Here is a 57,671-nt window from a genome sequence, read left to right on the forward strand (position 1 = left end):
GCCTGCACATTGGTTCGTCTTGTTCAGTTTTCAAAGGTCTTTGTCGCCCCTCAAGCGACAACTATCTTAGTATATCATCTCCTTCTCTTCTTGTCAATACCTTTTTTCATCTTTTTTTACTTTTCTTAAACTTTTTCTTTCAATTTTTCCTTCCTCCTCTTTCTTATCTCCTGTAAACTGCTAAATACTTGTACTGGTCATACGAAAGAGAAAATATGTATAAAATAAAAATTCTATGACCTATTATCATAGAACTTTTATATTATTTTTCTATATATTTATTGTTTATCTCTAACAATCATCTCAGCTATCCTATTTATGGCTTAATTTTCTAGTCAAAAAATCACCAGCAAACTGAATGGCAAAGATAAGTACAATGATAATAACTGTTGCTAAAATCGTTACATCGTTATTATAGCGATTGAAGCCATAAGCAATCGCAACATTCCCGATTCCTCCAGCACCGACTGCACCAGCCATTGCAGTCTCACCAACAAGAGAAATAAGAGTGACTGTTGTCACACGAATCAAATCTGGCAAACCTTCTCGCAGATAAACACCGACAAGATCACCAAAAGTTGCTCCACTAGCTTGGGCGGCCTCGATAACACCGCCGTCTAACTCAGCGAGTACAACTTGAACTTGGCGAGCAAAGAAAGCAAATACTGCAAAAGAAAGAGGTACGATAGCTGCATTTGGTCCAATGCTAGTTCCTACAATTAAGTGTGAAAAAGGTGAAAGAACAGCTAACAAAATAATAAATGGGATAGCACGGAAGATAGATGTGATTTTGTCTAAAATCCAAAAAGCTATTTTATTTTCCAAGACACCTCCTGGAGCAGTCAAAACAAGAAAAAGCCCTGCAATTAAGCCTAACAATCCGCCGATAATAAAAGAAATGACTGTCATATACAATGTCAAGTGAATAGCTGTTCCCCAGCCAGCTTGACCGCTCCAACCCATTCGATAAACATTCGGCAAGTATGTTTGAATAAAATTTTCCATCTATGCTTCTCCCTTCAATACTGTCAATTGAACACCAGCTTCACGAATGGCTGTTTTAGCAGCTGCTAGATTTTCCTTTTCACCAGATAAAACAACGACCAGTTCTCCAACAGGCGTTCCACCTAAAATTTCAATGTTCCCATAAAGTATATTGGCAGTAACTTGATGATGTTTGTAAATTTCATTCAGCAAAGGTTCATCTGTAGAGGTTCCTGCGTACTTCATTTGCGCCAAGAGACTATTTTTCGCCAAATGTTTGACAATTTCTTGTTGCTCAATCTTGCCCATAGCTTCATCAATTCCTGTTGCAGTCGAGATGAAGTCTTTGGTTAAGTCTTGCTGAGGATTAGAGAAAATATCCAAGACAGAACCTTCTTCAATCAATTGACCGTCCTGCATAACTGCGACACGGTTGGCAATGTCTTTAACAATTTGCATTTCATGGGTGATTAAAACAATTGTTAATCCTAGCTTTTGATTTAAATCTTGTAAAAGAGCTAAAATTTGTTTAGTTGTTTTTGGATCTAAGGCAGAGGTTGATTCATCAGAAATCAAGATTTTGGGGTCATTTGCCAAGGCACGCGCGATTGCAACCCGCTGTTTTTGCCCTCCAGAAAGCTGAGAAGGATAATTTTCAGCACGATCGGCTAAGCCTACCAACTCCAACAGAGTACGTACTTTTTCTCTCTTTTCTTCTTTTGACAAACCAGAATGTTTCAGCGCAAAAGCGACATTTTCTTCTGCCGTCAGTTGACTCATCAGATTAAAATGTTGAAAAATCATGCCGATGTCTTGACGTTTGCGACGCAACTGTTCTGCTGTCAAAGTTACTTTATTGTCAAAAAGAACATCATCATCTACAATAATTTTCCCACTCGTTGGAACTTGCAGTAGGTTAATGACACGCACCAAGGTTGATTTCCCAGCTCCAGAATAGCCAACAATTCCATAAATATCTCCTTCTTGAATATGAAGTGTCACATCTTTAACTGCTTGAATCTGACGTTTCTTTTGTTGAAAAGTTACGTCAATATGCTCTAATTGAATCATTTCTTTACTCATAACTTACAATCAGCTCCTCTACTAATTCAATATGGGTGTAATAATCTGAAATGCGTACATTCTCATCACCACCATGGTCACGACTATTTGCATTACCAAGTCCAAAAGCAACCATCGGCACTTCAAGAGCTTCAAATACTGTATGCATCGGTCCTGTACCTGCTGTAGTTGGTAAGACAGAAACTCCTTTTTGATAGAATTTCTTAGCCAGTTTAATGACATTTAAAATCGGCGACGCACTCATATCACTACGATAGCTCATTTCTCCCAAAGTATAAACTAATTCTACCTTATCGAAACCATTTTTGTCGAGTTGTTTGCGAATCAGTTCTAATACTCCATGTGGTTCCAGTCCTGGCACTAAGCGAACTTCTGCTTTTGCTGAAGCCTCTGACGGAAGAATCGTCTTCACTCCTTGACCTTGGTAACCAGAAGTAATTCCTTCAATATTCAAAGATGGTTCAAAGAAAATTCGATTTAAAAAAGCTTTTTTCTCCTCTTGTAATAAAGGTAATTCCAAACCATAAATAGCTTGTACTTCTTCTGGACTGCGTTGAGCGTATTTTTCTACTAAAGCTAACTCTCGTTGATTAGGTGCGATTACTTGATCATAAAGTTCTTCTACCTGAATACGTCCATCCTTACCTCTCAAGCTAGCAAGGGCGTTCAACAAGTACCAAGAAGCTGAATCAATCACACCACCAAAGCTAGAATGAATATCCACTTCCGCACTTTGGACCTTCATATCAAAGGTCACAATTCCTTTGTTTCCGCCAGAAATTTCAAGTTGACCTAAAGAATTTTTAATTCCTTGCTCCCAAACCAACAGGTCTGCTCCATGTAGAAGAGATTTGTGTTTCTCTAGATATTTCTCTAAATCAACCGAAGCAGACTCTTCTGCTCCTTCCATCATAAAAATGACATTGACAGGCAAACTCTTATGCTTTTGTAAATACTTTTGAACAGCCGTCAAACGTGCGATAATATGCCCTTTATCATCATCGACTCCACGACCATACATACTACCATCCCGAATAGATAGAGTGAACGGATCATCTGTCCAAATTTGATCACTATCTGCCGGAACTGTATCATAATGGTTGTAAAAAATAATTGTCTTAGCTGTTGGATTCTGACTTTTAAATGTTGCTATCACAAATGGCGCTGTATAGCTTTCATCTAATTCCACCTCTGCACCAGCTTTTGTAAAAATTTCTTTCAGATAAGCAGCAACTTCTTGTAAACCGACTTGTTGAGCGAAGATTGATTTTTTAGCAATCAACGCCCGTAAAACGGCAATATAGTCTTGTGCCACCATATCCTCTTCAAATCTTTTAATTTGTTCTTCTTCACTTGAAAATGTCATCTTTTCTCCTCATAGAAATGGCGACAAAACTCAGTTGGAATTACCAACTGAGTTTTTAGACTGAACTACAGCTAATAGAATCAAGATTACCAAACTGGTTGGTCTAAGCCATCTGATGTTTCTTCAACCACTTTTTTCACTTCATCTGTATGGTAAGCTTTGATGATTTTTTTAATGGCATCGGCTTTTGAAGATTTTTCCCAATCTTTTTTGGCTGCAATGATATTAAACCATTGTTTTGAATTTTTATCTTTTGGTTCAATGAACAAAGCGTTTTTATAGTCCAATTTTGCTTCTGTTACAAATGTATTGTTTACAACGGCTGCATCTACTGAAGTCAATGAGCGAGCTGTTTGACTAGCATCCAATTCTGTAATTTTCAATTTTTTCGGATTTTCTTTGATATTTGCCACAGTTGCCAATTCATTTCCAGACTTGTCTAATTTAATCAATCCTGCAGATTGTAATAAATTAAGCGCCCGACTTTCATTTGTCGCATCATTTGGAACTGCAATTTCTGCACCATTTGGAATTTGGTCTACTTTTGTATATTTATTTTTTCCATTTTTGGTACCAGAGTAGAGACGAATGGGTGAGATATAAGTTTCAGCAGCTGCGACTAAGTCTTGCTTGTTTTCCTTGTTCCAATTGTTCAAGAAATAGTAATGTTGGAAAGCATTGATATCCACTGCACCATCAGCAACTGCTTTATTTGGTTGCGAGTAGTCCGTAAATTCTGTAAATTCCAATTTAATATTGTCTTTTTTCAACAATTCTTGGATCTTGTCCCAGCGTTTTTCTTCTGAGTCGCTCTTTGTCATCACACCAATCTTAACCGTTTTGGCGTTATCACTTTTATTTCCTGAACCACAAGCTGCTAAGCCAATCACTGCTGCAGCTGCTAGAACCGTTATTCCAAACCATTTTTTCAATTTCATTTTCTGTCTCCTTTAAAAATCTTATGAAAATAGTATCGCACATATTTAGCTGATTGACAAATTGTTATTTCATAACAAAAGGTATAGCTATAAACTATAACTGTTTTGTGTAAGAAAACCAGCTGAAACTTTGAAACTAGCTGGCTTTACATTCTCTTATTTCACATCTGCTTCCGCTGGCAAGTAACTACCGCCAAAGAATTTTTGGGATAATTTTTCCAGAGTTCCGTCTTTATACAACTCTTGAATGCGCTTATTAACAAATGTTTTCAACTCATCTTGTCCTTTTGCTAAAAGCGGATAAACATAAGGTTGTTGATTGCTTGGTAAATCAATCACTTTTAGGTGGTCCAGTTTTTGATTTTTAATAACTGTTTCAACACCGATTTTATCAAAAATCTTATAATCAAACTTTCCATCGTTTAAATGGTTCATAATTTGTTGAAAATCCGCTTTTGTATAGCTAATTTTCGTTGGATTGTTAGCATGTGCTTGATTGTATTTTTCTAATTGTGCGGCAGTCGTTGTCCCTTGCACTACTTCTGTTGTCTTACCACCAATATCATCCAATGATTGAATAGTTTTATCAGATTTTTTCACTACTAAGACATTTGGATTTTTAGCAGTCGGAGCTGCATACAAATACTTACCTGCACGTTCTTTTGTATAGCTGATATTGTTCACTGCCATTTGGTAGCGATCACTATCCAGACCTGCGAAAATACCTGACCACTCTGTTGTTTCAAATTTTACCTTGTATTTGTCAGAATCTTTGAAGATCGCACGAACTACTTCGATTTCATAACCTGTTAGTTTACCATTTTCTTCATAGTTAAATGGTTTTGGTGAAGCATTCGTTGCGACTTTAATTTCTGTTTTTCCAGATGAAGTCGTTGATTTTGAATTGGAGCACGCTGCTAAAGCTCCTATTGTCAAAAAACCAAGGGCTGCTAAAGAAGAATATTTCAACACTTTTTTCATATTCCTATAATAACCTCTTTCATTAAGATAAGTCTTATCATATCAAATATTTTCCTTCTTGACTATTATTTGATTTTTATCAAAGTGATAGATTTTCTTTATCAAGTAGAGCTAAACGAAATCCGATTTTTACCAAACATTGATACATTTGACGAATAGTGGAAAACTCAATTACTTTTCTAAACTAGCTGCGCGCGTTAAAGCGACATCAATATTAGCACAAAAGTTGTCTGCACCAACTCTATCAATAAAGCTTGCTTTTTCCATGATATGGTAAGGTTGTTCGTTGACATTTGCCAAGGATCTCTTCAAGAGCATCCAACCCCGAAATATCCATTGCAGACACACTGCGCATACGAAGAATTAAGACATTTTTACCTTGTTCAGACAAAATAAGTCCTTGATTTGTCCAACGATGATTCCAACGGCAATTCCAAGGGTAAATCCAACAGTGATGGTCTTTGAAATAAATTTAATCAGATCATCAAAATGCAACAAACCTATGCCAATGAGCATAAGGCCAGCTAAGAAAGTAGCCACTGTCAGACCAGCCAGACCGTATTGCGCAATAATTCCATAAATGATAACAACCAAAGCGACTGTTGGCTCACCAATCTGAACACGACTCCCACCTAAAAAAGGAAATGAAAAAACCAACTACAACAGCTGTATAAAGATCTTGCTCTGGATTGACCCTCGAAGCAATCGCTAAAGCAATTGACAATGGTAAGGCAATAATTGCCACGATAATCTAGCTACAAGGTCTTTGACAAATTGTGCACCCGAATAATTCTTTACCATACTAAAAACTTAGGATTGATATGCTTAAAAGCGTCCATTTCCCCTTCCTCTTTTTCCCTGTTCCCAGACGCTTGCGAGAATCTTATTACCATTATAATATAACCCCATGTAAAATCTCTAGATGACCTGAATATGAAAACTTACCAGAAAAGGCGATAGTTATTTCACCAACGCCTTTAACAATTATTCTCATTCGTTTCTATCCTTTAGTGAAGAGATAGAAAGGCTGGCTAAACCAAGTCCAAGCATTGTCAGTGCAGCCTTAGTGTCCACTTTTCCTAAAGCAGATAAAACCACTACAACAATCCCCATGGCTACTCCAAGTCCTCTCAACACGGTGTCAACAATATCAGATTTTCTATTTTTCTTGTTTTCTTTCATCACTGTCTGTCCTTGCATCAGCTCATCTACCGATGTATCAAACAGGTCTGCTAATTTAGGAATGGTATTAATATCTGGATAGGATAAATCTCTTTCCCATTTTGAAACAGCCTTATCAGTGACCCTTATCTTTTCAGCCAGTTCTAATTGTGTCATCCCTTTTGCTTTCCTTAATGATGAAATCATCATACCTAGTGTTTGTTTTTTCATCAGATTTTTCCTCCCTCCATTTGCTAATTATATTGTAGCGCCTTTTCTTACAAACTCAATCGACCAATAGTTTACTTCTCTCAACTTATAGTTTATCACTGGTTTGTCTGCTTTTTACGCTCCTTATTTGAATTTTTAGAATAAACTAAGCTACAACAAGCAGTCTTGGAAACCAACCTCACTCTTCAACTACATATTATTAGCTAGCCACCTTTTCTACCAAACTCCATGTCTACTCTATCAAAGTAAAGAAGATACTAGCTCAACATACATACGGTCTTATAACTAAATTTCTTAAAAAACACTGAGAGATTAGTAAGTAACAAAAAAAGAGACTGGGACAAAATTATCTCAGTCTCAATCTGTATTAGTAAAAAACTCTTGACGCAGTAGCTGTCGGACTCTTCATTTGCTTTTTAAGCTCAGAAGAGTATCTAAGCAACCCTGCAGTGGTAGGACAGAAGTAAAAATTAAAAATATTTACTTCTGTCCCACCACCTCTTTCTTCACTATTAAAATCCTTCTACATTTGTATAAATCTTTTGTACGTCTTCATCGTCTTCTAAAACAGCATACAATTTTTCAAATGTTTCTAAATCTTCGCCTGATAACACCACATCAGATTGTGGAATCATTTCCAATTCGGTAACTTGGAATTCTTCTACACCAGATTCACGGAGAGCCGTCAAAGCCTTGTGCAGGTCTGTTGGTGCTGTATAAACTGTAATGCTTCCATCTTCTGCTTCTACATCATCTACGTCTACATCTGCTTCTAACAGTTGTTCAAAGACACTGTCTGCATCGTCTCCTGCAAACACAATCACACCTTTATTATCAAACATATAAGAAACTGAGCCACTTGCTCCCATATTTCCACCGTTTTTACCAAAGGCAGAGCGAACATTTGCTGCAGTACGGTTGACATTTGAAGTAAGTGTATCAACGATGAGCATAGAACCATTTGGCCCAAACCCTTCATAACGCCCCTCTGTAAAGGTTTCGTCTGTGTTTCCTTTTGCCTTATCCAGTGCTTTGTCAATGACATGCTTTGGCACTTGCGCTTGTTTCGCACGTTCAATAACAAATTTCAAAGCTGAGTTCGATTCTGGATCTGGCTCTCCTTTTTTAGCTGCTACATAGATTTCAACACCAAATTTAGCATAAACCTTTGAGTTTGCACCATCTTTGGCAGTCTTTTTTGCCACAATATTGGCCCATTTACGTCCCATTGGATATTCTCCTTTAGATTTTCACTTTTTCAATCTTTCTTATTATATCACAAGTCAGGTTGAATTTCACTAGCAAATTATTGACAATGTCTAGCTCTATAAAATAATTTTTGCATCAACCTACTATTATCGGAATTCTTCCAAAATTCTGCTCTTCTAGCTGGGCATTCCCTAGTCTATAAATACAATCAGCTCGCTGGGTTAAGGAATCCCATGGTTCTTGACCGATGCGACTAATGAATTCTGTTTTTCCTTTCATCTTTTTAAGATGTTCTTGTCCTGCTTTTGTAAAGCCCAAGATATGAATCCCGCTAGGTAGTTGCTCATCTCTTACACTGACCAAAATATAAGTCAGAATACGTCTGATGCGTGCTTTCGTATATCGCTTAGTTGCGACTTGTTCAACCAACTCCTCTACGCTATAACTGGTTTTCACTGCTTCCTGCAAGCGCACCGCAAGTTCTTGATTAACCTGATAAAAACTCGTCAAATCGGGATGACTGATGATCTGGTAACGCAGCAAAGGATAGAGTGCTGACCAGGTCACTTTGGGAGACTGAATCAGCAGTTCATGAGTCGGGGTAAATTTCTCCAAAAAATCTGGACAATTAAGACGCTCTCTAAGAGCCGTAGCAGAGGCGTATTTTAAATTTTCTTCTTGCGAATGATAGCCAGCTCCTTGACGCTTGATTGGAAGAATCTCAATAGCCTTTCCAGCACAAGCTTTGGCATAAGAAAGTCCTAAAATGTGATTGGGTGTATTGCCTGTGAATTTTACACCAGCAAACTTTTCCCACATTCTCTGCGTTTTCTGTGGATAAGACAAATCATCTGGCAAACTTTGTACGTAGTTCACCATTTTCTGTTGATTGTCTCCATAAATCTGTGAAAAGTGTTGATAATCTAAGACCTCTTCCGTGCCAAAGGCTAACTTATCCACACCAAGGCGCTCTAAAATATCTACTGCACCCTGTGCGAAGTAGTCAGCTGACTGAACAGCCACCAAAAATGGCAATTCAACCACCAAATCCGCACCATTTCTCAGAGCCATTCGGGTCCGAGTCCACTTATCCATAATCGCAGGCTCACCACGTTGGACAAAATTTCCCGACATAGCAACAATCTTGACCCCCTCAGCCTGCGACAGCAAATACTTATGCCCATTATGAAAAGGATTAAATTCAGCAATAATACCAGTAACAGTCATGGAGTGCTCCTAAATTTATACTAATAATCTATTCTTCTATATTCACTTAACATTTTTTGAAGTATACATATGTCCTCACATTCCTGCTTAAATGCACCATCAGTATAGCCATTTCCTAATTTTGGAACTGTAGGAACAATACTTTGAATTTCACTAGAGTAATGTTTTCTGCATTCTTTCCAATTTCTTTTAACAAATCGCTTAAAATTTAATCTTTCTTCTTTTGAGTTAAATACCAAAATGCTTTCAAAAAAATTATTTCTAGAGATTCTTGCATCATCAGTATATTCTTTACAATACAAGAATTCATTAAGCTTAAAAATTAATGAATCTTTTTCCATATATTTAAACATAACATCCCATCCCCTAATGGCATTGAAAGCTATACCATCGGTTTCTGGACATGGAGTATCATATCTTCCACCATCTAAAGATAAACCTACAAAATCTGCTAGTAAAGTTTGATGATAATATAATTGTATTTTTAAATAACTAGGAGTAGAATCTGATTGAAAAAAGTGATAATATTCATAACCATGTCGACTTTCATCAAAATCATAAATTAGTCTATATTCTGGGAAAATTTTATAATACACTTCCATAGTATTATCTGAAATATTCATCCAATTTTTTGAATCTTTTAAATAAATTTCAAATTTTTCATTTGGCGTTTGAACAAGACCAAATCTTTTTTTCCATAAATATTCAACCTTATCTATATCTGCAGACTTATCTTTTGGAGTATTACTGTCTTGGATTCTTGTATAAATGTGATTAGCTTTTAAACTTTGGAATTTTTCTTTCAGATAGAATGGTGTTTGTCTACTATTATGAATTATTATCACATCTAAAATAAACGATTTTATTAAAACTTGTTTTACAGTTACAATTGGTCGAATATCTCCTGCAAATTTTTTATCCTTCAAAAAATCAACAATTTTTTGAGTATTCCTCCGGTTTCGATCTGCAGCTACATCATATAAAGAAAAATTTTCATCATCTACACCAATAATAATATAAGCGTCATGATTAGCTAAATTATTTGCCATACATATAATATCATGTAAAAGATCAACAACTTTACTAGAATCATACCATTGACGCTTAAAATCCCAATATTCTCCCTCTTGATGAAGTTCAATCAGATTAATAATTTCAGATTCCAAATCACTATTTATATTACCTTTTTGAAAACAGCTCATTTTTGCACCACTTCCCATTAAAAATCAAACACACTTAAGTTCCCCTACTTCTCACACACAAAAAACCAACGTTTGCTTTCCTTTTTCGGTGCTTGGTCTTCAAAATCTGCATAGACCTTAACAGTTTTAAATCCAGCTTGTTCTAGTAAAATATCATAGGTTAGAATTTCATAAGTGCGTTCTTCGTGGACTTCGTCGTAACGTGTGAAGCGCCCGTCTTCGTCTTGCAAGAAGAAGGTCAATTCATGCACGACTGAATGGGGTGCTTCATCGGCGTATGTATCCCAGACCATGGCAAATTCATCAGCGTTTTCATGGTAAGAATAACCAGGAAAGACGGTATCTGTCTGGTAAGTTGAGTGCACATCAAAAATGAAAACGCCGCCTTCGTTCAAACAGTTGTAAACTTGCTGAAAGACATCACCGACTTCAACTTCATCGGCCATGTAGCAAATTGAATCAGAGTAACAAGTCACCAAGTCGTATTTCCCAGCTTGCGATAAATCAAGCATGTTGCCCTGTTTGAATTCAATGGCTTCACCTGCTTCTTTGGCACGTTTACGAGCGATTTCAAGCATCTCGTCACTCAAATCAAGTCCTGCCACATCAAAGCCAGCTTTGGCAAAACGTACGGATTGAATTCCTGTTCCACAAGCTAATTCTAAGAGCTTTTTCTTATTTTTTGGAAAATGGCGGAGCGAAAAATCGGTCCATTTATCATAAAGACTATCATCCATAATAGCATCATAGACTGATGCGAAGGTTTCATAAGTTGTCATCTTATCTAGAAGTACCAAAAAGGTACTCTTCCTTTCTTCTCATTGAAAGAGGTTGGGACAATGTCCTCAACCCTCATCGTTTTTTATCTACAAGGCTTGTTTCTCAAGCAATGGTGTCACATCCACACCAACGGCTTCATGCCAGAGTTTTTCAAGGTTGTAGTGATTCCGCATTTCCTCAGAAAAGATATGCACGACCACCTCGCCTAGATCCAAAAGCACCCAGCCTCCAGCAGAGTCTCCTTCTACATGGCTAGCTGATTGCCCTGCTTCTGTGACTTTCTCACGAATATTATCAGCAATAGCCTCTAGTTGACGGCTGTTCATAGAGCTGGCAATGACAAAATAGTCTGTCATCGTCGTCAATTCTTGCAAATCTAGCACAGTAATGTCTTCTGCTCGTTTTTCATCAGCTGCCTTGACAACCAATTCTAGTAATTCTTTTTTATCCATTTAATCCTCTTTTAAAATTTCTTCTAAGTCCGCCACTTGGGCAAAACGTCCATCCCAAGTGTTTTCATAGTGCTGCATTAATTGTTCTGCTGTAATTTCTCTTTCAGCAAAGGTGGTCGTGCCATTTTTAACAACTGCCAAATTATAGCCAAATTCAAACGCCACCTTAACAGTCGTATCAATGCAATAATTCGTTGCCATGCCAATGATAATCAGCCGCTCAATAGCTTGGCTATCCAGATAAGTCTGTAAATGAGTTTCTTTAAAAGCACTATTATAATGCTTATCAAAGATTTTCTCGTCAGCTTCTGGAGCAATAGCTCCGTAAATTTCCCAGCCATGGCTTCCTGTCAGTAATTCGTCGTCATTGTGGCGGACGTAAATCACCTCAATGTTTTTCTCACGACAAGTGGCGATTGCTTTTTGCCAGACAGACAAGCAGTTATCAACAGCATACGGTTTAGCCTCTATCAAGGCTGTTTGAATATCAATCACTAACAGAGCTGTTTTCATTTATCATCTTTCATAAAGCCAACATACGCATTATAAGTCTCAATAGTTTGTGGGAAGATAGGCAAGCCCTTGTGTGCCAAGTGTTCCACTGTATGTGCCGTTTCATAAGCCACAGCTTGATTGAGCGAAACGTGAGCAATTTCACGCGCCCGCTCCACTCCTGGAAAGTTCCGATTAGGCTCAATATAGTCTGCTACGTAGACCACCTTATCTAAATCGGACATTTGGGCAGAACCTACGGTATGAATCTCAATAGCTCGTAAAATTTCTGGATCTGTCAACCCTAAATCTTCCTGAATTTTATAAATGCCGACCATGCCATGCCAGACATTATTTCCCCAATCTTTCAACGCTGGATTCAGAGCATACTTATCAATCAGCGCCAGAAATTCTTCGTCAGAGAGCTTTTTCGCATAATCATGGAGCAGACCTGCCAAACCAGCTTTTTCTACATCTACTCCGAAGCGCTCTGCCAAGTTAATCGCTGCTTGTTCCACTCCCAGACAATGTTTAAAACGTTTCTCTGGTAAAAGCTGCTGCATTTTGACTAAAAGTTGCTCACGAGAAATTCCCACGTAACTTTCATATCCCATTATTGTAAAGACCTTCTTTCTCGATATAGTTTAAAACTAGCTTAGGTAAGAGAAAATTTGGTGTTCGTCCTTGAGCCAGAAAGTCCCGAACCATGCTAGAAGAAATATCCATCAACGGCACATCTACCCAAATAACAGGATAGGACGTTCCTGCTTTATACCTAGGGCGTTGAACACCAACAAATTGAACCAAATCAACCAATTCGTCAATCCGATGCCATTTGGGAAGGTAGTCGACCATGTCCGCTCCGATAATGAAATAATAATCTGTATCTGGATGCTTTTCTGTCAAGAGCTTCATCGTATCATAGGTGTAACTAATGCCTTTTCTCTCAAGTTCAATGGTTTCAATTCCCAGACCTTCAATGCCTTCAATTGCCAACTCCAGCATTTTCAGTCGGTGCTTCTCATCAATCGTTGATTTTTTATCAACATGTGGTGGCTCATACTCAGGCATCAGCAAGACCTGATCTAAACATAATTGCTGACGAACTTGATCAGCTACGACCAAATGAGCATTGTGAACTGGATTGAAATTTCCACCTAAAATCCCAACTTGCTTTCTTTTTTTTGCTTTTACTTCTGGTTCCAACTTCACCTTGGTGAAAGGAGTCAGTAATTCAATTGCCATAGGCTGCTTCCTCTAAATTTCTTTTACCTTTACTGAAATTTTGCGGTTTTCTTTTTTGCTAGACTGCTTGTACAGAATTAAAGTGCGACCAATTTTTTGAACAGTATTCACACCGATTTCCTCTTCGAGAATTTCTGCTACTTCATGGATGTTCTCATCTGTATTTTGCAGAAGAGTTACTTTAATCAATTCTCTAGCATCTAAAGCTTGACGGACACTCGTTTTAATCTGGTCGTTGAGACCGTTTTTGCCAATCTGAATGATTGGTTTGAGACTGTGAGCTTGGCTATTTAAAAAAGCCCGTTGTTTTGATGTTAATGACATGATAAGATACAAAGAGCGTCAAAACCTACAGAAAACTAGGAAATTCAGCGAAGAATCAATGATTCTAAGAGAATTTAGCTATTTTCCGAGTTTTTAGCTCGTGTTCAATTCCTTTCTAAAAATTGGTTTAACTGTGACGGTTTTCTACTAGAATTCCTTAGATAATGGCTTTGCGGATCACTACTGCTACTCCATCTGGTGCCCAGGCTGCAATCTTTGCTGGTCCTGTCACACGAATCCAGCCCAAGCCTGAAAAAACTACATCTGTTTTGGCTTCAATTTTCAACTCATGTTTGACTAACTGAGGAAAATCTGATACTTCTTTTTTAGAGGGCGGTGTTAGCAAAGAGCCAACATGCTTTTCATAAAATTCGCCCGCTCCCGCAAGCTTGGTGCGGTGCAATTTGAGTTCATTGTCAAAATAAGCCGTAAAGCCCTGCTTATCACCCGACACAAAATCAAAGCGTCCCAAGCCCCCTAAAAAGAGGGTTTGTTCAGGATTGAGTTGATATGTTTTGGGCTTGATTTCCTTTTTCGGACTGATATATTTGAGATTTTTAGCAGACAGATAATGAGCCATTTGGTGGCGGTGGATAATCCCTGGTGTGTCGTAGATATGACTGCCGTCAGCCAGCGGAATTTCAATCTTATCTAGTGTCGTCCCTGGAAATCGTGAAGTCGTAATAACTTCCTTATCCCCGGTAATTTCCTGAATAATGGCATTGATAAGTGTGGACTTACCAACATTGGTCACGCCGACCACATAAACGTCTCGACCTTTTCGATATTGCTCAATCTTTTCAATCAATTCTTTAATCGCTTGCTTGTTTTGAGCTGAAGTCAAAACTACATCAACAGGGCGCAGTCCTTCCTCGTGAGCCCGCTCCATCAGCCACTGTGTAACCTTGCTCGTCTTGACCGACTTGGGAAGAATATCTTTTTTGTTTCCGACCAACAGCACATCATTACCAGCCACAAAACGTGGCAAACCCGGAATCACTGAACCATTAAAATCAAAAATATCTACTACATTGACTACGAGAGCATTGCTGTCGCCGACTTCGTGGAGAAGTCTGAGAAAATCATCGTCTGTCAGTTGCACATCAGTAATTTCGTTGTAGTGGCGCAGACGAAAACAGCGCTGGCAATACAATTCGCCCGTTTCCAGTCCCTTTTCCAAAGCTGACTGAGGAGTATAGCCAAGCCTATCCTTATATTTTGTCTGAATCGGCGCTCCGCACCCAATACAAAGAATGTCTTCCATGTTTAAATTCCTTTTTTATACTCAATCGGTTCGTATTTTTCAGTGATTTTTTTCAACACACGACGCTCACGAGCTCGGTTAATCTGGGTCTTTAACGAATCATGCTCGACCAGTGGCTTGACCAAAATCGAACGAATTCCTGCTCTATGAGCAGCTCGAATATCAGTCATGAGCTGATCTCCCACCATGACCACTTCATTTTTCTCAAAATGAAATTCTTTCAGTGCCCGATCAATCCCCCAAGTGAATGGTTTCATAGACCAACAGACATAGTCAATTTCAAACTTTTCAACTGCTCGTTTTACTCGTTTTTTAGTGTTATTGGACACCACAATAATCCGAATCCCTGCATCGCGCACATCATGGAGCCACTGCTTCATTTCTGGTGTTCCATCGGGATTGTTCCATGCGATAAGAGTATTATCTAAATCCACCAAAACAGCCTTGATACCGTGTTTTTTTAAACTTTCAACTGTCAAATCGTAAACTGCCTCAATCGCAAAATCAGGCATGTAATTTTCAATCGCCACATTTCTCTCCAAACATTATACTTCTACCTATTTTAACATAAAAAAAGAGTTTTCGCACCCTAGATTTTTTCATCGATTTTATGTACAATTTGCCAAAAAATGTTTAAAAATGTTATAGTAAGAATAGAGAATTTAACACGGAGGAACTTATGGCAAATACGAGTAAGAAAATGACTGCCGTTTCCCCTTTTTTACAAAAATTTATCAACTGGTCTTCTATTATCGGAGCAGTTGGAACGGTGATTTTCTGTATCTGGGCCTATTATGCTGGCATTTTACAATCCAAAGAAACCCTGTCCGCCTTTATTAAACAGGCTGGATTTTGGGGACCGCCACTCTTTATTTTCCTGCAAATCCTACAAACAGTTGTTCCTATTATTCCTGGAGCTTTGACTTCGGTTGCTGGTGTCTTCATTTATGGTCATATCATTGGTACCATTTATAATTATGTCGGTATCGTCATCGGCTGTGCTATTATTTTTTATCTGGCGCGTACCTACGGTCCGGCTTTTGTCCAATCTGTCGTCAGCAAACGCACCTATGACAAATACATTGGCTGGCTGGATGAGGGCAATCGTTTTGAGCGTTTTTTCATCTTTATGATGATTTGGCCTATCAGCCCAGCAGACTTCCTCTGCATGCTAGCAGCCCTGACGAAGATGTCTTTTAAAAAATACATGATAATTATTGTATTATGCAAACCAATCACACTGGTCATTTATACTTACGGTTTGACGTATATTATTGATTTCTTTTGGCAATTATTTTCAAAATAAAAGGCAGAGTGAAATAAACAGCTCTGTCTTTTTATAAGATCCCTTTTCTTTTTTCCAATATCAAATCTTTTATAGAAATCAAGGCGACCGCTGATAAAATCATAAACATACCAGCAAAATCTACGAGATAAAATTGCTCGTGCATAGTGAGAAAGGCGAAAAATACAGCCGATATAGGCTCAACAGCCGCTAGAAGGCTAGATTTCACAGGCCCGACTAAACTGGTTCCTTTGAGAAACAGTGTATAGGCGAGGATTGTCCCCACTAAAATAATCCCCGCTAAAGCCAGATATACTTTCATTGACAACTGCCAATGAAAACGCAAAATACCGCTAAATGGCGTTAAGACAATGCCTGCTAGCATCATGCCCACTCCAATCACCGGAATACTACCCCATGTCTTTATCAGCTGAATCGGAATAAGAATATACAAAGCGTAAGTGAATGCGGCAAACAGCCCCCAGAACAGTCCTGCAGGTGTGACAGATAACTGATTGAGTTATCCATGGGTGGCAATCAAAAAGGTTCCACCAACCGCTAATATCATAGACAATACTTCTGTCACAGTAGGTGCAACACGGTCTTTGAGACAAGTGTAAGCAAGGATTCCCACCGGACAGACATATTGTAAAACGGTTGCCGTTCCTGCATTGCTTTCATAAATAGACTTTAAATAAGCAAATTGATTGAGCAACAATCCTAACAAAGCAAACAGTGCCAAAGACATTATTGCTTTTCGGTCTTTTATCATTTCAATCAATTTTCTACGATTAGCTAGCACCATATACAATACCAACAAAGCCCCTGCGATTATAAGTCGGACATTTGTTAAAACTAAAACCGGAAATCCATGCGCCATCAAGTATTGTCCGCTCGTCCCAGACAAGCCCCATGCAATTCCTGCGACTAAGGTTAAAATGGTGCCCTTTGCTATTTTTGACATATCTTACCCCTAAACTTTTCCATTTTATGATTATAGCACAAAAAATCAGCCAAAACGACTGATTTTTTAGATTTTACAACTTCGCTAATTCCTCATTAAGTAGCTTTTGAGCTACTTGTGGATTGGCTTGACCTTTGGTAGCTTTCATGAGCTGACCAATCAGGGACTTGGCTGCATTTTTGTTGCCACTCTTGTAATCGTTAAGAGCTTTTTCATTGTTAGCAAAAACCTCTTGAATGATTGGCAGAAGTTGTGCTGGATCAGAAATTTGCACCAAGCCAGCTTTTTCAACGTATTCCTTGGCTGACCCACCATTTTTCGCCAAATGAACAAAGACTTTTTTGGCAATTTTAGAGGAAATCGTACCGTCTGCCACCAAACTCAACATTTCAGTCAAATTGACTGGTGTCAAACCGATTTCTTCAATGGTCTCACCTTCCGCATTGAGGTACTGAGCGACCTCACCTTGGAGCCAGTTTGACACAGATTTTGCGTCTCCGCCCGCTGTCACCGCAGCTTCAAAGAAATCTGAGATGTTCTTCGTTGCTGTTAATTGCTTAGCATCATAGTCTGACAATCCAAAGTCTGCCTTGTACTTAGCCCGACGTTCTTTTGGAAAGGCTGGTAAATCTGAGCGCACTGCCTCAATCCAACTGTCATCAATCTCAAAAATTGGTAAGTCAGGCTCTGGGAAATAACGATAATCTGCCGAACCTTCTTTGACCCGCATCAAAAGAGTTTCACCTGTTGCTTCATCGTAACGACGCGTTTCCTGACGAATCTGACCACCGCTACGCAAAATCTCAGCCTGACGTTTTTCCTCAAAAGCCAAGCCCTTGCGAACAAAATTGAAGGAATTAAGATTTTTCAATTCTGTCTTGGTTCCAAACTTTTCTTGACCATAAGGACGGATAGAAATATTGGCATCCACGCGCATGGAGCCTTCTTCCATTTTGACGTCAGAAATACCCGTATACTGGATAATTTCTTTGAGCGCCGTTAAGTAAGCATAAGCCTCTTCTGGACTGCGCATATCAGCTTCTGAGACAATCTCAATCAAAGGCACTCCTTGACGATTGAGGTCAACATAAGAATAACCGTCGCTGCCATGGGTATTCTTGCCAGCATCCTCTTCCAAATGAGCCCGCTCAATGCGAATTTTCTTAGTCGTCCCGTCTTCTAGCTCGATTTCAATCCAGCCATTATAGCCAATGGGCTCATCAAATTGAGAAATTTGATAGGCTTTAGGATTATCTGGATAAAAATAATTCTTGCGGTCAAAGTGCATTTTTTGATGAATATCCATATTGAGCGCCAGAGCAGCTTTGATACCGTAATCAATAACTCCCTTGTTCATCACTGGCAGGACACCTGGGAAAGACCAGTCAATGATATTGGTGTTGGTATTTGGATCTTCTCCGAAATGAGCTGGTGCTGGTGAGAAAATTTTTGAATTTGTTTTTAATTCAACGTGGACTTCTAGTCCAATAATCGTTTCAAAGTTCATTATTTTTCACCTCCAAAAATGACTGGTTTTTGCTTGTGGTAGTCTGTCGTTGCTTCAAAAGCAGCTGCTACTTGGTAAATCGTCTCTTCATCAAAATGATTTCCAATCAATTGCAGCCCAACCGGCAGACCATCCGCAAAGCCTGCTGGAATGGAAATACCAGGAAGCCCTGCTAAATTGACCGGAATCGTCAAAAGGTCAGCCAAATACATAGCCACTGGATCGTGACTTTGAGTTCCTAAGTCGTAAGCAACCGTCGGTGCAGTTGGTCCCAAAATCAAGTCATACTTTTCAAATACTTTGGCAAAATCTTGCATAATGAGCGTCCGAACTTGACCCGCCTTTTTGAAATAAGCATCATAATAACCAGACGATAGACTAAACGTTCCGAGCATAATCCGACGCTTCACTTCCTCACCAAAACCTTGACTGCGAGATTTGACATAGACGTCCTCTAAGTTTTCAATCTCTTCTGCCCGATAGCCATAACGAATCCCGTCAAAACGTTGCAAGTTGGAACTGGCTTCAGAAGAAGCGATGATATAGTAAACCGCTACCCCATATTTGCTGTGGGGCAGGCTAACTTCTTCAACAATCGCCCCCAGACTTTCCAAATGCTTGGCAGCCGCTAAAATGCGTTCCTTGACCTTTTCATCAATCCCGCCACCCATATATTCTTTCGGAAGCGCAATTTTCAATCCTTTAATATCTTGACCAATCTTGCTAGTGAAATCAGGAACAGCTCGTTGAGAAGAAGTTGAGTCTTTTTTGTCATTGCCTGCAATTATGCCCAAAAGCTGAGCATTTTCTTTAACCGTCCGAGAAAAAGGTCCAATTTGATCCAACGAGCTCCCAAAAGCAATGAGTCCAAAACGAGAAACACGACCATAAGTTGGCTTCAGTCCGACCACTCCGTTAAAGGAAGCTGGCTGACGGATAGAGCCACCGGTATCAGAACCTAAAGACAAGCGAACCTGACCAGAAGCAACTGCTGTTGCTGAACCACCAGATGAACCACCGGGAACTTTTGTAGCGTCCCAAGCATTTTTCGTAGTCTTAAAATAAGAATTTTCACTGGAGCCACCCATGGCAAATTCGTCCATATTGGTCTTACCAATGACAATCATGTCTTTTTCATGAAGTTTTTCTACACTAGTTGCATCAAAAATTGGTTTATAATTGTAAAGAATTTTTGACGCAGCTGTCGTCAGAATCCCCTTAGTAGAAATATTGTCCTTAACAGCTAGTGGAATCCCGCTCATAAAATTATCCGCATCAATTCCCTTCGCGTCTACTGCCGCTGCTTGCGCCAAGGCTTCTTCTTCACTAATCGTAATAAAGCTATCAACTGCACTTTCTCGACTCTTAATACCTTCCAGAGTAGCTTTCGTCAGCTCAACTGCGGAAAGTTCCTTTTTGACAAGGAGATTATGCAATTCTTCAATTGTTTTTTGATTCAAAGTCATTAGGCGTCTCCTCCGTCATCTAGAATAGCAGGCACTTTGATATAGCCTCGCTCTTTTTCAGGTACATTTTGGAAAAGTTCTTCTCGATTCCAACCTGCAACTGCTACATCTTCACGCATATAGTTGACATTTTCTGCAACATTTGATGTAAAAGGCACACCAGTCGTATCAACCTCATTTAGTAGCTCCACCATGTCCACAATTTTTGACAAAGTTGTCGCAAATTCTGCTGTTTCTTCAGGTGAAAAAGCTAGTTTTGACAGGTTGGCAACATGCGTTACTTCCTCTTGAGTAATTTTCATCTCTGTTTCCTTTCTCTTCTTTTATTTTTCAGCATAACCGAAAAACAACCATCTTCTTATTTTATCACAAATAGGCTTAGTTCTTCAATTCCAAATGAAGTTCTTTCACTTGACTCGCATCTACTTGGCTGGGACTTTCTAGCATAGGATCAAAACCAGTTCCATTTTTAGGAAAGGCAATGACCTGACGGATATTTTCTTCACCAGCTAAAATCATAACCAATCGATCCAAGCCCAGTGCTAGACCACCATGCGGCGGAAAACCATAATCAAGCGCTTCTAAGAAAAAGCCAAAGTCACGCTCGTAATCTTCTTTTTCCATGCCCAAGAGTTCAAACATGGCTTCTTGACTCTTTCGATCATGAATCCGTAAACTACCGCCTCCAATTTCATAGCCATTAAGGACAATATCGTAGGCACGGCTTTTGATTGAAGCTAAATCTTCTTGCTCATTTTCAAAAATTCCTTGGGTGAACGGGTGGTGCATAGCTTGATAGCGCCCCTGCTCCTCATTCCACTCTAGCAAAGGCCAATCTAATACCCAAAGGAAATCCAGTCGACTCTGATTGATTAAATCTAATTGTTTGGCAATCTCCAATCGCAAGTGCCCTAGAGCTTCTTGGGCTTGTCTTTTCTTGGCGATGACCAGTAAAAGCAAATCACCGTCTTGCGCTTTAAATTGGTCTATGAAGGCAACTGCTTCTGCTTCAAAAATCGAAGCCAAATTCCCTTGAAGTTCACCTGCTTCCACCTTAAGACTAGCAAACCTACTAGCTCCAAATTCTTTCATTTCCTGATAGAAATGACTGAGCTGCTTCTTCGTGAAAGAATCCGTAGCATTTGGAACACAAATGCCCCATAATTCTTCGTGATGAGCAAAAGCCTGCTTCAGCAAAAGAGAGGGATTATCCTGACAGAGATTGGTCAGATTTTTTAATTCCAAACCAAATCGCGTATCCGGCTTATCTGTACCAAAGCGGTTCATGGCTTCTTCATAACTGATAGTCGGAAAAGCTTCTGTCAGCTCCAAACCATGAGTTTTCTTAACAACCGCTTTGAGCATCTCTTCTACAAGCATGCGAATGTCTTTTTCACTAGCAAAGCTCATTTCCATATCGACCTGAGTAAATTCAGGCTGACGGTCTCCTCGTAGATCCTCGTCTCGAAAACAACGAACAATTTGATAATAACGCTCCAAGCCAGCTCCCATTAAAAGTTGCTTCAACATTTGCGGACTTTGTGGCAAGGCATAAAATTGATTTTTAAAAACTCGACTAGGAACCAAAAAATCTCTGGCTCCTTCTGGTGTAGATTTCGTCAAATAAGGTGTCTCCACTTCCAGAAAATCCTTACCGTTTAAGTAGTCACGAATTGTGCTGGTTACTTGGTGACGAAGTTTGAGGTTCTCTGTCATCTTACTCCGACGCAAATCCAGATAGCGATATTTCTGTCTCAACTCTTCTCCTGTATGGGCGTGCTGATCGAGTTCAAAAGGAAGAGGCTTACTACTTGCAAGGATTTGAATTGCCTCTGCTCGCAGCTCCACCTGTCCAGACTTGATAGCTTTGTTGACAAAGCGGGCTTCTCGCTCGACAACTTCTCCTGTAACAGCAATCACATCTTCTTTATGTAGATGTTCAATTTCAGTAAAAGCCGGGCTATCACCTGCGACAAAAATTTGAAGCAGTCCTTCTCGGTCTCGTAGCTCTATAAAAGCCAATTTCCCATGATTTCGGATATTTGCAACCCACCCAGTCGCTATCATTTTCTGACCAACTTGTTCCAAACCGTAGTTTCCAATAAAAACTTCTTTCATATTCTCTACCTCTTTCTAAATTCATTTCAGTTAAATCGTCAACTTGCCGCAAATTACTTATAGAAATCTACGCCCGTAGCTCTAGATACTAAAAATAGGAAGCATTTTTTGTTTACAGCTTTTGTCCAACTAACAAAATTGCAACCGCTCCTCTAAGTACTAAGAATTATAAGGAACATTGACTTTACTACGTAAATCTATAATCATAGCTCTAAACGCTAAAACATTAAGAGCTATAGAAAAACGGCTTCCGCCTGTAAAACAGACGAAAGCCGTGGTACCACTGTTATTCGTTGCATTGCAACCTCTAGCTCGTAACGTGAGCAGACGTTTGCGCTTTGATTCACACAAATTTCTTGCAATGATATAATAGTTTTAGACAATATCATCCTTTACCATAAATAGCATAGAAAAAACCATTATATCATTGACAGTATGTTCTTCGGATTTTGCTTCCTTGGTGCTGCTCTCAGCTTTCAGCACTCTCTGTTCAAGTCAACAAGCCTACTCTACTGCTTTTTTACTTTTAAATTGTTATCTATTATAGTCGAACCTAAAACATTTTGCAAGTGGTTTAGTGCAAATTTATGATTTTCCTCCGAAAGAGAAGCTACAGCAGACTCTACCACCTCAATTTGATACCCTAAATTATAGGCATCAATAGCTGTGTGGAGAACGCAAATATCCGTCAGAACACCAGTCAAAATCACCGTGTCAACTTTTCTTTCTCGCAGACGAATATCCAAATCTGTTCCCGAAAAAGCTGAATAATGCCGTTTATCCATCCAAAAGACGCGAGAATCTGCTTTATGCTCCTGATAAAAATCCGCCAACGGTCCATAAAGGTTACGTCCACTAGTGCCTTTGATGTTATGTGGTGGAAAGAGTTTACTCTCTGGGTGAAAAATATCCCCTTCATCATGGGCATCAATGGCAAAAAAGATATAATCGCCTCGATCAAAAGCAACCTTTGTTACCTGTGCGATAGTTTTAGAAATCGCCTGAGCTGGTGCACCTGCCGTCAATTTCCCATTATCTGCTACAAAGTCCACCGTATAATCAATCGAAATCAATGCTTTTGTCATCAGTAATCTCTCTTTTTAATCTCTTCAAAGACATCGGGAATAAGGACTTTAAGATAGGTCCCTTTCATTCCTAGAGAGCGACTTTCAATAATGCCTGCACTCTCTAGTTTACGCAGAGCATTGACAATCACCGAGCGAGTAATGCCAATACGATCCGCAATGACCGATGCTGTCAATTGACCTTCATTACCGTTTAATTCACCTAAAATAGCTGAAACAGCTCGTAATTCTGAATAAGACAAAGTATTTACAGCCATGGTTACAGCTGTTCTGCGACGAATATTTTTTTCATCTTCTTCTCGTTGGAAGTTGAGCAACTGAATACCAACCACTGTACTTGCAATTTCAACCAAAATCAAATCATCATCATCAAATTCTTTATCATTGCGCCAAACAATCAAAGTTCCTAAGCGAATCCCTGAAACATGGATAGGTGAAATTGTCGTCAAGCCATCTGGAAATTCATCTTTGGTTTCGACTGGAAAAATTGACAAATCATGATTGATAGGAAGATTGGCTTCTGTGTCATACATTAAATTCGCTGTGCGAACATATTCTTCTGGGAAGATTTTCGTTTGATAAAATGCTTCCACACGGTCATTGTTCGTCTTGTAGCGCATGAAATACCCCAAAAGACGCCCTTTACTGTTTACAATGCAGGCATTGCAATCCATAATTTCAGCTAACTGCTGGGTAATTGCATTGTAAGGTAATTCATCCTGTAATCGCTCATCTGAACGACGCAAAATAGATGTAATTTTTCGTGTTTTTGCTAATAAGTTTGCCATAATTTACCTCGCATATAATCTTATTGATTATATCATAAAGCGCTTTAATCTTCAACAATTATCTGAAAATTGTTTATTGAGATACAATTATGTGCAATTAGCTTGGCTAGCCTTCTCACTCCTCCATATTAGCACAAAAAGCTGGGACGAAAGTCTCCAGCTTCATAGCACACTGTGTAATAAATTGACGATGCAGTAGGTGAACGCGTCAGCAATCGTGCGAGTCTGTCTCGCTTTCTATTATCTCCGATATTGCCTTAAGAAACGAGTCATCTTCTCTTGGATTTGTGCTAACTCATCTACACGAGGCAGATAAACAATCCGGAAATGATCAGGATCTTTCCAATTAAAGCCCCGTCCATGCACCAGTAAAATCTTTTCTTGCTTTAAGAAATCCAGCACGAATTGTTCGTCATCATCTACTTGATACATTTCTCTATCAATTTTAGGGAAAATGTAAAGCCCTGCTTTAGGTTTTACTGCAGATAGACCTGGAATTTCATTGATAGCTTTATAAATAAAATTCCGTTGCTCATAAATCCGTCCGCCAGGAAGTAGCAATTCATCTACTGATTGATAACCGCCAAGCGATGTTTGTACCACGTGCTGAGATAGGACATTTGAACACAGACGCATATTTGACAGCATATTTAGCCCTTCGATGTAATCTTTTACATGATATTTTGGTCCAGATAGCACCATCCATCCTACACGAAAACCTGCAATACGGTGCGATTTAGACAAACCGTTCATACTAACACAGAAAAGATCAGGAGCTAAACTTGCGATAGCTATATGCTTTTCACCGTCCATTACTAAACGATCATAAATCTCATCCGCAAAAATAATCAAATTATTTTGCCGTGCAACGTCAACCAGCTCTTCTAAAACTTCCTTAGGATATAGAGCTCCTGTCGGATTGTTTGGATTGATAACGACAATAGCCTTTGTATTAGAGGTAATTTTTGATTTAATGTCATCAATATCTGGATACCAATCTGCCGCTTCATCACAAAGATAATGAACTGCATTTCCTCCCGCTAAACTGACCGCTGCCGTCCAGAGAGGATAATCCGGCATAGGTACCAGCACCTCATCACCATTGTCTAGCAAACCTTGCATAGACATGACAATCAACTCGCTAACCCCATTTCCAAGGTAGACATCGTCAATATCAACATTTGGAATATTCTTTAACTGGCAATATTGCATAATAGCTTTCCGAGCAGAAAAAATCCCTTTCGAGTCTGAATAGCCCTCACTATCCCGTGCATTCATAATTAAATCATGAATCACTTCATCTGGTGCCGTAAAACCAAACTCGGCAGGGTTTCCTGTGTTCAACCGAAGGATTTTCTCACCATTTGCACGCATCCGCATTGCTTCTTCTAAGACGGGACCCCGAATATCATAAGCCACATGTTCTAATTTTGTTGATTTATTAAATTCTTTCATCGAATTTTTCCTCATTTCAAAAGAGTCAATTTATTATAACGCAATTTTTCTAAAAAATCTAAAAAACTTCTTGTAAAGTCTGCATGAAAATGCTTTACTTTTTTCATGTAAAGGGTTACAATATAACTAAAGAAAGAATGGAGGTATTCCTATGCTACAAAGATATCAAAACATTATGGTCGCTGTTGACGGTTCTCACGAAGCTGAGCTTGCCTTTGAAAAGGGTGTAAATGTTGCGCTTAGAAATAATTCACGCCTAACGATTGCCCATGTAATTGATACACGTGCCTTGCAAAGCGTTTCTACATTTGATGCAGAAGTCTATGAAGAATTGCAAGAAGATGCAAAGAAACTCATGGATCAATATGCTGAAAAAGCCAAAGAAGCCGGCGTGGCAAATGTTGTCACAATTGTTGAAATGGGAAATCCGAAAACCCTTCTTGCAACAGATATTCCAGAAGAACAAAAAGTTGACCTCATCATGGTTGGTGCTACTGGGCTTAACGCCTTTGAACGGTTACTGGTTGGCTCTTCATCTGAATACATCTTGCGTCACGCAAAAGTTGACTTGCTTGTTGTCCGTGATAAAGAAAAAACATTATAATACAAAGATAAAGAGAGATTAGCATAAACCAGTCTCTCCTCTTTTTTATTCTTCATTTTTTTCACAATTTCGTTGATAGGCTTGAATTTGACGTTCAAGCTCTTTTTTGATAGCAGGTTCCGGTGCATAATTTTTTTCCCAATCATCTGGTTTTAAAATTTTATGAGTAACTGGGTCAAAGTGCGCTTTGCCATCTGGGAAGAGTTTTCCCATATTCGCTTGGTGTACAATTTCAAATAAACGCTCAGGATCTACTCCCATTAAAACAAAACTACCATAAGTAAAATATAGCATATCAATCAGTGCATCTACTTGTCCAACGAGAGACATCTCTGCGTTACTCTTCTGTTTAACCTTATCGGAAGCTTTATCTATCGCTTTATGCAAAGATTGAACAGACTGATTGAAAATTTCTTCTGACGGACTGGCTGCACGTAAAAATTCCACTAGCTCTTCTACCTTGAAACCTGCACGATGACGAGCACCCTCTGTTGTCCACAGGATGGGCTCTTCCTGCGTGCATTCATCCATTATCCCATGAAATTCTTTGACCTTATTAAAGTGGTGGTCGCTACTGACAAAGACTTTTTCACTCGCCAAAATACCAAAATGCTCCAAAGCCTTATGAATCCCGTCCTGACTATTACTGCTGGTCGTGTGTTTTGCAACTTCTTTCACTCGACTGGTTCCATTTCCCATGGCAATAGACATACCAACGCCCGCTAACATCTCAACATCATTATCAGAATCACCAAAAGCCATGACTTGATTGATGTCAAAACCGTATTCTTTTCCGACCAGCTTAATTCCTTCTAACTTTGACATTCCTTGATTGACGATATCAGCTGCGAAAGGACTGCTACGAGTAAACTTTAAATCTGGAAAATCCGCTTCGATAGCTTGTGTTTCTTTTGGTGTTGCCAGCATCAGTACTTGATAAATCGGCTCTTGAATGGATTTCAATAAATCATCCTGCTGTTGAGGAAGTGCCTTGCTAACCACGTTGTTGAAACTTTTATTTACCAAGTGTGCCATCTTCTTCGGAACAAAACGACTGGTCCATTGAGAAAACTTGCTCATGCCAAAGCTCATGATTTTAGAGCCAATCACTCCTGATTTTGTTCCAAACGAGATTTCTATTTTATGCTGGCGAGCATACTGAATCAGGTGACGCAAACTGGTTTTATCAATTGGCTTCGCAGAAATGACTTTATCTTTTGAAAAAATATATTGTCCATTATAGGTCACTGCAAAATCTAAATCCAACTGTTCCATAAAGGATTGAACAAAAAAGGGACCCCGACCTGTCGCTAAACCAACTAAAATACCTTGCTGTTTTAAACTATGAATTGCTTGTTCTGTGGATTTCAAGACCGTTCGACTATCATTTACTAACGTCCCATCAATATCAAAAAAGACTGCTTTGATTTCCATTCATTTCTCATCTCTTTCTTTTATGATACAATAATTATAGCATAGATTCAGGAGAAGCTCACTTATGACCAAAAGAATTTTAGTTTTACATACTGGCGGTACTATTTCCATGCAGGCGGATACTACTGGAAAAGTCATCACAAACGAACACAATCCCATGAACCATGTTGCAGTTCCTTTAGAAGGCATTCAAGTGACGGCTCTTGATGTTTTCAATATTCCTAGCCCTCACATAACACCACAGCACATGCTGCAATTGTATCAAAAAATCAAGACAGACGGGAAGCATTTTGACGGGGTTGTCATTACTCATGGAACGGACACTCTGGAAGAAACAGCTTATTTTTTGGATACCATGGAACTTCCAGATATTCCTGTCGTCTTAACTGGTGCTATGCGAAGCTCTAATGAACTGGGAAGTGACGGAGTTTACAATTACTTATCTGCACTTCGTGTAGCAAGTGATGACAAAGCACGCGGAAAAGGCGTTCTGGTGGTTATGAATGATGAAATCCATGCTGCCAAATACGTGACCAAAACGCATACAACCAATGTCAGCACTTTTCAAACGCCAACTCATGGACCACTCGGACTGATTATGAAGCAAGAAATCCTCTATTTCAAAACAGCTGAACCACGCGTTCGTTTTCATTTAGATAAAATCTCTGGTTTGGTTCCCATTATCCCAGCCTACGCTGGAATGAAAACTGAACTGCTTGATATGCTAGACTTGGAAAAGATAGACGGTCTCATCGTTGAAGCCTTTGGCGCTGGAAATCTGCCACAAGAAGTTGCCCAAAAGCTCAGCCACATGACTGCTTTCGGTCTTCCAATTGCACTTGTATCTCGTTGCTTTAACGGCATTGCAGAGCCAGTTTACGCTTATGAAGGGGGCGGCGTGAAGTTACACGAATCAGGCATTATGTTTGTCAAAGAACTCAATGCACCTAAAGCTCGTATCAAGCTGCTAATTGCCCTGAATGCTGGACTTCAAGGACAAGCCTTAAGAAACTATATTGAAGGTTGATGTTACATAGATAAAAAGCTCCGATATTTCGAAGCTTCTTAGGATATTTTATGTTTAGGAGATTTATGAAAAAAAGTTTTTAGCTCTTTTGTTTTTAGTTATTTGCCATATATTTCTGATTCCTTTCCTGATTTTTTGAATGTTTTGTTATAATGTACTTTAATGTTTACTGTCATTGGACTTACCTCTTTCTTTTTGATGAATTTAGTATAGTCCGAAAAACTTAAAGCAGGCTTATAGATTTCTTTCAGAAAACTTAATTTAAAAAACTTCATCCAAATGGTGAAGTTTTTTGGTTTATATATGATGATAAACTAAAATCAATCCAAGTAGTCCTGCTTGTCCAAATGAAGCGCTACAATATGCCAATCTGCATTCGTTCGCCAATCAGGAGTGGACACAATTTGACTGGCGACTTTTCTGGCCTCCTCTAAAATTGGATAATCCTCTACAATATCTGCCACCTGAAATTCCGGCAAACCGGACTGACGAGTGCCGAAGATTTCACCAGAACCACGCATTTTCAAATCTTCCTCAGCTAAGACAAAACCGTCAGTCGTTTCCGTCATGATTTTCATGCGTTTCTTGCCAGATTCTGTCTTAGGATTGGCTACAAGAACCGCATAAGACTGTTTATCTCCACGTCCTACTCGACCACGTAACTGATGAAGCTGGCTGAGCCCAAATCGGTCCGCATCCATGATTAGCATGACCGTAGCATTGGGCACATTGACACCGACTTCAATAACAGTCGTGGAAACCAGAATGTCAATTTTTCCTTTCTTAAAATCCTGCATAACGGTATCTTTTTCATCGCTCTTCATTTTACCATGTAGTAGGGCTACATGAGTCTTGTCACCGAAATAGGCCTTTAATTCCTCTTCCAAAGCAATTGCATTTTTCAGATCCAGCACTTCTGACTCCTCAATCAAAGGAGAGATGACATAGACCTGAGCGCCTCGTTGCAACTCTTTCCTCAACCAGTCCAAAACTATTTCCAGCTGCTCGTGCTTGACCCAACGGGTGATAATCGGCTTACGTCCTGCTGGCATTTGGTTAATAATGGACACATCCATATCGCCAAAAGCAGTAATAGCAAGCGTTCTAGGAATGGGCGTTGCAGTCATCATAAGCACATCAGGATTATTTCCTTTTTCCCGCAGAATTCGCCTCTGTCCCACTCCAAAACGGTGCTGTTCATCAATAATCACCAGACCAAGCCGATGATATGTCACGCCTTCTTGAATCAAAGCATGAGTGCCGATGATCATATCCACCTGACCAGCCTCAATAGCTTCTAGTGCCTGTCTGCGTTCTGCTGGCTTCATTCCCCCTGTCAACAGAATTATCCGCAGTTCAGGAAAAAGTTGGCTCAAGCTATCAAAGTGCTGCTCTGCCAAGATTTCCGTTGGCACCATGAGAGCAGACTGCAAACCAGCTGTATAAGTAGTATACATAGCTAAACCTGCAACTACCGTCTTTCCGCTTCCGACATCTCCCTGCAAGAGCCTGTTCATGTGAGCTGGCGATTTCATATCCTGTAAAATCTCGTTTAGACTGCGCTCTTGAGCAGCCGTTAACTCAAAAGGTAGAGTAGCTTTTTTCTTTTCTAGCAAATCTGCCCGCCAAGGAATAATTAAGCCCTGACTAACATCTTTTGTTTCACATTTGAGAACTTGCAATTGCATTTGAAAGTAAAAAAGCTCTTCAAACTTGATCCGACGCAAAGCCTGCTTGTACTCTGCCCAATCCCTTGGAAAATGCATTGCTCGCACAGCCTGATTCCGTCCTAGCAACTGATAGCGTTCTAACAACACTTGGGGCAAATTTTCCTCCAAGAGCAATTCCAACCCTTGGTCAAAGGCTGTCTTAATGACCTTGACCAAACTGGCTTGACTAATCCCTTGAGCTACTCGATAAACTGGCTGCAAATCATCTTCTACTTGCGCCAGAATTTTCATCCCAGTCAAACTAGCCTTTGCCTTATCCCATTTGCCGAAAATAGCAATGGTTGAGCCAACCTCTACCTTGTCTGCTAGATAAGGTTGGTTAAAGAAGTTGACTGCAAGTACCACCTCTCCCTGCTTTATGGTAAAACGCAGGCGATTGCGCTTGTAGCCATAGTACTGGACATTTGCTGGTGTAGCCACCACCCCTGAAATAACTGCCTTTTCGCCGTCTTCCAATTCTAATACATTTTTACTTTTAAAATCTTCATAGCGAAATGGAAAATAGAGCAACAAATCCTGCAGGCTTTCAATTCCTAGCTTAGTAAATTTTTCAGCAGATTTCGGCCCCACACCCGGCAGAACCGTTAAAGGTTGGTGTAAATTCATAATTCCTCTTTCAGTTCTGTTTTTCAATAATTTATAAAAGCAAACTAAAACAGACAACCTCCAATAACTCTTTGGGCTGTTTCCGACTGCTTCTAAATTTCAGCTCATTCTTTATAAACTCTAGGCACACGGTCGCTAATCAAACAAAGCACCTCGTAGTTAATCGTTCCTCGTTTTTCTGCTACATCTGTTGCAGAAATGGATTCTTTGCCACTTTCTCCGATAAAAACGACAGGTGTACCAATAGGACAAGCTTTAGGTAGACGAACGGTAATCTGATCCATAGACACACGACCAACAATGGGACAAGATTGTCCGTCAATTAGAACATCAAAACCTTGCATATCTCGCGTCCAACCGTCAGCATAGCCTAATGGAATCGTCCCAATGAACTGTGGGCTATCGCTAGTGTAAGTGGCTCCATAACCCACATCTGCCCCTGCTTCCAGCTGCTTGACATGAACCAATTCCGACACCAGAGAAAGAGCCGGCCTCATTTCGTAAGGAAGCTGCAAGGTACGACCGCTAGGATTGAGACCATAGATAATATCACCCAGACGCACCGCATTCATCACAGTATCTGCATGCCAAAGGGTCGTTGCAGAATTACTAGCGTGAACAATCGGTGGAACGATTTCTAATTGCCCTAAAATTTCTTTAAAACGTGCCAACTGTGCTTCAAACTTATGCGTATCTGCTTCATCAGCTGTTGCAAAATGGGTGAAGATGCCTTCTACCTGAGCACCTGCTTTTTCCAAACGATGAATGGCTTCTTGAGCATCTTGACTATCTCGAAAACCAATCCGCCCCATTCCAGAATCAATTTTTATATGAACAATCAGTCCAGCTACATCTATATTTGATTGCAAGAGCAAATCTAGCCATTCCAAGCTAGCTACCGTACAGGTCACTTTGCGCTCAATTGCCAATGAAATGGCAGAAACATCTGACACTCCTAATACCAGAATTTTTTTCGTAATGCCAGCATCACGCAACTCTACAGCTTCATCAATATTAGAAACACAAAAACCATCCACAATTGGCTCAAGACACCGCGTAACAGCAACTGCACCGTGACCATAAGCATCCGCCTTGACAACAGCCCATTTCTCCACTTTATTTGGAATATGCGCTGTAATTTGTTTAATATTAAAGCGGATAGCAGCTAAATCAACAATAGCCTTAGTAGGTCGATGATTACTCGTTTTCATGATGTTCCTCCAAAATAACACTAGCTGTAACAATATTACCTGCATGGCTGAGCGACACCCAGACCTTGCCAGAAAAAGGCGACTTGGTAAAAACAGGTGCTCCCTTTTCATCGTTTAAAATTTCTAAATCCTGAAAAGTGACACAACCAATACCAGTCCCCCACGCTTTAGAAAAAGCCTCTTTAGCAGACCAACGCCCCGCCAAATATTCCATTCTTCGCTTGCCAGAAAGTTTCTCAAACCGTGCAAATTCTGCGGCTGTCAAAACCTTTTGGGCAAAGCGAGCATTTTTTTCGTAAACTTTTTGAATAGAAGAAATTTCTTCTATATCAATTCCGTGTCCTTTAATCATCTTTTTAAAAAGAGGCTGGGACAAAAGTGTGCCAGACTCGGTTACTTTCTAAAATAAAACTCAATGCGCTGATGTTATCAGATTTTAGAGATTCACTCCCAACCTTTTTATTTTTCATTTTTAGATAGGGTAGTATAAATTTCCTTGACCAGTTTGACTGTATTATCCCAACCCAAACAAGGGTCTGTAATAGATTTCCCAAACACTTCAGGCTCATTTTGACGACCGTCTTCTAAGTAAGACTCAATCATAAAGCCACGTACAATTTTTTTGATTTTGTCATTCCAGTCACGATTGATTAAGGTTTGACGGACAATCCGTACCTGCTCTAAATACTGTTTACCAGAATTATCATGATTGGTATCAATGATGATAAAAGGATTTTCCAAGCCCATTTTTTCATATTGGTCAATCGTATCTAGTAAATTATCGTAGTAATAATTTGGAATGTTCTTTCCGTATTCATCAAGCCCGCCGCGCAGAATGGCATGTGCCAAAGGATTTCCTGAAGTCTCCACTTCCTTACCAGCAAACAAGAAACTTTGCTTGTTTTGCGCTGCATAAATCCCGTTAAACATGACATTGAGATTGCCAGACGTAGGATTTTTCAAGCCAGTCGCAACATCAGCTCCACTCGCTACAAAACGGTGTTGCTGATCTTCCACAGAACGCGCCCCAACAGCCATATAAGAAATCAAATCATCTACCAACGGAAGATTTTCTGGATAGAGCATTTCATCAGCTGTCGTCATTCCCGTCTCCGTAATGACACGATAATGTAAATTCCGAACAGCCTTAATCCCATTAATTAAGCTTGGAGCAGCCTTAGCATTCGGTTGATGAATCAATCCTTTATAACCATCGCCATTGGTGCGAGGCTTAGCTGTATACACGCGCATAACCATGAAAATACGGTCTTTCACCTCTTCTTGGAGGGCAGATAGGCGCTTTGCATATTCTAGGACAGCCGCTTCATTATCAGAAGAACACGGACCAATGACCAACAGAATGCGGTCATCTTCTCCACGGATAATGGCATTTAACTCACGATCTCGTGCCTTTTTTTTAGCTAAAGCCTCTCCTTCTAACTTTGATAAATTGCGAACCTTTGTTACGTCAATTGGCTCGCTAGTTGCCTTAAATGTCATAATCTTCCCCTCTTTACACTACTTATCTGTGGCGTCCATGACAATTTTTAAATTTCTTACCAGAACCACATGGACACAAGTCATTGCGCTTCACTTTTGTCAAATCAATATCGCTCGGTAAGCCTGATTTTTGTGCTGAAATATTGCGTGTCGCTGTTGTGCTGATATGATGCTCCGTACGTGGACGTTCTTGCTCGTGAATTTGAGCCTTCATCATCAAACGCGTCACATCAAATTCGATCGAACCAATCATATCATTAAACATACGGAAACTTTCAGCTTGGTATTCAACGACTGGGTTATTTTGAGCATAACCACGAAGTCCAACTGCGTTCCGAAGTTGATCCAAAGCATCAATGTGATCAGTCCATTTGCTATCCACGACGCGCAAAATTAGAACTTTTTGGAATTCTCTGACGGAATCCTCATCGCGAAGTTTCGCCACTTGACTATCGTAAACCTCCAAGGCACGTTTGTATAAATCAGCCTTGATATCTTCATCAGACAAGCCTTCTAAATCTGCGATTTCAATAGATTCTTCTGGAACAAGATTGTATTTTGCAAAATTAACAATTGCTTCTAATTTTTCATCTTGTTCTGCACGACTGTTGCCATCCACAAAACGGTTGATTGTTCGCTTCATCATGGCATGAATTTCCGGTGCCAAATCACGATCAGCCGTAATGACATCATAACGCTGCGCATAGATAATTTCACGTTGCTCCCGCATAACATCATCATATTGAAGGACTTGTTTACGTGTATCATAGTTGTTCCCTTCAACACGCTTTTGAGCTCCTTCTACTTGACGCGTCAGCATACGAGATTTGATGACAGACTCTTCTTCGCTAAGGTTCATGCGATCCAAAACAGCTTTAATCCGTTCCGATCCAAAGCGACGCATAAGTTCATCTTCAAGTGATAAGTAGAATTGTGATTCACCAGGATCTCCTTGACGACCTGAACGACCACGAAGCTGATTATCAATACGACGGCTTTCATGTCGTTCTGTACCAATAACGCAAAGTCCACCAAGTTCACGAACCCCTTCACCAAGCTTAATATCTGTACCACGACCAGCCATATTGGTTGCAATCGTTACCGCACCACGTTGCCCGGCATTCATGATGATTTGCGCTTCTTTATAGTGATTTTTCGCATTCAATACTTCATGAGGAACTCCAGCTTCGACTAATTTTTTAGAAATATAATCACTTGTTTCAACTGCGACTGTTCCTACAAGAACAGGTTGTCCTTTTTCATGACGAGCTTTCACGTCCTCAACAACCGCTTTAAATTTAGACTCAATACTTGGATAAAGAAGATCTGGATGGTCAATACGAGCTACTGGACGATTTGTCGGAATCGGAATGACCCGAATATTATAGGTTTCGCGGAATTCTTCCTCTTCTGTCTTAGCTGTCCCTGTCATTCCTGACAATTTCTTGTACATACGGAATAGATTTTGATAAGTGATAGAAGCCGAAGTCTTCGTTTCATCCTGAATTGGCACACCTTCTTTGGCTTCAATTGCTTGGTGAAGTCCGTCTGAATACCGGCGACCTTCCATTGTACGACCTGTAAATTGATCCACAATCAAAATTTCTTGCTCTTCACTCACCACATAGTCAATATCTAATAGCATAATGTAATTTGCCCGAAGAGCATTGTCAATAAAGTGAGTTAGTGCTACATTTTCAATATCATACAAATTTTCTAACTTGAAGTAGCTTTCTGCTTTATCAATCCCAGAGTCAGAAAGTCCAATGGTTTTAGACTGCACATCAATGATGTAGTCATCTTTATTAAGAGACTTCACAAAGCTATCTGCCATGTGATAAAGTTGGTTTGTATCAGACGAAGTTGGTCCTGACACAATCAAAGGCGTACGAGCTTCGTCAATCAAAATGGAGTCCACCTCATCGACCAAAGCGTAGTTTAGCGGACGCTGCACCATGTTTTCAGCACGCACCACCATATTATCACGCAAATAGTCAAAACCAATCTCTGCATTGGTTGAATACGTGATATCACATTCATAGGCTTCTTTTTTCTCTGCGGATGACTTTGCAGCAAGGTTGATACCAACAGAAAGCCCCAACCAAGAGTACAGTTCCCCCATTTCCGTTGCGTCACGCTCTGTCAGATATTCATTTACTGTGACAACGTGAACCCCTTCTCCAGACAAGGCGTTCAGATAAACTGGCATGGTTGCTGTCAGGGTTTTTCCTTCCCCTGTACGCATTTCTGGCACATCTCCATGGTGTAAGACAATCCCACCCATAATCTGTACTGGGTAAGGGAAAAGTCCTAACACACGCTTTGCACCTTCACGAACAACCGCAAAAGCTTCATAAAGCAAGTCATCTAATGACTCGCCATTTTGATACCGTTGCTTAAATTCATCCGTCTTTGCTTTCAAAGATTCATCTGACAAAGCAGCCATTTCATCTTCATACGCCATGACTTTCTTTGCCATTTTTTCTAATCTTCTTAATTCACCTTTATCATTTTCGATAATTGTTCTTAAAATATTCGCCATTTCTTTCCTTACTTGTAATAATTCTTATTTTAAAATGTTCTTTTCATTATAGCATTTTTCACTATATCTTTCAAGAAAATAAAAGGATAAAACGGCAGTTCCATTCAAAACTGCCGTTTTATGTTCTTACTCTTTTAAGTGATAAGAATAGCTGGCTACAACGACATTTTCATGCCATCTGAGGAAATATTTCAATTTCAAGCTCATTTGATTGTGTAGCATGTTTTGCCAACTATGATTTGGAATGAACTGTGGCACTAATACCGTTACGGTATAACCTTTCTTCTGCGCACCACGAGCGATTTTTGTCACATACTGTACGGTTGGTCTGATGATATTACGGTAGCTTGTTTCCACATTTACAAATTGAATATCTGGAAAATATTGTTTAAATTCACTGGCTACTTCTTCATCTTTTTCTTGTGTTTCTTTGGTAGATACATGCATGGCAATCACCTCATCACCAATGCTACGCGCATAATTCATCGCACCGACACTAACACGCGTGACATTTCCAACAAGCACCAAAACTAGATTTCCTGCATAGTCTACGCGTTCAATTTCTTCATTCAAACGTAGCTGTTTCGCCACTTTATTGTAATGATTTTTAATACTCAAGAAAATCCATAATAAAACGATGATAATCGGAAAGAATGGCCAAATATCTCGCAAACGAAAAAGTAGCAAAATCGCTACAATGGTGTAACAAATAGCAGCGCCTAAAATATTTGCTACTGAATATTTCAAGAAATGTTTTCCATACTGCTTGCGCCAATGCACGACCATTCCCGTTTGAGAAAGAGCAAAAGGCACAAATACACCAATAGTGTAAAGTGGAATGAGCCGTTCAGTATTCCCATTAAAAATTAGCAAAAGAAGAATAGCACCGATAGCTAAAGTCAGAATCCCATTTGAATAACCAAGGCGTGCTCCTTTTTCCATATACATGTGTGGCATATATTTATTTTTTGCCATATTGTAGGATAACATGGGAAAGGCCGAAAAACCTGTATTAGCCGCTACAGCAAGGATGAGAGCTGTTGACAGTTGGAAAATATAAAAGAGAAGCTGCCCAACAGGTGAATTTCCCAAAATAGCTTGCGCCATTTGAGCGAGCGTTGTAACGCCTTTTACCGGAACGATGCCAATCCAGTAGTTTAAAAAAGTAATACCAGCAAACATGAAACCTAAAATGGCTGCCATAATTGCCAAGGTTTTCGCTGCATTTTCAGCTTTGGGTGTTTTGAAAAATGGTACAGAATTTGAAATAGCTTCCACACCTGTCAGAGAAGCCGAACCACTCGTAAATGCACGTAGCAGGAGCACTAAACTAACACCTGAGATAGATTTTCCAATCGGAGCTGTTGCATGGTAGGATAAATTCCCCAGTAATAATTGCAATAAACCAAAGCCAATTAAGAAAACGGTACTTGCGATGAACAAATAAACTGGAATCATCAGCGAAACCGCCGATTCCCGCAAGCCACGTAAATTCATTAACATTAAAATCAGCACTAAAACAATCGAAATGTGCAAATTGTACGGATGCAAAGCAGGAATTGCTGACGTAATTGCATCCGCTCCAGAAGAAACGGATACCGCTACTGTCAACATATAATCAACTAGCAAACTACCACCTGAAACTAGACCAGCTTTTGGTGAAAGATTTTCCGTTGTAACCATATAAGCCCCACCGCCTTGTGGGTAAGCATGAATCACCTGACGATATGAAATGGTTAAACTGGCCAGCAAAATCAGCACCACAATACCAATTGGTAACGACCACCAAATCGCGCCAGCAGATACGGATACCAAAACCAAAACAACTTGTTCAGGACCATAGGCAATCGAAGACAGAGCATCACTTGACAGCATAGCCAAGGCTTGTAGCTTAGTGAGTAAATTCCCTTCATCTCCCTCATCATTTGATTTCAAAGGTCGCCCGATAAAAATGTTCTTCAACTTGGAAAACATATTTTTTCTCCTAAATTTTTCAATATTAGCCATTATAACGCTTTTCTGAAATACTATCAACGTTTTCTGAAAATGACATCATTTTTTAATATAACTGATAATTTCTGCATAAGTAAGAGAGCAAAATAGACTGAAATCATTGCTTGGAAATCATCTGTAAAAAAATAGGCAAACTACTGAACCACTACATCATGATGCTTTAGACTTATAATTTTAAAGAGGTTACGGACTTTTCCCTAACCTCTGATTTTCTATATAAAAGATATTACGGATGACTAACAATCATTTCAAGGTCTTGCCCCTCAAAAGTCCACGCTTTCACGTCGCTTGGTAAGATGAAGTGATCTCCTTTTGCGATTGGATACGTTTCTCCATCTACGGTCAGCACACCTCGCCCTGCCAGCACACTTACAAGTGAATAAGCAGCTGTTTTCTCGATATCCACTTTTCCTGATACTTCCCATTTGTAAACAGCAAAGAAATCACTAGCTACTAAAAGCGTTGACATCAAATCATCTGCTTTCACCGTAACTGGACGGCTATTGGCCGGCGCACCGATATTGAGCACATCAATGGATTTTTCTAAATGCAGCTCGCGCAGATTGCCTTTAGCATCTTTTCGGTCAAAGTCGTAGACACGATAGGTGGTGTCGCTAGACTGTTGCGTTTCTAAAATCAAAATACCCGATCCAATGGCATGCATAGTACCGCTTGGAACATAGAAGAAATCCCCAGCCTTGACTGGCACCTTGGTTAATAGTTTGTCCCATTCTTTCTTTTCAATCTGCTGGCGCAACTCTTCTCGTGACTTGGCATTGTGCCCATAGATGATTTCTGCTCCTTCATCTGCAGCGATCACATACCAGCACTCTGTTTTTCCCAACTCCCCTTCGTGCTCCATAGCATAATGATCATCTGGGTGAACCTGAACACTGAGCCAATCATTGGCATCCAAGATTTTGGTTAAAAGCGGAAAAACAGGCTCGCTGCTGTTACCAAATAACTCTCGGTGTTCTGCATAGAGCTGATCCAAGCCCATACCAGCAAAGCGACCGTTTTTAATCGTAGATACGCCATGCGGGTGAGCCGAAATCGCCCAGTATTCGCCTACTTTATCACTGGGAATTTTATAGCCAAATTCATCTCGCAGCTTCGTTCCGCCCCAGATTTTTTCCTGCATAACAGATTGTAAAAATAATGGTTCTGACATCATTTCCTCCTTTAATATTGCACAAATGACTTAAATATTTTTAACATCTAAAAGAGAATACCCTCTCGTGTCAAAGCGATTGCGGCTTTTCGAATACTCAATCGGACGTCCAGTTTCCAGATAAACAACTTGCTCCACCTGCAAAATCGGATCTGTCTCTTGGCAAGCCAAATAGTTTTGGTCATATTCATCTGGCTTTTCAGCTGTGATATGGCGATAACTTCCGGCAAATTTTAAGTTTAATTCATCCCATAAATAAGCATAGATAGACTGAAGCAAAATGCTCTCATCCAACCCTGGCACCAAGTCACACGGCATATACGTGTGCTCCAACACATAAGGTTGGTCATCAAGCAGACGCAATCGTATAATTTTATAAACCGGTACTGTCATTTCCACTTGCAGGCGCTCTGCAATCTCAGCTTCTGGAAATTCAACTGCAAATTGAATAATCTGGCTCGTTAATTTTCGCTCATCATTTTTTAAATCTTGACTCAAGCCATTGTAGTTATTCAAGCGAAATTTTGAATCTTCTTTATCCCAAAAGGATGAATTTAACACTCTCGTCCCATTCCCTTGTTTGGAAAAAATAAGTCCCTCAATGGTTAAAATCTCAACAGCTTTTTTTATAGTCATTCGGCTGACACCGAACTCTTTTGATAATTCAGACTGAATAGGCAACATGGAGTCTACTGGGTAGACTCCACTTGCAATTCTATCTCGAAGTATATTGGCGATTTCTTCGTATTTAGGCATAAGATAGCTCCTGCAAATCTGTCTTTCATATCATTATAATACAGAATCAGGTTGTTTGTCCAGCATACGAAGGAATGGATACCAGATAAATCCAACAATCACCATATCCACTAACTGAAGGACACCACCTAAAATGGAATTAGTTGCCATCATACCACTTTTTTCCTTGATACTCTAACTATACTATATTTTAAAATAAATGTCTATACTTTTCGAATAAAAGGTTGGCTTTTTACCAAAAATATAGAATTATAATATTATAATATAGAATTTTTTATAAAGGAGAAAATACAGGTCATTTCTTTAAAGAACTATCTGACAAAAATGATTTTGAAGATTGAATTTAGCAAAACTCCCCAAGGATTCTGATACCTTGGGGAGTTTGTGTTCAACTATTCCTTTTCTAACAAAAAAAGTAAATCAACAGTCAAAAAAACAGAAACTCTTCTCAGATCATTTTGACCAAGAAGAATTTCTGTCTTACTTACTATCTTCAATTCATTTTACGCATACTCTGCGTCTTCATCGAATTGACTATTGTAAAGATCAGCATAGAAGCCATTTTTTTCCATCAATTGATCGTGATTTCCTTGTTCAATGATATTACCATCACGCATGACCAAAATCAAATCAGCATTACGAATGGTCGACAAGCGGTGAGCAATGACGAAAGAAGTCCTTCCCTCCATCAACTTATCCATCGCTTTTTGAATCAGCTCTTCCGTCCGTGTATCAACAGATGAAGTCGCTTCGTCCAAGATAAGTAATGGAGCATCTTTAAGAAGGGCACGCGCAATGGTCAGCAATTGCTTTTGCCCAACAGAGAGACTCACAGTATCGTCCAGCACCGTATCATATCCTTTTGGCAAAGTCTTGATGAAGTGATGAACCCCAACAGCTTTGGCAGCTGCCACAACTGCTTCGTCAGAAATATTTTTCTGATTGTAAATCAAATTTTCCTTAATCGTTCCCTCAAATAACCAAGTGTCTTGAAGAACCATGGAGAAGGCATCGTGTACCTCAGAACGTTTCATTTGCTTTGTATCAACACCGTCAATTGTAATACGACCCTTATCAATCTCATAAAATTTCATGAGCAAGTTGACAATGGTCGTCTTCCCAGCACCGGTCGGGCCGACAATGGCAATTTTTTGCCCTGCTTTTGCATTGGCAGAAAAATCATGAATAATTGTTCGATCCGGATTGTAGCCAAAGAATACATTATCAAAGGTAACATCACCCTTTAAAATTGTGAGCTGTTGAGACTTGTGCTCATCATTTTCCATTTCCGGCTCTGCTAAAAACTCAAATACACGCCCCATAGCAGCGCTAGCTTGTTGAAGAGTAGTAATCCCTTGTGCAATTTGTGACAACGGTTGAGAGAAAATCCGTACATATACCATAAAGGCAACAATCGTTCCCATAGTGACATCGCCATTCAAGGCCATGCTCGCCCCAACCAAAACAACCATAACGTAACCGAAGTTCCCTACAAACATCATAAGCGGCATCATAATCCCTGAAATGAATTGTGATTTCCACATACTGTTGTAAAGGTTAGTATTAAGTGTTTGAAAGGCTACTTTGGATTCGTCTGTGGCATTGTAGCTGACAATGACATTATGCCCAGAGTACATTTCTTCCACATAGCCATTGACGCTGGCAAGATTTTCTTGTTGCGCTCGGAAGAATCGTTGAGATTTTCCCATAATCAAAGCAACAAAGGCAAAGCCAATCAAGACTGAACCAATCGTTACAAAGGACAAGACCACATTATTGTAAAACATCATAAAGAGAACTGCAATGAGAAGCAAACTTGATGAAATCACCGTTCCCAAACTTTGGTTCAAAGATTGCCCAACAGTATCCACGTCATTTGTGACCCGCGAAAGAGTATCTCCTTGAGAATGACTATCAAAATACCGCAATGGTAATTTATTGATTTTTTCAGCAATAGCTGTCCGCAAGCGTTTGGAGAAATGCTGAATAACAGATGAAATGATAAAAGATTGAACGTAATTTAACAAAGCACCTGCTGCGTACAAAATCGCTAAGAAAAGAGCAATATTAGAGATCGCCTGCAAATCAATCTGACTTCGCATTCCTTCTGTGATGAGGTTCGTAATTTCTTTTAATTTGTCCGGTCCATAAACTGTAATAATACTAGACACTGCCGCTCCCACAAATGCAATGAGCAATGGAAGCTGAAAACCTTTGAGATAAGGTTTCACTTGGCTAAATAAAGACGATTTTTTATTTTCCATTTTCCAATTCCTCCTTCGATAATTGTGAGTAAGCAATTTCTTGATAAACTGCGTTCGTTGCCAGCAATTCTTTATGAGTACCCTGACCGACTACTTTCCCTTTATCCAATACCAAAATCTGATCGGCGTCCATAATGGTTGAAATCCGCTGCGCCACAATCAATCTCGTTGTGTCCTTCACTTTTTTCGCTAATTCTTCCCGCAAAATGCGGTCTGTCTTATAGTCCAGTGCTGAAAATGAATCATCAAAAATCAAAATTTCAGGCTTGCGAGCAAGCGCACGCGCAATTGCCAAACGTTGCTTTTGCCCACCAGAGAAATTCGTACCGCTTTGTGCAACTTCAGATTGCAAACCGTCTTCTTTTTCTTCAACAAATGATTTAGCCTGTGCCAAATCAAGTGCAGCCCACATTTTTTCGTCATCCAATGGGCTTTCATTGCTTTGCCCAAAGTCTAAATTACTCTTGATATCACCAGAGAAGAGGACAGCTTTTTGTGGAATGTAGCCAACTTTCTTATGCAAATCTTCCAGCTGATAATCTTTGACGTTTACGCCATCCACTAAAATTTTTCCTTCTGTCACATCATAGAAACGAGGAATTAAGCTGATTAAAGTGGATTTCCCAGAACCGGTTGATCCAATGAAAGCTACGGTTTCACCTGCTTTAGCTGTAAAGCTAACATGTTCGATAACAGCCTCAGAATTTTTAGCATAGCGGAAAGACACATTGTCAAATACCACTTCACCTTTGACATCTTTCGCTATTTTTGGCTCTGTTGGAGACTCAATCGTTGAATATAAATCAAGCACTTCATTGATCCGTCCGGCAGACACCAAGGTACGAGGTAGAATGATAAAAAGAGCCCCCATAAGCATGAAGCCTATCACCACTTGCATGGCATAAGACATAAAGACGACCATATCACTAAAAATTGGCAAACGTTCTGGTAAGGCTGCGTCTTGAATCAAGTAAGCCCCAATCCAATAAATCGCCAAAGTCAAGCCGCTCGAAATCCCCATCATAATTGGATTTAAAATCGCCATGAGACGACTGACAAAGAGATTCAAACGAGTCACTTCATCATTAGCTCCTGCAAACTTGTCATCTTGATAGTCTTCAGCGTTATAAGCCCGAACAACACGAATCCCTGTTAGACTTTCACGCGTAATACTATTTAACTTATCAGTCAACCGTTGAATAACAGATTGCTTTGGAAAGGCAAGTGTCATCAGGACTGTTGTCATGATAACATTCACAATCACAGCCACAATAACTGCCCACAGCCAGTATTCTGATTTCCCAATGATTTTCGTAATCGCCCAAATCGCCATGATTGGCCCACGCGTCACAACTTGCAAGCCCATGGTAATCATGAGCTGAATTTGCGTAAGATCGTTGGTTGTCCGCGTCAAAAGACTCGGAATAGAGAATCGCTTAATCTCAGCGTCTGAATAATCCAGCACACGATTGAAAATATCTGACCGCAAACTCGTTGTAAAGCTAGCCGCCAATCTAGCCGCAATAAAGCCAACTGTCACAGCACTAAGAAAGCTCGCAAAAGACAGCCCAATCATTTTCAAACCTGGATCCCACAAATCAGAAACTACTGTCCCCCTCATCTGTAGGAGTTCCGTAATTTTTGAAATATAAGTTGGAACCTCTAATTCCAAATAAACTGTTAAACAAGTAAACAAGATACTGATGACAATCATCCCTACTTCTTTGACAGTTAAACGTTTAAACAATTTAACCATTCGTTTCTCCTTTTTCTAATTTTTCAATATTCTGGTAAAATTTCCCCATCACTTGAAAAAAAGTAACCAAATCTTCTTCTGAAATATCTGTCAATAGGCAACGATCCATTTCATCAAAAAAATCACGAATTTTATTCATGCGCTCCTTTGATTCCGGCGTTAAACGAATAATCTTAGCGCGTTTATCGGTCTCACTTACTTCCAGATAAATCAAGCCATTCTTCACCATTCGCTTCATTAAATTACTGGCAACGGACTTAGTAATGCCCAACTCCTGCTCAATATCTTTAATAAAGGTCATCTTATCACAGTCTTCGCGGTGATTCACAAAATGCAATACCTGCCCCTGCGGACCCGCCATAAATTCAATTCCTCGCTCTTTGGCAATTTTTTGAATCATTAGATGTGTTTTTCGTCCAAATCGCTTGAATTCCAATAATGGTTTTTCCATTTTGACTTCCTTTCAAATAGTTCTCTAGAGAACCAATTGGTTTCCATGAGAACTATTTTACTATAATTTAAACGAATGTCAAGAAAAAAGTTCCTATGAGAACTATTTTTCTGACCAATTAAAAACCCAGTACTATAAAAGCTGAGTTTTCAGGTCATTAAATCAAAATCCCTTCCAAATGATCCAGTTCATGCTGGCAGATTTGTGCGGGAAAATCTTTCAAAGTCAGCGTTTGCTTTTGCCAATGTTGGTCCAAATACTCAACTGTAATCTCTTTATAACGAGTTGTCAAGCGACTCCCCACAAGTGACAAACAGGATTCTTCCGCTCGGTAAGGAGATGACTTCCTTTTCAAAATAGGATTGAACATGATAACAGGCACCATACCATACATAAAAATAATGACCTGCTTCTGCACTCCAATCATATTGGCTGCCATTCCGACACACTTATCTTGGTTCGCTCTTAAGGTATCGAACAAATCCTGCCCGATTCCGACATCTTCTTTACTTGCTGGTTGTGCTTTCTGCTGCAAAACCAACATATCTTTTACAATTGGTTTAATCATTTTCTTCCTTATATCAAAAAAAGAGCAAGCTCATTCAATATTCGCTTACTTGCTCTTAAACCGTTTGCCTATCCTTTGGCTTTTTCGCTGACTTTTTTAGCTAAGACAAAGTTTCCAAGTGTCGCTGACCCATTTCCTGCAACCGCTGGCGTTACAATGTAATCACGTACATCTGGAACAGGCAAATAACCATTCAACAAAACTGTGAACTTTTCACGAACGCGATCCAACATATGCTGTTGCGCCATAACACCTCCACCAAAGACAATCACATCAGGGCGGAATGTCACTGTCGCTTGAATTGCTGCTTGCGCAATATAATAGGCTTGAATATCCCAAACAGAGCTGTTTAGTTCAATATTTTCACCTCGAATGCCTGTCCGGGCCTCTAAACTAGGTCCAGCAGCTAGCCCTTCCAAACAGCCATTATGGAATGGACACACTCCATTAAATTCTTTTTCCACATCCATTGGGTGTTTTGCAACGTAGTAATGTCCCATTTCTGGATGACCCGTCCCACCAACAAATTCACCACGTTGAATGGCGCCAGCACCAATTCCCGTTCCAATAGTATAATAGACCAAATTTTCAATTCGTCCGCCTGCATTATTTCGTGCCACTACTTCACCATAAGCAGAGCTATTAACATCTGTCGTAAAGTAAATCGGTACATTTAAAGCACGTCGCAAAGCACCGACAATATCGACATTTGCCCAGTGTGGTTTAGGTGTCGTTGTAATAAAACCATACGTTTTTGAATTAGGATCAATGTCAATCGGACCAAATGAACCCACCGCAAGACCAGCTAAATTCTCAAAACGAGAGAAAAATGCAATCGTCTTATCCAACGTTTCAATCGGTGTGGTCGTTGGAAATTGTGTTTTTTCAATTACTTCAAAGTTTTCATCTCCAACCGCACACACAAATTTTGTACCACCAGCTTCTAGGCTTCCATACAATTTTGTCATTTCAAAACCTCTTTTTATTTTGTTTTCTTCTCTTCTCTATTCATTATAGCATATCATCGTATGACTTCTGAGTAAAAATCTTACTTTTTCTTCTCTTTTTCAAAGAAAAGGGAGTGGGAAAGAACGGGAAAGAGTTCGTTTCCCACCCCTGCACAGTTGATTGACAACTTTGAGACGTGAAGGGAGCAAAGAAAACAATCAACCGCTGTGTTAATGTGTTTTGTTAACCAAAAGTGAAGAAGCTGAACCTTTTTGCTCAGCCTCTTATCACATTATACGGTTAGGCTTTTAGCTCAATCACAGCATCGCCTTTCGCTACTGTACCCTCTGCAACAGGAGTAACAGAAGCATAATCAGCTGTGTTGGTAATAATCACCATAGTTGTGTCATCAAGACCAGCGGCTGCAATTTTCGCAGCATCAAATGTACCAAGAACATCGCCAGCTTTCACCTTATCACCTTGAGCAACTTTTTGATCAAATCCGTCACCGTTCATAGAAACTGTGTCAATACCTACGTGAATCAAAATTTCAGCACCATCTGCCGTTTTCAAGCCGTAAGCGTGACCAGTTGCAAATGCGATTGTCACTTCTGCATCCGCAGGAGCATACACAACACCTTCACTAGGTTTCACCGCAACTCCTTGTCCCATAGCACCGCTAGAGAATACTGGATCATTGACATCTTTCAAGTCAACCATTTGACCAACGATTGGAGAAATGATTGTTTCATCAGAAAGGACTGGCGCAGCTGCTTCATTAGCTTCTACTACTTCTTTTGCTTCAGTCACTTCTTCTTCAGCATCTTTGTAACCAAATGCGTAAGTCAAACCAAATCCAAGACCAGTAGTTACAAGTACCATAAAGATATATTGAAGAACTTGACCATTCAGATAGAGAAGCGTACCTGGGATAATAGTAATACCAAATCCAGTACCAGCAAGTCCAAGAATAGAAGCTAACCAACCACCAGCAGCACCGGCAACAAGACCAAGTACAAATGGTTTACCATAACGTAAGTTTACCCCGAAAATAGCTGGTTCAGTAATTCCAAGACCTGCAGAGAGAGCAGCCGGGAAGGCAAGAGCTTTTAGTTTTTTAGATTTTGTTTTTACACCAACTGCAAGAGTTGCACCCGCTTGGGCAGTCATAGCAGCTGTGATGATCGCATTAAAGGCATCTTTTCCTTCATTTGCAATCAATTGTGCTTCTAGTAAGTTGAAGATATGGTGAACACCAGTTACCACGATAAGCTGATGCACACCGCCAAGGATGAGACCAGCTAAGCCAAACGGTAAGGCAAGAATAGCTTTTGTCGCAGCAAGAATGACATTTTCAAGTGAGTGGAAAATTGGACCAATGACAAAGAGCCCAAGAACTGACATCACAAGGAAGGTCAAGAATGGTACAACAAGCAAATCAAGCACATCTGGAATTTTCTTATGCAACCATTTTTCAAGTTTCGCACCAAGTAGTCCAATGAAGAAGGCTGGCAATACTGAGTTTTGATAACCAACTACTGGAATGAAACCAAAGAACATGATTGGCTTTGCAGCACCAGAAGCTACATCCCAAGCATTTGGAAGAGCGGTATTTACCAACATCAAACCAAGTACAATACCGATCACTGGATTCCCACCGAATACACGGAAAGCTGACCAAGAAATCAAAGCTGGGAAGAAGGCAAATGCTGTATCTGTCAACACAACTGTGTAAGTATAGAAGTCTGACGCAGCAAAGGCTTTTGAAGTTGTTCCAAATAACCCAAGAATCGTATCATTATTAATCGCACCACGAATCCCCATGAAGAGACCTGTTGCTACGATTGCTGGCAGGATTGGCACAAATACGTCACCAAATGTACGAACGGCACGTTGGAACCAATTTCCCTTTTTAGCTGCTTCTGCTTTTTGCTCACCAGTTGAAGATGTAGGCAAACCAAGCGCTACCACTTCATCATAGATTTTATTCACTGTACCAGTACCAAAGATAATTTGGTATTGGCCTGAGTTAAAGAAAGCTCCCTGAACCTTTTCAAGATTCTCAACTCTGTCTTTATCAATCTTAGCTTCATCTTTGACCATGACACGCAGACGGGTCGCACAGTGAGCAACACTACTTACATTGTCACGTCCGCCAATGGCCTCAATGACTGCTTTTGCAATGTCCTTATTTTCCATTTGCATCTCCTTATTGAAAATAATTAACTTTTATGAAAGCGATTTAATCGCTCCTACGACTATTATTTTAACATGATTTCAAAATATGTCAAGCGTTTTGCAGAAATTTTATTTTTTTCTATTAAAAAGTTGATTTTTTCAGAGAAAACGTTTACTATATAAGTAAGAAAACTATCTCGGAGGACAAAAGATTGGCTTGGACTACTAAACAACGTTACAAACGCTATGAACAATGGACTGAAAACGAAATCCAACAGATAAAAAATAAAATCGCTACATCACCTTGGCGTGCTACCTACCACGTAGAGCCTGATACGGGACTGCTGAATGACCCAAATGGTTTTTCCTATTTTGACGGAAAATGGATTGTCTTCTATCAAAATTTTCCATTTGGTGCAACTCATGGGCTCAAGTCTTGGGTACAACTGGAAAGTGATGACCTCGTACACTTCACAGAAACCGGTGTTCGTGTTCTGCCAGACACCCCATTAGACAGTCACGGTGCTTACTCTGGCTCTGCTATGCAGTTTGACGACAAACTTTTCCTATTCTATACTGGAAATGTCCGTGATGAGAATTGGGTTCGTCACCCTTACCAAATCGGCGCTTTGCTGAACAAAGACGGACATATTCAAAAACTAAACAAAGTCTTGATTGAACAACCTCAGGACGCTACAGATCATTTTCGTGATCCTCAGATTTTTAACTACCACGGACAATTTTACGCCATTGTTGGGGAACAAAACCTTGACAAAAAAGGCTATATCAAGCTTTATAAAGCGGTTGACAACGATTATACAAACTGGGAAGAAGTCGGTAATTTAGACTTTGAAAATGACAACACCGCCTACATGATGGAATGTCCAAATCTTGTCTTTATTGATGATAAGCCAATTTTGCTCTACTGTCCTCAAGGTTTATCAAAAGAAGTCACTCCTTATGACAATATTTATCCAAATATGTATAAAATAGGTCAATCGTTTGACACAAAGAAAGCAACAATTGTTGAACCTAGTCCTCTGCAAAATTTAGATTATGGATTTGAATGCTACGCCACTCAAGCTTTCAATGCTCCTGACGGACGTGCCTTAGCTGTCAGCTGGCTAGGATTACCAGATATTGCCTATCCATCCGACCGTTTCGACCACCAAGGAACATTCTCTTTGGTCAAAGAATTAACCCTAAAAGACGGTAAACTCTATCAATACCCTGTCCCAGCTATCACATCCTTGCGCACAGATAATAGCCAAACATTTGCTAATCAAGCGCAGACAACGAACTGCTATGAATTAGAACTAGAATTTACAGCTGATTCCCAAGCTGAAATCGTCCTCTTTGCAGATCAAGAGCATAAGGGGTTACGCATTTGCTTTGACATCAAAAATGGTCAAGTAACAGTTGACCGTAGTCAAGCCGGTGAGCAATACGCTCTTGAATTTGGTACTGTTCGTAGTTGTACGATTGAAAACCAAGCTACAACTGCTACTATCTTCATTGATAAGTCAGTTTTTGAAATTTTTATTAACAAAGGAGAAAAAGTATTTTCAGGTCGCGTTTTCCCTCATGAAAACCAAAACGGTATTTTTATCAGCGAGGGAAATCCAACTGGAACTTACTATGAATTAGATTATGGTCGCGAAGTTAACTGATGTTGCAAAAATTGCTGGAGTCAGCCCAACCACTGTATCTCGTGTAATTAACAAAAAAGGCTACCTCTCAGAAAAAACGATTACAAAAGTCAATGAGGCCATGCGCGAGTTGGGATACAAGCCCAATAATCTCGCTCGTAGCTTACAAGGAAAATCCGCTAAACTGATTGGATTGATTTTCCCAAATATCAGTCACATCTTTTATGCCGAACTCATTGACAAATTAGAACATGAGTTATTCAAAAGAGGCTACAAGACAATCATCTGCAATAGCGAGCACAATTCAAGTAAGGAAAAAGAGTATCTGGAGATGCTAGAAGCCAATCAAGTGGATGGCATTATCTCAGGTAGCCACAACTTAGGCATCTCTGATTATGACCGTGTAACAGCTCCCATTATCTCTTTTGACCGCAACTTATCCCCTTCCATTCCTGTTGTATCTTCGGACAACTATGCTGGTGGTGTCTTGGCTGCAGAAACCTTGGTCAAATCCGGTGCCCAAAATATCATTATGATTACCGGAAATGATAATTCAAACTCCCCGACAGGTCTCCGCCATGCAGGTTTTGCTTCCATTCTACCTGATGCACCAATTATCAATGTATCAAGTGACTTCTCTCCTATTCGCAAAGAAATGGAAATCAAAAATATTTTAAAACATAGAAAACCTGATGCCATTTTTGCTTCAGATGATCTGACAGCCATTTTAATCATGAAAGTCGCTCAAGAATTGGAAATCAAAATTCCAGAGGATCTAAAAGTCATCGGTTACGACGGAACTTATTTTGTAGAAAACTACTATCCCCAACTAGCCACTATACAGCAACCATTGAAAGATATAGCTTGTTTACTGGTAGATTTGTTGCTTCGAAAAATTGCTGGTGAAGAAGTTGTGACAACCGGCTACTTTCTTCCCGTCCACCTCTCTTCAGGAAAGAGTATTTAATACTGTGAGATAGTTAACCCCCCCACTTAAGTATTGAGAAATCTTAAGTGGGGGTTAGTGTTTATTCGTTGTTCCTATATTTTATCTGCCAGAAGCACATCATCAATAGCCTGCGCACAGCCACCGTGGTCGTTATCTGCCACAATAATATCTGCCAAACCTTTGATATTCTCATTGGCATTTCCCATAGCGACACCAAAACCTGCTTCGCGAATCATGCTTTCATCATTGTCAGCATCCCCAACAGCAATGATTTGTTCCATAGGGAGTTGCAAATATTGAGCCAGGTGAGCTAAACCTTGCCCTTTTTCAACATCCCGCGCTGTTAGTTCAAGACCACTTACTTCTGATTTTATCATGGCAATATCCTCAGATAACAAAACCTCATACGATTGATCTCGTTCATCAGCTGTTAAGTGATAGATGTTGATCTTACCAAAATTTTCTCTTTCCTTTGCTAACAAATCACAGATATTATCTACTAATACCGCTGTTTCATCATACAGTTCAGTATAAATTTCCATATAGTAGTTCGCAATGTTCTCAAAATGAGAGCGCTGAAGATAGCCTTGTCCATTTATCATACCGACCACCATTAAATCGTGAGCTTCTGCCAACGCCTTCACTTTATCCACCACAACAGCAGGTAATGTTTGCTCCGCTAAAGTTTGCTTCATTTCCAAATCATAAATCAATGCACCACTAGCAAGAACGGCATAGCGAATCCCTTGCAAATCTTTTTTATAAAGACCTAGTTCTGACAGAGAGCGCCCTGTTGAAAGTGCAACTTGTTTTCCAGCTGCATGCGCTCTGTCAATAGCTGCAATACTACTTTTAGCAATCGTCTTTTGACTGGTCAAAAGCGTTCCATCCATGTCAAATGCAATCAATTGATACATAACATTTCTCCTTTTTTCTACTAAAATTAGTATAGCATAAAAGCTCAAAAATAGTTAAAAAGCTCAAAACCATGTTATCAAAAACGTTGGTTTTAAGCTTTTTTATTGTCGTTCATTCCTTAATTTTAACTAGAGACTAAGTTCTTATTTAACCTCTTTAATTGTCAACAAAGTTGAAGATCTATTTACAATTCTTTTTTATACTTTTCAACTTCTGCTTTATTAGCCCAGACAAAGTGTCCTGGACGAATTTCAACCATTTCTGGCTTATCTACTGAATAATCATGTTGAGCAGCATCATAAACCTTCAATACTTTCTTCCGCTCCAATATTGGGTCTGGAATTGGGACAGCAGATAGCAATGACTGCGTATAAGGATGGATTGGATTATTGAAGAGTTCTTCTGTTTCAGCCACTTCAACAATCACACCCTTATAAATAACAGCAATACGGTCTGAGATAAAACGTACAACTGATAAATCATGGGCAATGAAAAGATAAGTCAAGCCTAGATCTTTTTGGAATTTCTTAAGAAGATTCAAAACTTGCGCGCGCACAGAGACGTCAAGCGCTGAAATCGGCTCATCTGCAATGACAAAATCTGGTTCCATAACAAGCGCACGGGCAATCCCAATCCGCTGACGTTGACCACCAGAAAATTCATGCGGGTAACGTGTTAAATGCTCTGATAACAATCCAACTTCATGAATAATATCTTTCACTTTTTTCTTGCGTTCTTCTTCATCTTTAAATAAATGGAAATTATACAAGCCTTCCGAAATGATATAATCAACTGTCGCACGTTCATTCAAACTAGCAGCAGGGTCTTGGAAAATCATTTGAATTTTACGAATGATTTCTGACTCTTCTTCTTTTGATCTTTTGCCATTGATTTTTTTCCCTTCAAAGAAAATCTCTCCATGACTCGTATCATTTAAACCAATAATCGCACGACCAATTGTCGTTTTACCAGAACCAGATTCTCCTACAAGTGAAAACGTTTCTCCTTTATTGATAAAGAAATTAGCATTTTTAACAGCAACAAATTTCTTGCTTCCCTCACCGAAGGAAATTTCCAAATCTTTAACTTCTACTAATTTTTCAGGCATTTCCTTCCTCCTAGGCGTCTAAATGGGCAAAGCCCATTTTTGAGCTAATTTTTTCGTGTAAATCATCAATAACAGCTGGCTTATTCACTTTTGGAGCATTCTCATGTAACAACCATGTTTTTGCCCAGTGGGTATCCGTTACATAGATTTGAGGTGGCTTCTCTTCAAAATCAATTTCCATAGCATAATCTGAACGCAAGGCAAATGCATCTCCTTGCAATTGTGAATAAAGAGATGGCGGCGTTCCAGGAATTGAATACAACTCACCCTTATCATCTGCCAACTGTGGTAAACTTGATAGCAAGCTCCAAGTATAAGGATGACGTGGATCGTAAAAGACTTCTTCTACTGTTCCGTATTCAACGATTTCACCAGCATACATGACCGCAACCTTATCTGCAATACTTGCTACCACTCCCAGGTCGTGGGTGATAAAAATAGTTGTAAATTCATATTCTTGCTGCAAAGATTTCAACAAATCAATGATTTGTGCCTGAATCGTAACGTCAAGCGCTGTCGTTGGTTCATCACAGATAAGGATATCAGGTCGACAAGCAAGCGCAATAGCGATAACAATCCGCTGACGCATTCCTCCTGAATATTGGAATGGGTATTCATTAAAACGCTTTTCAGCATCAGGAATGCCGACCTTATTCATATAGTCAACAGCCATTTCTTTTGCTTCTTTTGGCGTTTTCTTTTGATGCTTGATAATCACTTCTGTAATTTGGCTACCAATTGTGTTAATAGGGTCCAAACTCGTCATCGGATCTTGGAAGATTGTCGCAATTTTAACACCGCGTATAGGTTCCCAATCTTTATTAGACTTCAATTTTGTCAAATCTTGTCCACGGTAATCAATCGTTCCTTGAGCAACTCGACCATTTTCCTCTAACATTCCTGTAAATGTCTTTGTCAAAACAGACTTACCAGAACCAGATTCTCCTACAAGTGCAAGAACCTCACCTTCGATAAGGTCAAGCGAAACACCACGAATGGCTGTTAAGACTTTATCACGAACGTCAAATTCCACGACAATATCGCGAGCAGTCAATATTACATTTTTTTCTTGTGTCATATTTACTCCTATCTATGTGTACGTGGATCACTAGCGTCCGCTAAGTTTTGACCGACAACGAACAATGAAAGAGAAACCAAAATCAAGGTTGTCAATGGAATCCAGAAAAGATACGCATTTGTTGTCACGTTTTGTGAATAATCTGAAATTAACCGTCCCAAACTTGGTACTGTGACAGGAAGCCCTAAACCAAAGAACGATAGAAACGCTTCATAAGAAATGAAACTTGGAAGCAGTTGCGAAGCCGTGGTCACAATAACAGAAACCAATTGTGGCATGATGTTTTTCACGATGATTTTCAGTGTTGGCGTACCCAAAGTTCGGCTGGCAAGGTTATATTCCAAGTCGCGATAACGCATGATTTGGATACGAATCGTATAAGCAATCCCAACCCAACCTGTGATGGTCATAGCAAAAATCAAGTTCCAGAAACCAGCACCAATTGAATAAGTCAAGACAATGACAATCAAGAGAGAAGGGATGTTAGAAATGATATTATACACTTCCATCATGATACGGTCAACGGTTTTTGAAATTCCCCAGATACCGCCAATCACAATACCAATAACTAAGTTAATCACGGTTGCAATGACAGAAATGAGGATGGAGTTACGAGCTCCAAACCATACTCCGTCAAAAAGAGATTTCCCGTTGCTATCTGTACCAAACCAATATTGACCGTTTGGTTTAATATAACGCGCACCGAAATCATTCACCTTGCTGACATCGTTAAAGTCAAAATCTGAAAAAATCGGATAAATGAAACTCATCAAAATAATAGCGACCAAAATTCCCAACATGATAACTGTTGATTTCTTTTTTAGGAACTGACGCATAACTGATTTCCAGTAAGAATAGGCTGGAGCATCAATTGTTTCAGAGGCAAAATCATCGCGTTTGACAAATTGGAACTTAGTCTTATCAATTGTAGCCATTATTTACCTCCTTTTGATGTTAATTTAATACGTGGGTCAAGTACTGTCATCAGAATATCACCCAATAGAAGAGCGAAGATAGAAAGACAAGTAAAGATAAAGACAAGACCAACGACCATAGAATTGTTTGAAGCTTTAACAGAGTCAATCAACATCTTACCCATACCAGGGAAAGCAAAGACTGTTTCAGTCAAAGTTGCACCTGTAATAACCCCAATAACTGAGTTTGGAATGCTGGATACAAGTGGCACCATGGCATTTTTGAAAATATGTTTATTAGAAATTTCTTTTTCAGAAAGACCTTTTGCACGTGCAAAACGAACAAAATCTTGTGATTGCAAGTCAATCATATAACGGCGAATCCACACTGCTGTCCAAGGCGCACTCAAGAGTCCAAGAATAACTGCCGGCAGCACATAAGAGCGCCAATCACCTGCTCCCAAAATAGGGAATGAATCAGGCAAGCCAATTGCTGAGCCAATCAACCGAATGATATAAACCAAGGCAATAGTTGGCAGTGACATTAAGAAAGTCAAAGCACCGGTTGAAATACTATCAAACAATGTATTCTTAAAGCGAGCCATGTAAGATCCAAGTGGAACGGCGATTAAGTATGACAAGGCCAAACCAATCAACCCAACAATAGAAGAGCTCACAATCATAGATGGATATTGATAATTGCTCTCTGTCGCCGTATAAGGATCATCTTTTCCGTAATTAGCAACATCGCGTGCATCGGCTTGTTTTGGAGACTTATATGTACGTGTATAAATATTAACAGATGATGTTTTCTTTCCTGTTGGAAATTGAACTTCTGATGTTTTCGTTTGACCTTGCCCTTGTGAAATAACCTGTAAAACAGGAAGATTAGCATAGGTCGGATAAGAAGTTCCTAGATTTAATCTTACAAAATTTTGGTGAATAAATGGAAACTGACTATTGAAATATAATAAATATTTATGTCTTGTTCCAGAACCAACAACAGACCAACCAATAGCAGGATCATTTTCAATGCGAATATAACGCTTCAAATTCGGATTAGAAGCATCTTTCACAGCACCGGTATGGTCAATTTGAATCAAATTACCATAGAAACCAAGAACGCGTTCATAGACTGGAACTTCACGAGTTGCATAAAATTGCTTGCTTTCTTTAAATTGCTGCAATTTCCAACCGCGTCCCAGCTTTTTGATGTAAGCTTCATAGATTTTTTTATTTGCATTAGTAGGTTCTACTGTTACAGAGGAATTCTCTTTACTAGCTTTTTCTTGCAATTCCTTCGTATCATAGTAGTCAATGTAACCCATGCGCTCAAAAATCGTATTTTCGTAATTGGTCTTTTTATCAGGAGTTGTCGCTATTTTGTTATAGTTTGGATCCTGTTTGAAAATCAACTTCCTAGGCACCATGGTATAGATAATGGTGTAAGTCAGCGTTGTTACCATGAAAATAGATACTAAAGAGCGTAAGATACGCATAAAAATATATTTCTTCATTTACCGTTTCCTTTAAAATCCCAAAAGAACTTTCCCTCCTGTTAGAGAAAGTTCGGATGAGAAGTTTATTTTACATGATCTGCTAATTCTTTTTGTATTTTAATGATTCAGCATGAGTCACATCAGATATTCCACTTTAATAACTATGGTTAAGTTATTAAACATAACCTGTCAGCCAAGACCGAAGGAACTGATAGAGAAATGCCACGCGTCACGACAAATACCTATTTTCAATTTTAGAATACCTTCAATTTTTAAACTGATTGTTTAAAATTATATCACAATTCTGGTTAATTGTAAAATCAATTGTCAGAATATTTTTATCATAATTGAACTTTTTTTGTTTTTCTGTTAAATTTTATCTAATTTTTTTCAATTATTTAACATGATCTGCAAGTTCTTCTTGAGCCTTTTTATTAGATTCTGTGCGCTTTTTATTCCATTTTTCCATTGCCTTCTTGTATTGATTTTGAGTCACAGGCTCATCTTGGATTTCAAGGTATTTATAGAGAATTGTTTCACTATTTCCCTTGTTTCCTGACCAAGCAAAGGCATTACTAAATGGTACTGTACGAGAAAGAATTGGGCGACCCGTTAGTGTTGTTGTTGGAATGACCAATGCATTATCAGTCAACCAAGCTTGGGCTGCAGCATATTTTTCATAGCGTGCATTCGTATTGTTGGTTTCTTTTTCAGCCTCATTCAACAACTTTTCATATTCGTTCATACCAACTTGTGCTGCAGCAGCGTTGTTCGTGCCTGCATCAAATCCTAGATAGGTCTTAGTGCTTTCACCGCTTGAAGGTTTGATAACATCAAGATAGGTAGATGGGTCTTGGAAGTCTGGACTCCAACCAACATTATCAGAAAGATCCCAATCTTCTGCCGCTGCGGATTCGGCAAAGTAAGTGATATTATTCACGTCGTCTTTAGACATTTGTTGAATATCAATCACAACATTTTCTTTCCCAAGATTTTTTTCAATAGATTGTTTCAATGATTGCACACGTTGAACTTTATTAGTTGCTGTTTGGTCAACTGGCATATCAATGTGGATTGGGAATTGAACGCCATCTGCTTGAAGCGCTGCTTTCGCTTTCGCTAATTTTTCTTTAGCTTTAGTTGGATTATAAAGCCCATCTTGCGCATCATTTAAGTTGACATCTTTCCAA

At 39.5% G+C, this 57,671-nt stretch carries 51 protein-coding genes and 3 pseudogenes (1 of these 54 running past the window's edge); 5 read left to right on the forward strand and 49 right to left on the reverse strand.

Translation table 11 applies throughout. The features are described 5' to 3' along the window. Nucleotides 1-312 precede the first annotated feature (312 nt). The 19 genes and pseudogenes from IYQ23_RS04745 to IYQ23_RS04830 form a co-directional block, all read right to left on the reverse strand. The gene (locus IYQ23_RS04745; RefSeq protein ID WP_174720780.1) at nt 313-1,005 is read right to left on the reverse strand and encodes a methionine ABC transporter permease; all 693 of its coding nucleotides are present in this window, start codon (nt 1,003-1,005) and stop codon (nt 313-315) included. Beyond that, entirely contained in the window at nt 1,006-2,067 is a 1,062-nt protein-coding gene (locus tag IYQ23_RS04750; RefSeq protein ID WP_195674251.1) for a methionine ABC transporter ATP-binding protein, read from the reverse strand. Next, on the reverse strand, nt 2,060-3,433 hold the full coding sequence (locus IYQ23_RS04755) for a M20/M25/M40 family metallo-hydrolase (protein WP_195674252.1): 1,374 nt from the start codon (nt 3,431-3,433) through the stop codon (nt 2,060-2,062). Before IYQ23_RS04755 ends, IYQ23_RS04750 begins: the two co-directional genes overlap by 8 nt. Before the next feature lie 86 nt (nt 3,434-3,519). After that, nucleotides 3,520-4,371 (reverse strand): MetQ/NlpA family ABC transporter substrate-binding protein, encoded by an 852-nt coding sequence (locus IYQ23_RS04760; protein ID WP_003026085.1) that lies wholly within the window; start codon nt 4,369-4,371, stop codon nt 3,520-3,522. A 156-nt stretch (nt 4,372-4,527) separates the two neighbouring features. Continuing rightward, nucleotides 4,528-5,352 carry an amino acid ABC transporter substrate-binding protein gene (locus tag IYQ23_RS04765; RefSeq protein ID WP_003026087.1) on the reverse strand — a complete coding sequence of 275 codons (825 nt, stop codon included), beginning with the start codon at nt 5,350-5,352 and terminating at the stop codon, nt 4,528-4,530. 244 nt (nt 5,353-5,596) lie between these two features. Further along, entirely contained in the window at nt 5,597-5,707 is a 111-nt protein-coding gene (locus IYQ23_RS09720) for a hypothetical protein (RefSeq protein WP_368404839.1), read from the reverse strand. Between the two features lie 26 nt (nt 5,708-5,733). Next, nucleotides 5,734-6,191: pseudogene (locus IYQ23_RS09695) on the reverse strand (SulP family inorganic anion transporter); the annotation flags it as partial. A 151-nt stretch (nt 6,192-6,342) separates the two neighbouring features. Next, nucleotides 6,343-6,744: a helix-turn-helix domain-containing protein gene (locus tag IYQ23_RS04775; protein ID WP_195674253.1), complete on the reverse strand. Its 402-nt coding sequence runs from the start codon at nt 6,742-6,744 to the stop codon at nt 6,343-6,345. Nucleotides 6,745-7,256: 512 nt separating this feature from the next. Next, nucleotides 7,257-7,973, reverse strand: coding sequence for a YebC/PmpR family DNA-binding transcriptional regulator (locus IYQ23_RS04780; RefSeq protein WP_003039425.1), 717 nt, complete (start codon nt 7,971-7,973; stop codon nt 7,257-7,259). Nucleotides 7,974-8,088: 115 nt separating this feature from the next. Further along, nucleotides 8,089-9,180, reverse strand: coding sequence for a nucleotidyltransferase (locus tag IYQ23_RS04785; protein WP_195674254.1), 1,092 nt, complete (start codon nt 9,178-9,180; stop codon nt 8,089-8,091). Nucleotides 9,181-9,200: 20 nt separating this feature from the next. Continuing rightward, a complete protein-coding gene (locus tag IYQ23_RS04790) occupies nt 9,201-10,400 on the reverse strand; it encodes an ATP-binding protein (RefSeq protein ID WP_195674255.1) in 1,200 nt (399 codons plus the stop codon). Between the two features lie 26 nt (nt 10,401-10,426). After that, the gene (locus IYQ23_RS04795) at nt 10,427-11,161 is read right to left on the reverse strand and encodes a class I SAM-dependent DNA methyltransferase (protein WP_195674349.1); all 735 of its coding nucleotides are present in this window, start codon (nt 11,159-11,161) and stop codon (nt 10,427-10,429) included. 87 nt (nt 11,162-11,248) lie between these two features. Beyond that, a complete protein-coding gene (gene rsfS, locus IYQ23_RS04800) occupies nt 11,249-11,614 on the reverse strand; it encodes a ribosome silencing factor (protein ID WP_195674256.1) in 366 nt (121 codons plus the stop codon). After that, nucleotides 11,615-12,127, reverse strand: a complete 513-nt coding sequence (locus IYQ23_RS04805; RefSeq protein ID WP_195674257.1) for a cysteine hydrolase family protein — start codon at nt 12,125-12,127, stop codon at nt 11,615-11,617. After that, nucleotides 12,124-12,720 (reverse strand): bis(5'-nucleosyl)-tetraphosphatase (symmetrical) YqeK, encoded by a 597-nt coding sequence (gene yqeK / locus IYQ23_RS04810; protein WP_195674258.1) that lies wholly within the window; start codon nt 12,718-12,720, stop codon nt 12,124-12,126. Before yqeK ends, IYQ23_RS04805 begins: the two co-directional genes overlap by 4 nt. Then, nucleotides 12,710-13,351, reverse strand: a complete 642-nt coding sequence (locus IYQ23_RS04815) for a nicotinate-nucleotide adenylyltransferase (RefSeq protein ID WP_195674259.1) — start codon at nt 13,349-13,351, stop codon at nt 12,710-12,712. The genes yqeK and IYQ23_RS04815 overlap by 11 nt, the downstream gene beginning before the upstream one ends. 12 nt (nt 13,352-13,363) lie before the next feature. Further along, a complete protein-coding gene (gene yhbY / locus IYQ23_RS04820) occupies nt 13,364-13,675 on the reverse strand; it encodes a ribosome assembly RNA-binding protein YhbY (RefSeq protein ID WP_003031018.1) in 312 nt (103 codons plus the stop codon). 157 nt (nt 13,676-13,832) lie between these two features. Then, nucleotides 13,833-14,939 carry a ribosome biogenesis GTPase YqeH gene (gene yqeH, locus IYQ23_RS04825; RefSeq protein ID WP_195674260.1) on the reverse strand — a complete coding sequence of 369 codons (1,107 nt, stop codon included), beginning with the start codon at nt 14,937-14,939 and terminating at the stop codon, nt 13,833-13,835. 2 nt (nt 14,940-14,941) lie between these two features. Further along, entirely contained in the window at nt 14,942-15,469 is a 528-nt protein-coding gene (locus IYQ23_RS04830) for a YqeG family HAD IIIA-type phosphatase (RefSeq protein ID WP_003031000.1), read from the reverse strand. A 149-nt stretch (nt 15,470-15,618) separates the two neighbouring features. Here IYQ23_RS04830 and IYQ23_RS04835 point away from each other — a divergent pair, with 149 nt between their 5' ends. Continuing rightward, the gene (locus tag IYQ23_RS04835) at nt 15,619-16,245 is read left to right on the forward strand and encodes a TVP38/TMEM64 family protein (protein ID WP_049507370.1); all 627 of its coding nucleotides are present in this window, start codon (nt 15,619-15,621) and stop codon (nt 16,243-16,245) included. A 31-nt stretch (nt 16,246-16,276) separates the two neighbouring features. On the opposite strand, the pseudogene IYQ23_RS04840 reads toward IYQ23_RS04835, so the two are convergent. The 8 genes and pseudogenes from IYQ23_RS04840 to IYQ23_RS04875 all read right to left on the reverse strand — a co-directional run bounded on the left by IYQ23_RS04840 (nt 16,277) and on the right by IYQ23_RS04875 (nt 25,607). Beyond that, nucleotides 16,277-17,188, reverse strand: a pseudogene (locus tag IYQ23_RS04840) (DMT family transporter). A gap of 73 nt (nt 17,189-17,261) precedes the next feature. Continuing rightward, nucleotides 17,262-18,695, reverse strand: a complete 1,434-nt coding sequence (gene gatB / locus IYQ23_RS04845) for an Asp-tRNA(Asn)/Glu-tRNA(Gln) amidotransferase subunit GatB (RefSeq protein ID WP_195674261.1) — start codon at nt 18,693-18,695, stop codon at nt 17,262-17,264. Further along, nucleotides 18,695-20,161 carry an Asp-tRNA(Asn)/Glu-tRNA(Gln) amidotransferase subunit GatA gene (gene gatA / locus IYQ23_RS04850; protein WP_195674262.1) on the reverse strand — a complete coding sequence of 489 codons (1,467 nt, stop codon included), beginning with the start codon at nt 20,159-20,161 and terminating at the stop codon, nt 18,695-18,697. The genes gatB and gatA overlap by 1 nt, the downstream gene beginning before the upstream one ends. Continuing rightward, the gene (gene gatC / locus IYQ23_RS04855; RefSeq protein WP_003028817.1) at nt 20,161-20,463 is read right to left on the reverse strand and encodes an Asp-tRNA(Asn)/Glu-tRNA(Gln) amidotransferase subunit GatC; all 303 of its coding nucleotides are present in this window, start codon (nt 20,461-20,463) and stop codon (nt 20,161-20,163) included. Before gatC ends, gatA begins: the two co-directional genes overlap by 1 nt. A 76-nt stretch (nt 20,464-20,539) precedes the next feature. Next, entirely contained in the window at nt 20,540-22,279 is a 1,740-nt protein-coding gene (aspS, locus tag IYQ23_RS04860) for an aspartate--tRNA ligase (protein ID WP_195674263.1), read from the reverse strand. A 509-nt stretch (nt 22,280-22,788) separates the two neighbouring features. Further along, nucleotides 22,789-23,364 carry a cysteine hydrolase family protein gene (locus IYQ23_RS04865; protein WP_070670591.1) on the reverse strand — a complete coding sequence of 192 codons (576 nt, stop codon included), beginning with the start codon at nt 23,362-23,364 and terminating at the stop codon, nt 22,789-22,791. Beyond that, nucleotides 23,364-24,152 carry a GTP-sensing pleiotropic transcriptional regulator CodY gene (gene codY / locus IYQ23_RS04870; protein ID WP_003026125.1) on the reverse strand — a complete coding sequence of 263 codons (789 nt, stop codon included), beginning with the start codon at nt 24,150-24,152 and terminating at the stop codon, nt 23,364-23,366. Before codY ends, IYQ23_RS04865 begins: the two co-directional genes overlap by 1 nt. A 240-nt stretch (nt 24,153-24,392) precedes the next feature. Beyond that, complete coding sequence (locus IYQ23_RS04875; protein WP_022527098.1) at nt 24,393-25,607, reverse strand: pyridoxal phosphate-dependent aminotransferase; 1,215 nt, start codon at nt 25,605-25,607, stop codon at nt 24,393-24,395. Nucleotides 25,608-25,758: 151 nt separating this feature from the next. Here IYQ23_RS04875 and IYQ23_RS04880 point away from each other — a divergent pair, with 151 nt between their 5' ends. Beyond that, nucleotides 25,759-26,211 (forward strand): universal stress protein, encoded by a 453-nt coding sequence (locus IYQ23_RS04880; protein WP_020999785.1) that lies wholly within the window; start codon nt 25,759-25,761, stop codon nt 26,209-26,211. Between the two features lie 45 nt (nt 26,212-26,256). Here the strand turns inward: IYQ23_RS04880 and IYQ23_RS04885 are convergent, their stop codons facing one another. Beyond that, nucleotides 26,257-27,645, reverse strand: a complete 1,389-nt coding sequence (locus tag IYQ23_RS04885; RefSeq protein WP_195674264.1) for a Cof-type HAD-IIB family hydrolase — start codon at nt 27,643-27,645, stop codon at nt 26,257-26,259. A gap of 64 nt (nt 27,646-27,709) precedes the next feature. Between IYQ23_RS04885 and IYQ23_RS04890 the strand changes: the two genes are divergently transcribed. Next, nucleotides 27,710-28,672 (forward strand): asparaginase, encoded by a 963-nt coding sequence (locus IYQ23_RS04890; RefSeq protein WP_195674265.1) that lies wholly within the window; start codon nt 27,710-27,712, stop codon nt 28,670-28,672. 320 nt (nt 28,673-28,992) lie between these two features. Here IYQ23_RS04890 and recG read toward each other — a convergent pair whose 3' ends face one another. The 15 genes and pseudogenes from recG to IYQ23_RS04965 all read right to left on the reverse strand — a co-directional run bounded on the left by recG (nt 28,993) and on the right by IYQ23_RS04965 (nt 48,387). After that, nucleotides 28,993-31,008 (reverse strand): ATP-dependent DNA helicase RecG, encoded by a 2,016-nt coding sequence (recG, locus tag IYQ23_RS04895; RefSeq protein WP_195674266.1) that lies wholly within the window; start codon nt 31,006-31,008, stop codon nt 28,993-28,995. A gap of 104 nt (nt 31,009-31,112) precedes the next feature. Beyond that, nucleotides 31,113-32,219, reverse strand: a complete 1,107-nt coding sequence (gene alr / locus IYQ23_RS04900; protein ID WP_195674267.1) for an alanine racemase — start codon at nt 32,217-32,219, stop codon at nt 31,113-31,115. Continuing rightward, nucleotides 32,206-32,571, reverse strand: a complete 366-nt coding sequence (acpS, locus tag IYQ23_RS04905) for a holo-ACP synthase (protein WP_195674268.1) — start codon at nt 32,569-32,571, stop codon at nt 32,206-32,208. Before acpS ends, alr begins: the two co-directional genes overlap by 14 nt. Nucleotides 32,572-32,678: 107 nt before the next feature. Beyond that, on the reverse strand, nt 32,679-33,719 hold the full coding sequence (locus IYQ23_RS04910; RefSeq protein WP_195674269.1) for a 3-deoxy-7-phosphoheptulonate synthase: 1,041 nt from the start codon (nt 33,717-33,719) through the stop codon (nt 32,679-32,681). 22 nt (nt 33,720-33,741) lie between these two features. Next, a complete protein-coding gene (gene secA / locus IYQ23_RS04915) occupies nt 33,742-36,261 on the reverse strand; it encodes a preprotein translocase subunit SecA (protein ID WP_195674270.1) in 2,520 nt (839 codons plus the stop codon). A gap of 126 nt (nt 36,262-36,387) precedes the next feature. Then, nucleotides 36,388-38,235 carry an APC family permease gene (locus IYQ23_RS04920; RefSeq protein ID WP_195674350.1) on the reverse strand — a complete coding sequence of 616 codons (1,848 nt, stop codon included), beginning with the start codon at nt 38,233-38,235 and terminating at the stop codon, nt 36,388-36,390. A 265-nt stretch (nt 38,236-38,500) separates the two neighbouring features. Beyond that, the gene (manA, locus tag IYQ23_RS04925; protein WP_106100304.1) at nt 38,501-39,445 is read right to left on the reverse strand and encodes a mannose-6-phosphate isomerase, class I; all 945 of its coding nucleotides are present in this window, start codon (nt 39,443-39,445) and stop codon (nt 38,501-38,503) included. Between the two features lie 30 nt (nt 39,446-39,475). After that, entirely contained in the window at nt 39,476-40,201 is a 726-nt protein-coding gene (locus IYQ23_RS04930) for a GntR family transcriptional regulator (protein WP_106100303.1), read from the reverse strand. A 33-nt stretch (nt 40,202-40,234) separates the two neighbouring features. After that, a pseudogene (locus IYQ23_RS04935) lies at nt 40,235-40,360 on the reverse strand (PTS cellobiose transporter subunit IIC); the annotation flags it as partial. A gap of 344 nt (nt 40,361-40,704) precedes the next feature. After that, entirely contained in the window at nt 40,705-42,465 is a 1,761-nt protein-coding gene (locus tag IYQ23_RS04940) for an ABC transporter ATP-binding protein (RefSeq protein ID WP_195674271.1), read from the reverse strand. After that, on the reverse strand, nt 42,455-44,221 hold the full coding sequence (locus IYQ23_RS04945) for an ABC transporter ATP-binding protein (protein WP_195674272.1): 1,767 nt from the start codon (nt 44,219-44,221) through the stop codon (nt 42,455-42,457). The genes IYQ23_RS04940 and IYQ23_RS04945 overlap by 11 nt, the downstream gene beginning before the upstream one ends. Then, complete coding sequence (locus tag IYQ23_RS04950; RefSeq protein WP_003039423.1) at nt 44,214-44,672, reverse strand: MarR family winged helix-turn-helix transcriptional regulator; 459 nt, start codon at nt 44,670-44,672, stop codon at nt 44,214-44,216. Before IYQ23_RS04950 ends, IYQ23_RS04945 begins: the two co-directional genes overlap by 8 nt. Before the next feature lie 157 nt (nt 44,673-44,829). Further along, on the reverse strand, nt 44,830-45,240 hold the full coding sequence (locus IYQ23_RS04955; RefSeq protein ID WP_195674273.1) for a peptide deformylase: 411 nt from the start codon (nt 45,238-45,240) through the stop codon (nt 44,830-44,832). A 68-nt stretch (nt 45,241-45,308) separates the two neighbouring features. Further along, nucleotides 45,309-46,208: a fructokinase ScrK gene (scrK, locus tag IYQ23_RS04960; RefSeq protein ID WP_106100298.1), complete on the reverse strand. Its 900-nt coding sequence runs from the start codon at nt 46,206-46,208 to the stop codon at nt 45,309-45,311. Between the two features lie 280 nt (nt 46,209-46,488). Next, on the reverse strand, nt 46,489-48,387 hold the full coding sequence (locus tag IYQ23_RS04965) for a sucrose-specific PTS transporter subunit IIBC (protein ID WP_195674274.1): 1,899 nt from the start codon (nt 48,385-48,387) through the stop codon (nt 46,489-46,491). A 191-nt stretch (nt 48,388-48,578) separates the two neighbouring features. On the opposite strand from IYQ23_RS04965, the gene IYQ23_RS04970 reads away from it, so the two are divergent. Beyond that, a complete protein-coding gene (locus tag IYQ23_RS04970) occupies nt 48,579-50,036 on the forward strand; it encodes a sucrose-6-phosphate hydrolase (protein WP_195674275.1) in 1,458 nt (485 codons plus the stop codon). Further along, nucleotides 50,017-50,982, forward strand: a complete 966-nt coding sequence (locus tag IYQ23_RS04975) for a LacI family DNA-binding transcriptional regulator (protein ID WP_003031743.1) — start codon at nt 50,017-50,019, stop codon at nt 50,980-50,982. The genes IYQ23_RS04970 and IYQ23_RS04975 overlap by 20 nt, the downstream gene beginning before the upstream one ends. 74 nt (nt 50,983-51,056) lie before the next feature. Here IYQ23_RS04975 and IYQ23_RS04980 read toward each other — a convergent pair whose 3' ends face one another. From IYQ23_RS04980 to IYQ23_RS05005, 6 genes are all read right to left on the reverse strand, one after another. Beyond that, the gene (locus tag IYQ23_RS04980) at nt 51,057-51,881 is read right to left on the reverse strand and encodes a Cof-type HAD-IIB family hydrolase (protein WP_195674276.1); all 825 of its coding nucleotides are present in this window, start codon (nt 51,879-51,881) and stop codon (nt 51,057-51,059) included. 185 nt (nt 51,882-52,066) lie between these two features. Continuing rightward, entirely contained in the window at nt 52,067-52,990 is a 924-nt protein-coding gene (locus IYQ23_RS04985) for an ATP-binding cassette domain-containing protein (RefSeq protein ID WP_195674277.1), read from the reverse strand. 10 nt (nt 52,991-53,000) lie between these two features. Then, complete coding sequence (locus IYQ23_RS04990; RefSeq protein ID WP_049507327.1) at nt 53,001-54,068, reverse strand: ABC transporter ATP-binding protein; 1,068 nt, start codon at nt 54,066-54,068, stop codon at nt 53,001-53,003. A gap of 8 nt (nt 54,069-54,076) precedes the next feature. Continuing rightward, complete coding sequence (oppC, locus tag IYQ23_RS04995) at nt 54,077-55,003, reverse strand: oligopeptide ABC transporter permease OppC (protein WP_003026180.1); 927 nt, start codon at nt 55,001-55,003, stop codon at nt 54,077-54,079. Further along, nucleotides 55,003-56,499, reverse strand: a complete 1,497-nt coding sequence (locus tag IYQ23_RS05000) for an ABC transporter permease (protein WP_049507325.1) — start codon at nt 56,497-56,499, stop codon at nt 55,003-55,005. The genes oppC and IYQ23_RS05000 overlap by 1 nt, the downstream gene beginning before the upstream one ends. 376 nt (nt 56,500-56,875) lie before the next feature. Then, nucleotides 56,876-57,671, reverse strand: the 3' end of a protein-coding gene (locus tag IYQ23_RS05005; protein WP_195674278.1) for a peptide ABC transporter substrate-binding protein. Its footprint extends 1,184 nt past the window's final position; only the last 796 of its 1,980 coding nucleotides appear in the window; the start codon falls outside the window, past its right edge; its stop codon occupies nt 56,876-56,878.

The sequence above is a fragment of the Streptococcus sp. HF-100 genome (assembly GCF_015594635.1).
In the GTDB taxonomy this organism is placed as follows: Bacteria; Bacillota; Bacilli; order Lactobacillales; family Streptococcaceae; genus Streptococcus; species Streptococcus vaginalis.

What these genes read in the sequence shown, in the direction of transcription:
- IYQ23_RS04745 (WP_174720780.1), bottom strand. Translation starts at nt 1,005, where the DNA reads ATGGAAAATTTTATTCAAACATACTTGCCGAATGTTTATCGAATGGGT.
- IYQ23_RS04750 (WP_195674251.1), bottom strand. Translation starts at nt 2,067, where the DNA reads ATGAGTAAAGAAATGATTCAATTAGAGCATATTGACGTAACTTTTCAA.
- IYQ23_RS04755 (WP_195674252.1), bottom strand. Translation starts at nt 3,433, where the DNA reads ATGACATTTTCAAGTGAAGAAGAACAAATTAAAAGATTTGAAGAGGAT.
- IYQ23_RS04760 (WP_003026085.1), bottom strand. Translation starts at nt 4,371, where the DNA reads ATGAAATTGAAAAAATGGTTTGGAATAACGGTTCTAGCAGCTGCAGCA.
- IYQ23_RS04765 (WP_003026087.1), bottom strand. Translation starts at nt 5,352, where the DNA reads ATGAAAAAAGTGTTGAAATATTCTTCTTTAGCAGCCCTTGGTTTTTTG.
- IYQ23_RS09720 (WP_368404839.1), bottom strand. Translation starts at nt 5,707, where the DNA reads ATGCGCAGTGTGTCTGCAATGGATATTTCGGGGTTGGATGCTCTTGAA.
- IYQ23_RS04775 (WP_195674253.1), bottom strand. Translation starts at nt 6,744, where the DNA reads ATGAAAAAACAAACACTAGGTATGATGATTTCATCATTAAGGAAAGCA.
- IYQ23_RS04780 (WP_003039425.1), bottom strand. Translation starts at nt 7,973, where the DNA reads ATGGGACGTAAATGGGCCAATATTGTGGCAAAAAAGACTGCCAAAGAT.
- IYQ23_RS04785 (WP_195674254.1), bottom strand. Translation starts at nt 9,180, where the DNA reads ATGACTGTTACTGGTATTATTGCTGAATTTAATCCTTTTCATAATGGG.
- IYQ23_RS04790 (WP_195674255.1), bottom strand. Translation starts at nt 10,400, where the DNA reads ATGGGAAGTGGTGCAAAAATGAGCTGTTTTCAAAAAGGTAATATAAAT.
- IYQ23_RS04795 (WP_195674349.1), bottom strand. Translation starts at nt 11,161, where the DNA reads ATGACAACTTATGAAACCTTCGCATCAGTCTATGATGCTATTATGGAT.
- rsfS (WP_195674256.1), bottom strand. Translation starts at nt 11,614, where the DNA reads ATGGATAAAAAAGAATTACTAGAATTGGTTGTCAAGGCAGCTGATGAA.
- IYQ23_RS04805 (WP_195674257.1), bottom strand. Translation starts at nt 12,127, where the DNA reads ATGAAAACAGCTCTGTTAGTGATTGATATTCAAACAGCCTTGATAGAG.
- yqeK (WP_195674258.1), bottom strand. Translation starts at nt 12,720, where the DNA reads ATGGGATATGAAAGTTACGTGGGAATTTCTCGTGAGCAACTTTTAGTC.
- IYQ23_RS04815 (WP_195674259.1), bottom strand. Translation starts at nt 13,351, where the DNA reads ATGGCAATTGAATTACTGACTCCTTTCACCAAGGTGAAGTTGGAACCA.
- yhbY (WP_003031018.1), bottom strand. Translation starts at nt 13,675, where the DNA reads ATGTCATTAACATCAAAACAACGGGCTTTTTTAAATAGCCAAGCTCAC.
- yqeH (WP_195674260.1), bottom strand. Translation starts at nt 14,939, where the DNA reads ATGGAAGACATTCTTTGTATTGGGTGCGGAGCGCCGATTCAGACAAAA.
- IYQ23_RS04835 (WP_049507370.1), top strand. Translation starts at nt 15,619, where the DNA reads ATGGCAAATACGAGTAAGAAAATGACTGCCGTTTCCCCTTTTTTACAA.
- gatB (WP_195674261.1), bottom strand. Translation starts at nt 18,695, where the DNA reads ATGAACTTTGAAACGATTATTGGACTAGAAGTCCACGTTGAATTAAAA.
- gatA (WP_195674262.1), bottom strand. Translation starts at nt 20,161, where the DNA reads ATGACTTTGAATCAAAAAACAATTGAAGAATTGCATAATCTCCTTGTC.
- gatC (WP_003028817.1), bottom strand. Translation starts at nt 20,463, where the DNA reads ATGAAAATTACTCAAGAGGAAGTAACGCATGTTGCCAACCTGTCAAAA.
- aspS (WP_195674263.1), bottom strand. Translation starts at nt 22,279, where the DNA reads ATGAAAGAAGTTTTTATTGGAAACTACGGTTTGGAACAAGTTGGTCAG.
- IYQ23_RS04865 (WP_070670591.1), bottom strand. Translation starts at nt 23,364, where the DNA reads ATGACAAAAGCATTGATTTCGATTGATTATACGGTGGACTTTGTAGCA.
- codY (WP_003026125.1), bottom strand. Translation starts at nt 24,152, where the DNA reads ATGGCAAACTTATTAGCAAAAACACGAAAAATTACATCTATTTTGCGT.
- IYQ23_RS04875 (WP_022527098.1), bottom strand. Translation starts at nt 25,607, where the DNA reads ATGAAAGAATTTAATAAATCAACAAAATTAGAACATGTGGCTTATGAT.
- IYQ23_RS04880 (WP_020999785.1), top strand. Translation starts at nt 25,759, where the DNA reads ATGCTACAAAGATATCAAAACATTATGGTCGCTGTTGACGGTTCTCAC.
- IYQ23_RS04885 (WP_195674264.1), bottom strand. Translation starts at nt 27,645, where the DNA reads ATGGAAATCAAAGCAGTCTTTTTTGATATTGATGGGACGTTAGTAAAT.
- IYQ23_RS04890 (WP_195674265.1), top strand. Translation starts at nt 27,710, where the DNA reads ATGACCAAAAGAATTTTAGTTTTACATACTGGCGGTACTATTTCCATG.
- recG (WP_195674266.1), bottom strand. Translation starts at nt 31,008, where the DNA reads ATGAATTTACACCAACCTTTAACGGTTCTGCCGGGTGTGGGGCCGAAA.
- alr (WP_195674267.1), bottom strand. Translation starts at nt 32,219, where the DNA reads ATGAAAACGAGTAATCATCGACCTACTAAGGCTATTGTTGATTTAGCT.
- acpS (WP_195674268.1), bottom strand. Translation starts at nt 32,571, where the DNA reads ATGATTAAAGGACACGGAATTGATATAGAAGAAATTTCTTCTATTCAA.
- IYQ23_RS04910 (WP_195674269.1), bottom strand. Translation starts at nt 33,719, where the DNA reads ATGACATTTAAGGCAACTAGCGAGCCAATTGACGTAACAAAGGTTCGC.
- secA (WP_195674270.1), bottom strand. Translation starts at nt 36,261, where the DNA reads ATGGCGAATATTTTAAGAACAATTATCGAAAATGATAAAGGTGAATTA.
- IYQ23_RS04920 (WP_195674350.1), bottom strand. Translation starts at nt 38,235, where the DNA reads ATGTTTTCCAAGTTGAAGAACATTTTTATCGGGCGACCTTTGAAATCA.
- manA (WP_106100304.1), bottom strand. Translation starts at nt 39,445, where the DNA reads ATGTCAGAACCATTATTTTTACAATCTGTTATGCAGGAAAAAATCTGG.
- IYQ23_RS04930 (WP_106100303.1), bottom strand. Translation starts at nt 40,201, where the DNA reads ATGCCTAAATACGAAGAAATCGCCAATATACTTCGAGATAGAATTGCA.
- IYQ23_RS04940 (WP_195674271.1), bottom strand. Translation starts at nt 42,465, where the DNA reads ATGGAAAATAAAAAATCGTCTTTATTTAGCCAAGTGAAACCTTATCTC.
- IYQ23_RS04945 (WP_195674272.1), bottom strand. Translation starts at nt 44,221, where the DNA reads ATGGTTAAATTGTTTAAACGTTTAACTGTCAAAGAAGTAGGGATGATT.
- IYQ23_RS04950 (WP_003039423.1), bottom strand. Translation starts at nt 44,672, where the DNA reads ATGGAAAAACCATTATTGGAATTCAAGCGATTTGGACGAAAAACACAT.
- IYQ23_RS04955 (WP_195674273.1), bottom strand. Translation starts at nt 45,240, where the DNA reads ATGATTAAACCAATTGTAAAAGATATGTTGGTTTTGCAGCAGAAAGCA.
- scrK (WP_106100298.1), bottom strand. Translation starts at nt 46,208, where the DNA reads ATGACAAAATTGTATGGAAGCCTAGAAGCTGGTGGTACAAAATTTGTG.
- IYQ23_RS04965 (WP_195674274.1), bottom strand. Translation starts at nt 48,387, where the DNA reads ATGGAAAATAAGGACATTGCAAAAGCAGTCATTGAGGCCATTGGCGGA.
- IYQ23_RS04975 (WP_003031743.1), top strand. Translation starts at nt 50,017, where the DNA reads ATGGTCGCGAAGTTAACTGATGTTGCAAAAATTGCTGGAGTCAGCCCA.
- IYQ23_RS04980 (WP_195674276.1), bottom strand. Translation starts at nt 51,881, where the DNA reads ATGTATCAATTGATTGCATTTGACATGGATGGAACGCTTTTGACCAGT.
- IYQ23_RS04985 (WP_195674277.1), bottom strand. Translation starts at nt 52,990, where the DNA reads ATGCCTGAAAAATTAGTAGAAGTTAAAGATTTGGAAATTTCCTTCGGT.
- IYQ23_RS04990 (WP_049507327.1), bottom strand. Translation starts at nt 54,068, where the DNA reads ATGACACAAGAAAAAAATGTAATATTGACTGCTCGCGATATTGTCGTG.
- oppC (WP_003026180.1), bottom strand. Translation starts at nt 55,003, where the DNA reads ATGGCTACAATTGATAAGACTAAGTTCCAATTTGTCAAACGCGATGAT.
- IYQ23_RS05000 (WP_049507325.1), bottom strand. Translation starts at nt 56,499, where the DNA reads ATGAAGAAATATATTTTTATGCGTATCTTACGCTCTTTAGTATCTATT.